The sequence below is a fragment of the Agrobacterium sp. CMT1 genome (assembly GCF_037203725.1).
Lineage (GTDB): Bacteria > Pseudomonadota > Alphaproteobacteria > Rhizobiales > Rhizobiaceae > Agrobacterium > Agrobacterium pusense.
Genome location: NZ_JBBCAR010000008.1, coordinates 115,344 through 173,014, shown reverse-complemented (window position 1 = coordinate 173,014; position 57,671 = coordinate 115,344). Strand labels below are relative to the sequence as shown.

General features: G+C 59.6%; 49 protein-coding genes and 1 riboswitch (2 of these 50 cut by a window edge). Of the genes, 24 read left to right on the top strand and 25 right to left on the bottom strand.

Annotated elements, in window-relative coordinates; all coding sequences use genetic code 11:
* A protein-coding gene (locus WA845_RS13975) for a cellulose synthase (protein WP_045534528.1) crosses the window boundary here: on the top strand, positions 1-631 show its 3' end. 1,697 nt of this gene lie to the left of the window's left edge; 631 of the gene's 2,328 nt are visible here — the last part of the coding sequence; its start codon lies beyond the left edge, outside the window; it ends in the stop codon at positions 629-631.
* Between the two features lie 28 nt (positions 632-659).
* Here WA845_RS13975 and WA845_RS13970 read toward each other — a convergent pair whose 3' ends face one another.
* A complete protein-coding gene (locus WA845_RS13970; protein WP_045534526.1) occupies positions 660-1,814 on the bottom strand; it encodes an amidohydrolase in 1,155 nt (384 codons plus the stop codon).
* Between the two features lie 57 nt (positions 1,815-1,871).
* Positions 1,872-3,518, bottom strand: a complete 1,647-nt coding sequence (locus WA845_RS13965; protein ID WP_034498218.1) for a GNAT family N-acetyltransferase — start codon at positions 3,516-3,518, stop codon at positions 1,872-1,874.
* 231 nt (positions 3,519-3,749) lie between these two features.
* Between WA845_RS13965 and WA845_RS13960 the strand changes: the two genes are divergently transcribed.
* The gene (locus WA845_RS13960; protein WP_034498544.1) at positions 3,750-4,484 is read left to right on the top strand and encodes an SDR family NAD(P)-dependent oxidoreductase; all 735 of its coding nucleotides are present in this window, start codon (positions 3,750-3,752) and stop codon (positions 4,482-4,484) included.
* Between the two features lie 36 nt (positions 4,485-4,520).
* Positions 4,521-5,873, top strand: a complete 1,353-nt coding sequence (locus WA845_RS13955) for an aspartate aminotransferase family protein (RefSeq protein ID WP_006698559.1) — start codon at positions 4,521-4,523, stop codon at positions 5,871-5,873.
* A 40-nt stretch (positions 5,874-5,913) separates the two neighbouring features.
* Here the strand turns inward: WA845_RS13955 and WA845_RS13950 are convergent, their stop codons facing one another.
* On the bottom strand, positions 5,914-6,351 hold the full coding sequence (locus WA845_RS13950) for an EamA family transporter (RefSeq protein WP_006698558.1): 438 nt from the start codon (positions 6,349-6,351) through the stop codon (positions 5,914-5,916).
* A gap of 183 nt (positions 6,352-6,534) precedes the next feature.
* On the bottom strand, positions 6,535-7,881 hold the full coding sequence (locus WA845_RS13945) for a dicarboxylate/amino acid:cation symporter (protein ID WP_004438672.1): 1,347 nt from the start codon (positions 7,879-7,881) through the stop codon (positions 6,535-6,537).
* 236 nt (positions 7,882-8,117) lie between these two features.
* Between WA845_RS13945 and WA845_RS13940 the strand changes: the two genes are divergently transcribed.
* Entirely contained in the window at positions 8,118-9,959 is a 1,842-nt protein-coding gene (locus tag WA845_RS13940; protein WP_045534524.1) for a sensor histidine kinase, read from the top strand.
* 1 nt (position 9,960) lies between these two features.
* Positions 9,961-11,325, top strand: a complete 1,365-nt coding sequence (locus WA845_RS13935; RefSeq protein WP_220359975.1) for a sigma-54-dependent transcriptional regulator — start codon at positions 9,961-9,963, stop codon at positions 11,323-11,325.
* Positions 11,326-11,451: 126 nt separating this feature from the next.
* Here WA845_RS13935 and WA845_RS13930 read toward each other — a convergent pair whose 3' ends face one another.
* Positions 11,452-11,955, bottom strand: coding sequence for a BA14K family protein (locus WA845_RS13930; protein WP_022563674.1), 504 nt, complete (start codon positions 11,953-11,955; stop codon positions 11,452-11,454).
* A 179-nt stretch (positions 11,956-12,134) separates the two neighbouring features.
* Here WA845_RS13930 and WA845_RS13925 point away from each other — a divergent pair, with 179 nt between their 5' ends.
* Positions 12,135-12,845 (top strand): GntR family transcriptional regulator, encoded by a 711-nt coding sequence (locus WA845_RS13925; RefSeq protein ID WP_006698553.1) that lies wholly within the window; start codon positions 12,135-12,137, stop codon positions 12,843-12,845.
* Positions 12,846-12,911: 66 nt separating this feature from the next.
* On the opposite strand, the gene WA845_RS13920 is transcribed toward WA845_RS13925, so the two are convergent.
* Both WA845_RS13920 and alr read right to left on the bottom strand, forming a co-directional pair.
* On the bottom strand, positions 12,912-14,168 hold the full coding sequence (locus WA845_RS13920; RefSeq protein WP_006698552.1) for a D-amino acid dehydrogenase: 1,257 nt from the start codon (positions 14,166-14,168) through the stop codon (positions 12,912-12,914).
* A 7-nt stretch (positions 14,169-14,175) separates the two neighbouring features.
* Positions 14,176-15,342 (bottom strand): alanine racemase, encoded by a 1,167-nt coding sequence (alr, locus tag WA845_RS13915; protein WP_174151590.1) that lies wholly within the window; start codon positions 15,340-15,342, stop codon positions 14,176-14,178.
* A 127-nt stretch (positions 15,343-15,469) separates the two neighbouring features.
* Between alr and WA845_RS13910 the strand changes: the two genes are divergently transcribed.
* Positions 15,470-15,928 carry an Lrp/AsnC family transcriptional regulator gene (locus WA845_RS13910; RefSeq protein ID WP_004438693.1) on the top strand — a complete coding sequence of 153 codons (459 nt, stop codon included), beginning with the start codon at positions 15,470-15,472 and terminating at the stop codon, positions 15,926-15,928.
* 16 nt (positions 15,929-15,944) lie between these two features.
* Here the strand turns inward: WA845_RS13910 and thiD are convergent, their stop codons facing one another.
* From thiD to WA845_RS13855, 11 genes are all read right to left on the bottom strand, one after another.
* Positions 15,945-16,742: a bifunctional hydroxymethylpyrimidine kinase/phosphomethylpyrimidine kinase gene (gene thiD, locus WA845_RS13905; RefSeq protein WP_006698550.1), complete on the bottom strand. Its 798-nt coding sequence runs from the start codon at positions 16,740-16,742 to the stop codon at positions 15,945-15,947.
* Positions 16,739-17,401 carry a thiamine phosphate synthase gene (gene thiE, locus WA845_RS13900; RefSeq protein ID WP_045534519.1) on the bottom strand — a complete coding sequence of 221 codons (663 nt, stop codon included), beginning with the start codon at positions 17,399-17,401 and terminating at the stop codon, positions 16,739-16,741. Before thiE ends, thiD begins: the two co-directional genes overlap by 4 nt.
* Positions 17,388-18,128 (bottom strand): hydroxyethylthiazole kinase, encoded by a 741-nt coding sequence (locus WA845_RS13895; RefSeq protein WP_006698548.1) that lies wholly within the window; start codon positions 18,126-18,128, stop codon positions 17,388-17,390. Before WA845_RS13895 ends, thiE begins: the two co-directional genes overlap by 14 nt.
* The gene (locus WA845_RS13890) at positions 18,125-19,075 is read right to left on the bottom strand and encodes an ABC transporter substrate-binding protein (protein ID WP_174151589.1); all 951 of its coding nucleotides are present in this window, start codon (positions 19,073-19,075) and stop codon (positions 18,125-18,127) included. Before WA845_RS13890 ends, WA845_RS13895 begins: the two co-directional genes overlap by 4 nt.
* Positions 19,072-19,857 (bottom strand): ABC transporter permease, encoded by a 786-nt coding sequence (locus WA845_RS13885; protein WP_174151588.1) that lies wholly within the window; start codon positions 19,855-19,857, stop codon positions 19,072-19,074. Before WA845_RS13885 ends, WA845_RS13890 begins: the two co-directional genes overlap by 4 nt.
* Before the next feature lie 128 nt (positions 19,858-19,985).
* Positions 19,986-20,088: riboswitch (TPP riboswitch) on the bottom strand.
* Positions 20,089-20,124: 36 nt separating this feature from the next.
* Entirely contained in the window at positions 20,125-22,116 is a 1,992-nt protein-coding gene (locus tag WA845_RS13880; protein ID WP_174151587.1) for an alpha-glucosidase, read from the bottom strand.
* 11 nt (positions 22,117-22,127) lie between these two features.
* Complete coding sequence (locus tag WA845_RS13875) at positions 22,128-22,985, bottom strand: carbohydrate ABC transporter permease (RefSeq protein ID WP_004438712.1); 858 nt, start codon at positions 22,983-22,985, stop codon at positions 22,128-22,130.
* Positions 22,986-22,989: 4 nt separating this feature from the next.
* Positions 22,990-23,901 (bottom strand): carbohydrate ABC transporter permease, encoded by a 912-nt coding sequence (locus WA845_RS13870; RefSeq protein WP_174151634.1) that lies wholly within the window; start codon positions 23,899-23,901, stop codon positions 22,990-22,992.
* Positions 23,902-24,073: 172 nt separating this feature from the next.
* On the bottom strand, positions 24,074-25,324 hold the full coding sequence (locus WA845_RS13865; protein WP_174151586.1) for an ABC transporter substrate-binding protein: 1,251 nt from the start codon (positions 25,322-25,324) through the stop codon (positions 24,074-24,076).
* Positions 25,325-25,371: 47 nt separating this feature from the next.
* Positions 25,372-26,448, bottom strand: coding sequence for an ABC transporter ATP-binding protein (locus tag WA845_RS13860; RefSeq protein ID WP_282454913.1), 1,077 nt, complete (start codon positions 26,446-26,448; stop codon positions 25,372-25,374).
* Between the two features lie 334 nt (positions 26,449-26,782).
* Positions 26,783-27,487, bottom strand: a complete 705-nt coding sequence (locus WA845_RS13855; RefSeq protein WP_137069892.1) for a GntR family transcriptional regulator — start codon at positions 27,485-27,487, stop codon at positions 26,783-26,785.
* Between the two features lie 101 nt (positions 27,488-27,588).
* Between WA845_RS13855 and WA845_RS13850 the strand changes: the two genes are divergently transcribed.
* The 6 genes from WA845_RS13850 to WA845_RS13825 all read left to right on the top strand — a co-directional run bounded on the left by WA845_RS13850 (position 27,589) and on the right by WA845_RS13825 (position 34,921).
* Positions 27,589-28,746 (top strand): LLM class flavin-dependent oxidoreductase, encoded by a 1,158-nt coding sequence (locus tag WA845_RS13850; protein ID WP_174151584.1) that lies wholly within the window; start codon positions 27,589-27,591, stop codon positions 28,744-28,746.
* Positions 28,746-29,639, top strand: a complete 894-nt coding sequence (locus WA845_RS13845; RefSeq protein ID WP_337322423.1) for an aldo/keto reductase — start codon at positions 28,746-28,748, stop codon at positions 29,637-29,639. The genes WA845_RS13850 and WA845_RS13845 overlap by 1 nt, the downstream gene beginning before the upstream one ends.
* Positions 29,639-30,163: a flavin reductase family protein gene (locus WA845_RS13840; RefSeq protein ID WP_006698538.1), complete on the top strand. Its 525-nt coding sequence runs from the start codon at positions 29,639-29,641 to the stop codon at positions 30,161-30,163. The genes WA845_RS13845 and WA845_RS13840 overlap by 1 nt, the downstream gene beginning before the upstream one ends.
* A 362-nt stretch (positions 30,164-30,525) precedes the next feature.
* Positions 30,526-32,085: a beta strand repeat-containing protein gene (locus WA845_RS13835; RefSeq protein ID WP_337322422.1), complete on the top strand. Its 1,560-nt coding sequence runs from the start codon at positions 30,526-30,528 to the stop codon at positions 32,083-32,085.
* Entirely contained in the window at positions 32,082-34,340 is a 2,259-nt protein-coding gene (locus WA845_RS13830; protein WP_337322421.1) for an autotransporter outer membrane beta-barrel domain-containing protein, read from the top strand. Before WA845_RS13835 ends, WA845_RS13830 begins: the two co-directional genes overlap by 4 nt.
* Positions 34,341-34,372: 32 nt before the next feature.
* Complete coding sequence (locus WA845_RS13825; RefSeq protein ID WP_006698536.1) at positions 34,373-34,921, top strand: invasion associated locus B family protein; 549 nt, start codon at positions 34,373-34,375, stop codon at positions 34,919-34,921.
* Here WA845_RS13825 and WA845_RS13820 read toward each other — a convergent pair.
* The 4 genes from WA845_RS13820 to WA845_RS13805 form a co-directional block, all read right to left on the bottom strand.
* The gene (locus WA845_RS13820; RefSeq protein WP_112416278.1) at positions 34,918-38,058 is read right to left on the bottom strand and encodes an efflux RND transporter permease subunit; all 3,141 of its coding nucleotides are present in this window, start codon (positions 38,056-38,058) and stop codon (positions 34,918-34,920) included. The genes WA845_RS13825 and WA845_RS13820 overlap by 4 nt on opposite strands.
* Positions 38,055-39,353 (bottom strand): efflux RND transporter periplasmic adaptor subunit, encoded by a 1,299-nt coding sequence (locus tag WA845_RS13815; protein ID WP_337322420.1) that lies wholly within the window; start codon positions 39,351-39,353, stop codon positions 38,055-38,057. Before WA845_RS13815 ends, WA845_RS13820 begins: the two co-directional genes overlap by 4 nt.
* A gap of 283 nt (positions 39,354-39,636) precedes the next feature.
* On the bottom strand, positions 39,637-40,833 hold the full coding sequence (locus tag WA845_RS13810; RefSeq protein ID WP_006698533.1) for a polysaccharide biosynthesis/export family protein: 1,197 nt from the start codon (positions 40,831-40,833) through the stop codon (positions 39,637-39,639).
* Positions 40,834-41,231: 398 nt separating this feature from the next.
* Positions 41,232-42,356, bottom strand: a complete 1,125-nt coding sequence (locus tag WA845_RS13805) for a glycosyltransferase family 4 protein (protein WP_337322419.1) — start codon at positions 42,354-42,356, stop codon at positions 41,232-41,234.
* 427 nt (positions 42,357-42,783) lie between these two features.
* Here WA845_RS13805 and WA845_RS13800 point away from each other — a divergent pair, with 427 nt between their 5' ends.
* The 5 genes from WA845_RS13800 to WA845_RS13780 all read left to right on the top strand — a co-directional run bounded on the left by WA845_RS13800 (position 42,784) and on the right by WA845_RS13780 (position 48,035).
* Entirely contained in the window at positions 42,784-44,310 is a 1,527-nt protein-coding gene (locus tag WA845_RS13800; RefSeq protein ID WP_113731290.1) for an ABC transporter substrate-binding protein, read from the top strand.
* Positions 44,311-44,416: 106 nt separating this feature from the next.
* Entirely contained in the window at positions 44,417-45,358 is a 942-nt protein-coding gene (locus tag WA845_RS13795; RefSeq protein WP_004438751.1) for an ABC transporter permease, read from the top strand.
* On the top strand, positions 45,358-46,233 hold the full coding sequence (locus WA845_RS13790; protein ID WP_004438752.1) for an ABC transporter permease: 876 nt from the start codon (positions 45,358-45,360) through the stop codon (positions 46,231-46,233). The genes WA845_RS13795 and WA845_RS13790 overlap by 1 nt, the downstream gene beginning before the upstream one ends.
* A 1-nt stretch (position 46,234) precedes the next feature.
* The gene (locus WA845_RS13785; RefSeq protein ID WP_137069900.1) at positions 46,235-47,458 is read left to right on the top strand and encodes an amidohydrolase/deacetylase family metallohydrolase; all 1,224 of its coding nucleotides are present in this window, start codon (positions 46,235-46,237) and stop codon (positions 47,456-47,458) included.
* 82 nt (positions 47,459-47,540) lie between these two features.
* Complete coding sequence (locus tag WA845_RS13780) at positions 47,541-48,035, top strand: RidA family protein (RefSeq protein WP_004438756.1); 495 nt, start codon at positions 47,541-47,543, stop codon at positions 48,033-48,035.
* Positions 48,036-48,041: 6 nt separating this feature from the next.
* Here the strand turns inward: WA845_RS13780 and WA845_RS13775 are convergent, their stop codons facing one another.
* Positions 48,042-48,878 (bottom strand): IclR family transcriptional regulator, encoded by an 837-nt coding sequence (locus WA845_RS13775; protein WP_337322418.1) that lies wholly within the window; start codon positions 48,876-48,878, stop codon positions 48,042-48,044.
* Between the two features lie 88 nt (positions 48,879-48,966).
* Here WA845_RS13775 and WA845_RS13770 point away from each other — a divergent pair, with 88 nt between their 5' ends.
* Positions 48,967-50,163 carry an aminotransferase class V-fold PLP-dependent enzyme gene (locus WA845_RS13770; protein WP_337322417.1) on the top strand — a complete coding sequence of 399 codons (1,197 nt, stop codon included), beginning with the start codon at positions 48,967-48,969 and terminating at the stop codon, positions 50,161-50,163.
* Between the two features lie 211 nt (positions 50,164-50,374).
* On the top strand, positions 50,375-52,210 hold the full coding sequence (locus tag WA845_RS13765) for an ABC transporter ATP-binding protein (RefSeq protein ID WP_337322416.1): 1,836 nt from the start codon (positions 50,375-50,377) through the stop codon (positions 52,208-52,210).
* 4 nt (positions 52,211-52,214) lie between these two features.
* On the opposite strand, the gene WA845_RS13760 is transcribed toward WA845_RS13765, so the two are convergent.
* Together WA845_RS13760 and WA845_RS13755 are read right to left on the bottom strand one after the other, a co-directional pair.
* Positions 52,215-52,844 carry a glutathione S-transferase family protein gene (locus tag WA845_RS13760; protein ID WP_337322415.1) on the bottom strand — a complete coding sequence of 210 codons (630 nt, stop codon included), beginning with the start codon at positions 52,842-52,844 and terminating at the stop codon, positions 52,215-52,217.
* A gap of 1 nt (position 52,845) precedes the next feature.
* On the bottom strand, positions 52,846-53,211 hold the full coding sequence (locus WA845_RS13755; RefSeq protein WP_004438767.1) for an ArsR/SmtB family transcription factor: 366 nt from the start codon (positions 53,209-53,211) through the stop codon (positions 52,846-52,848).
* A 213-nt stretch (positions 53,212-53,424) separates the two neighbouring features.
* Here WA845_RS13755 and WA845_RS13750 point away from each other — a divergent pair, with 213 nt between their 5' ends.
* The 4 genes in view from WA845_RS13750 to WA845_RS13735 are tightly spaced (at most 29 nt apart) and all read left to right on the top strand, a layout consistent with a single transcriptional unit that may run on beyond the window.
* The gene (locus tag WA845_RS13750) at positions 53,425-54,291 is read left to right on the top strand and encodes an ABC transporter substrate-binding protein (protein ID WP_004438769.1); all 867 of its coding nucleotides are present in this window, start codon (positions 53,425-53,427) and stop codon (positions 54,289-54,291) included.
* A complete protein-coding gene (locus WA845_RS13745) occupies positions 54,288-55,415 on the top strand; it encodes an LLM class flavin-dependent oxidoreductase (RefSeq protein WP_006698527.1) in 1,128 nt (375 codons plus the stop codon). The genes WA845_RS13750 and WA845_RS13745 overlap by 4 nt, the downstream gene beginning before the upstream one ends.
* Positions 55,416-55,444: 29 nt before the next feature.
* Positions 55,445-57,277: a TRAP transporter large permease gene (locus WA845_RS13740; RefSeq protein WP_337322414.1), complete on the top strand. Its 1,833-nt coding sequence runs from the start codon at positions 55,445-55,447 to the stop codon at positions 57,275-57,277.
* Between the two features lie 15 nt (positions 57,278-57,292).
* A protein-coding gene (locus tag WA845_RS13735) for a TRAP transporter substrate-binding protein (RefSeq protein WP_064263026.1) crosses the window boundary here: on the top strand, positions 57,293-57,671 show its beginning. Its footprint extends 620 nt past the window's final position; 379 of the gene's 999 nt are visible here — the first part of the coding sequence; it begins with the start codon at positions 57,293-57,295; its stop codon lies beyond the right edge, outside the window.

The window sequence follows — 57,671 nt, the reverse complement described above, 5'->3', positions numbered from 1 at the left end:
GGTGACCTATGTTCAACCCGTCGTCCAGGCGCCTGAACCGTCACGCAAGCAGGCGAGACTGTCTTCGCCAGCGCAAAGAGCAAACAACACGGCTTCGCGTCCACGCTCTTGTGCCGCCTATCCTGATCCGCAGCGATTGCCGCCGCAGCAGGCGCTCGATCTCGGCTGGTGCCTGATGGAGACGAATAGACCGGCCGAGGCGCTGAAAGCCTTTGAAGCCGCCATTGCCGGCGGTCAGTCGAGCGTCAAAAGCGATGCGGCCTATGGTCAGAGCCTCGCCTATCTGCGCATGGGGCTGACGGACCATGCTGCGGTCTCGGCGACGAAATCGCGCATGGATCGTCCGCGAGCCACGGAGCTGCAGGTTTCGATCCTTGCCGATCGCGCGGTTTCCGCCTTCCAGTCGAAACGTTATGCCGAAACGCTTCTGCTCCTCGACCAGCGGGCTCGGCTGGCTGACGAGCGTGCTGATCTAATGGTGCTGCGCGGTTACTCCTATCTCGCCATGCGCCGTTATGGGGAAGCCGCCCAGATATTCGAAAGCCTCGCCTCCATCGGTAATCGCGATGGCATCAGGGGGCTCGCGGCAGTGCGCGCCGCCCGGCCGAGCAACGGTCCGCAAGGCGGTTGACAGCGGCCGGCGTGCAGCCGGCCACGGCTTATTTCCCGCCGGTGAGATTACGAATGAGCCGCATGAAGATGCGCGCACCGATACCGATCAGTGCGTCCGGAAAGTCGTAATCGGGGTTGTGCAGATTGGGATAGTCCCGGCCTGCGCCGAGAAAAAACATCGCCGACGACGAGACGCCACGGAAACGGCCGAAATCCTCGGAAGCGCGCATTGGCAGACCTTCGGAACCGTGGGAGATTTTCTCGTCGTCCAGCGCCTGCCGGATATGATCGACGGCGTCCGGGGCGTTTTCGCAATGCAGGAAAATATCGTCATAGGTGATATCGAGCGCCAGCCTCTCTTCGTCTGCCACCCTTTTTGCGAGCGTCTCCGCGGCGTTGCACAGGTTTTCCATCCGGTCGTCGGTCAGCGTTCTGAGTGTCGCCCAGATTTCCGCGTCAGCCGGGGAAATGCCGAAGGCCGCTTCCCCCATGATCGCGTGGGTGATCGTCACCATCGAAAAATCCGGTGCCGGCGGAAAACCGGAACCGAGATCGCTCAGGGACGGCATCAGCCTGGCAATCGCCCGCATGGGGGAAATGCCGTGTTCCGGTGAGGAGGCATGTGCCGTCTTGCCCGCTAATGTGATTTTGATGCCGCGCGATGCGCAATTGACCGGCCCTTCCACCACGCTGACATGGCCGAAGGGCAGGCCGGGGAGGTTGTGAAGTGAAAATGAATAGTCCGGTTTTATCTCCGTAAAGCGGGGATCGGCAATAACGGCGGCTGCGCCCGCACCGGTTTCCTCCGCCGGCTGAAAGAGAAGAATGACCCGTCCTGTCTCCGGCCGCTGGCGGGCAAGGCCAAGCGCCAGTGCCGTCAGAATGGTGGAGTGGCCGTCGTGACCGCACAGATGGCCTTTTCCATCGACGCTCGAACGATATTCAACTTCACCCTTTTCGTGGATAGGCAGCGCGTCGATTTCCGAGCGGATCAGAACCGAGGGGCCGCTTCTGCCGCTGTCATAGACAGCCGCCACGCCATGGCCGCCGAGGCCGGCAAGAAGCCGGTCAGGTGGTGCCTGCTCAAGAAAGGCATGGACGCGGCGGGCGGTTTCTTTCTCCTCTCCGGAAATTTCCGGATGGCGATGCAAATCGTGGCGAAGCTCAATGAGATCGAGCATGTCCTTATTTGTCAGAAACATCAAAATTCCCTGCAGGTCGGTCGGCGTTTTGCTGCCGCAACTTACAGATCATTGTCTTCAATGCAAAACCTTTGGCGGGTGCCAGCGCTTGCCCGCCGTTTTCGGTTTGACGGTGAGCGGGATGACATCGGCAGGGAGTGGGATCTTTGTTTTCGTCAGTTCCAGCCGCGCAAGCGCGGCCCGCGCCTTCTCCGCATATTCGAGATGTTGGGCCTCGTCCGAATGATAATGCTGCAATCTTTCAAGGATTTCGGCACCTTCCATCTTTCTTTCGGCGGCGATGAGAGCAACGGCGCATTTGTAGAGCGCTTCGCGGTGGAACGGCGCGCGATTGGTGACCTGGCGGAAGGCCTCGGATGCCTCGTGATAATGCTGTTGCGCCAGCCGTGCCTCACCGATGCGGAGCCAAAGCAGAACCGGGTCCTGGCCGCTGGCGAGAAGCGCCAGGAAGGCGATTTCCGCCTCCCGGAACTCGCCCCGATCAAGAGACAGGTTGGCCAGCCCGAATTGGGCACCGGAATGACCGGGCGCTGCGGCAAGCACCTGGCTGAAGGCGATGCTTGCGGCAGCCTTCCTGCCCGCCTTGTAAAATTTGAGTCCCTGTTCGTAGACAAATCGGATACTGCGCGGGTGAAGCGTGCCGCCGAGATTATCACCCGAGCGGGTGCGAAACAGCGTGCAGCTCAGCTTCTGCTCCTCCGGCCCGAAGAAATATTTATAGGGCTCGTTGCCACGCAGGAAGTCGTAGGTCTTGAAACCCTGCTCGATTGCCCTCCGGATGCAGTGCCCGTGCAGCACGAGACCGGGGGAAGGCGTCTTCCAGTTCTCGTCGCGGCCGGTGATGTAGAACATTACAGATTTTTTCCGGCGATCGATGATGTTGGCGAGTGCGCCAAGCGGCTGGTCGCCGAACCACAGCACAGGTACCTCTAGATCACCGCGAATATAGACATCCATCAGCATCTGGCGGGTCGCGCCGATCAGGAGCTCGGTGCGTTCCCTGCCCTTATGCGGCGCCCAGCGGATGCGCCAGAAATCGAAGAGGATGTCCATGTCCCGCTTGATGGTGTCTTTCGTCGCGAAGCTGATGCGATATTCGTCCCCGCCCTCGACCTTTCTCATGAAACGCCTGAGCTTTTGCCGGGTCTGGCTGCTCATGTGGCTTTCAAGATACCCGTCAAACGTGTCCGGCAGGGTCACCACCGGGCAGATGCAATTGTTGATGTTGTAGGGGTTGGTCGGCATATTGTCGCGGAACATGACGAGCGGGCCCTGAAGCGCCCTGATCATGGCATCGCGCCGTTCCGGCGGGCCTGAAAGATAATCGAGTTTCAGCTCGGTCCAGTTCTGTTGTCTTATATAGGCGCAGAAACCGGCGACGGCGTGATCTTCATAGTCCGGCAGGGTGATGAAACCAGTATAATCCGCGGCAGCATTGCCGGCCATGACGATGCTGTCGTGAAAGCGGCCGGTTTTCTTGTCGGGTTCGGTGACGATGCGCAGCGGAAAAAACGCCACATAGGGCGAGCCTTCCGAACGTTCCCTCAGAGCCAGAACGAACCAGCGCCTGCGGCGCGGCATGTAATCGCGCAGCCAGCCCCAGGAGAGAAAATGCCGGGCATGGGGATCGGCCATGAACACCGATTCCCAGTTTTCCCGAACCGCCTCGAAGCCGGCGTCGGTGTCAATGATGTCGATGCGCATGTGTCCCCCTCCCAATACAGATCACACATTCGGGAGGTTTCATTTTATGGGCAAATGATCCGCTTCAAATATTCCCTTCGGGTGAAACCCCCGCATCAAATGGGATTAGCCCGCGAGCGGCCTTACTTCGCCCACCGCGACAAAAAAGCCCTTGTCACCCGGCCGAAGCGCTCTAACATGCGTGTTGAATGCGAGGCCGGCTCAACGATCCGCATGGCACAGGAGTTCTCTATGGCTGTTCCTTACATGCTTCTGACCGGTGCCAGCCGGGGAATTGGGCATGCCACCGTCAAGCTGTTTCAGGAAAAGGGCTGGAGGATCCTGACCGTTTCGCGGCAGCCCTTTTCCGAGGAATGCCGTTGGCCCTCCGCACGCGAGAGCCATATCCAGGCCGATCTGGAAGACCTGTCGCGGGTAGAAGATCTGGCAGATGAGGTGCGTTCACGCCTGCCTGAAGGAAAGCTTGCGGCGCTTGTCAACAATGCCGGAATTTCGCCGAAGGGCGAAGGCGGAAGCCGCCTCGGTGTGATGGATACGACGGCGGATATCTGGACGCGGGTGCTCAATGTCAATCTCGTCTCAACAGCGCTGCTCGCCCGCGCGCTCCTGCCGGAGCTGGAGGCGGCGAGAGGCTCGATCGTCAATGTCACCTCCATCGTCGGTTCGCGGGTTCACCCCTTCGCCGGTGTTGCTTATGCCACGTCGAAGGCGGCACTCGCCGCACTGACGCGCGAACTGGCGCATGAATTCGGTCCGCGGGGCGTTCGAGCCAACGCGATTGCGCCGGGGGAAATCAATACTGCCATTCTGTCTCCAGGTACGGCCGAGCTGGTGGATGCCCAGGTTCCGCTCGGGCGGCTCGGCACCACGGCGGAGGTGGCACAAACAATCCTTTTTCTCTGCTCGGAACAGTCCAGCTACATCAACGGCGCGGAAATCCACATCAATGGCGGACAGCACGTCTGACGCCTCAGTCAATCAACCGAAACGGAGCCATTATCGATGACCATCCTGCCGAATTCCGTCGAGGCACGCGATATCGCCTATCAGATGCATCCCAATGTCAATCTGCGCAAATTCGAAAAGACCGGTGGTCTGGTGATTGAAAGCGGCGAGGGCATCTATGTCACCGACAGCAGTGGCAAGCGATACATCGAGGCGATGGCGGGACTGTGGTCGGTGGCGCTCGGTTTTGGTGAACAGCGGCTGGTGGAAGCGGCGACAAAGCAGATGCAGAAGCTGCCCTATTACCACACCTTCTCCTACAAGACGCATAGCCCGTCCGTCGATCTCGCCGAACTGCTGATCGAGCTTTCGCCGGTGCCGATGTCGAAAGTTCATTTCACCTCCTCCGGCTCGGAAGCCAACGATCTGGTCGCCAAGATGGTCTGGTATCGTTCGAATGCACTGGGCAAGAAGGAAAAGAAAAAGATCATAGGCCGCATCAAGGGTTATCATGGCGTGACCATTGCGTCGGCCTCGATCACCGGCTTGCCGCGCAACCATGAGAGTTTCGATCTGCCGCTGGACCGCATGCTGCATACGGCCTGCCCCTCCTATGTGCATTTCGGGAAGGAGGGCGAAAGTGAGGCGGATTTCACCGCGCGTATCCTCGGGGAGTTGGAGGATCTGATCCTTCGCGAAGGTCCCGAAACCATCGCCGCCTTCTGGGGCGAGCCGGTAATGGGCGCCGGTGGCGTTCTTTTGCCGCCGGAGGGCTATTGGGAAGGCGTACAGGCGATCCTGAAGAAATATGACATCCTGCTTGTGGTCGACGAGGTCATCTGCGGTTTTGGCCGCACGGGCAAGATGTTCGCCTGCGAGACCTACGGTATCAAGCCGGACGTGCTTGTGGTCTCAAAGCAGATTTCGTCGTCCTACATGCCGCTTTCGGCGATCATCATGAATGACAATTTCTACCAGCCTATCGCCGATGAGTCCGACCGTATCGGATCGTTCGGCCATGGCTACACCGCCTCCGGCCACCCGGTCGCAACGGCTGTGGGGCTGGAAAACCTGAAGATCATTCAGGAACGCGATCTGGTCGGCAATGTCGCGCGGCTCGAAGGCCGGTTCCTCGATCATCTGAAGGCACTTGCGGATCACCCGCTCATTCATTCCTCGCGCGGTATCGGCCTCATCGGCGCGCTGGAGGTGAAGCCATGGGAAGGCATGAAGCCGGGCGACACGACGTTTGCCCTCGCCGCCGCGATTGAGGAGGAGGGTGTCATAACCCGGCCAATCGGTGAATCCATCTGTTTCTGTCCGCCGCTGATTATTACCGCGGAGCAACTGGATGAGCTGTTTGCTGGTGTGAAGCGCGGTCTCGACAAGGTTGCGGCCGCCCGAGGCTGAAAATTTTTGGCAATTGTGCCGGCCGGTTGATCCGGCCGACCTATCCCCGGTAGGCCACAAGTACCGCACCGCAGGCGATCAGCACGACGCCGAGCCAGTTGGGCAGCGAAAGCCTTTCGCCCAAAAACAGCACTGCAAAGATGGCGACAAAGACGACACTGAGCTTGTCGATGGGTGCGACACGGGCGGCGTCGCCAATTTTCAGCGCCCGGAAATAGCATATCCAGGATGCGCCGGTTGCCAGACCGGAGAGCACGAGAAAGGCCCAGGTTTTCCCCGAGATGGTGGAAGGCTGCTGCCAGTTGCCGGTGATATAAACCATCAGGCCTGCGGCAGCGAGAATAACGATGGTTCGGATGAAAGTGGCGAAATCGGAATTGACGTTTTCGATGCCGATCTTGGCGAAAATGGCAGTCAGAGCCGCGAATGCCGCCGATAACAGGGCCCAGAATTGCCACGCCAGGAAAATGTTTCTCATATGGGCCACTCCATTCATCGCAATGGTTCTTGTTTGATCTGGCCTACAGCATCGCCCGTCCGATAAAAACTGTTTTCCGACACCTGCTTGAACGACAAAGGCCGACACATCGAGATGACGCGCCGGCCTTCATGCGAGGCCTGTCCGGACGAGGCCGGGCAGGCAGGACCTTGGGAGGTCGTATTACTCTGCCGGCTGCACCGAGGCCGGAAGCTGATCCACATCGGCGATGCCGGTGAATTCTTCCTTGCCGCTGAGCACGCGGGCAAGCTGGTCCTGGTCCAGTTCGCCTTCCCAGCGGGCGACGACGATGGTGGCGACCGCATTGCCGACGAAGTTGGTGAGCGCGCGGCATTCCGACATGAAGCGGTCGATGCCGAGGATCAGCGCCATGCCGGCGACCGGAACCGAAGGCACGACGGAGAGCGTGGCCGCGAGCGTGATGAAGCCTGCACCGGTAATGCCGGCGGCACCCTTGGAGGAGAGCATGGCGACGAGCAGCAGCAGAATCTGTTCGCCGAAGGAGAGGTGAATGCCGGTCGCCTGCGCGATGAAGAGGGCTGCCAGCGTCATGTAGATGTTGGTGCCGTCAAGATTGAAGGAGTAACCGGTGGGAATGACGAGACCGACGACGGAGCGCTTGCAGCCGGCCTTTTCCATCTTGCTCATCAGGCCCGGCAGGGCGGCCTCGGAAGACGAGGTACCGAGAACCAGCAGCAGTTCTTCCTTGATGTAGCGGATCAGCGCGACGATGGAGAAGCCGTTATAGCGGCAGACGGCGCCGAGGACCACGAACACGAACAGGAAGGACGTGACGTAGAAGGTGCCGATCAGCATCGCAAGATTGGTGACGGACGAGATGCCGTATTTGCCGATGGTGAAGGCCATGGCGCCGAAAGCACCGATCGGGGCAGCCTTCATCAGGATCGCGACCAGCTTGAAAATCGGATACATCAGGGCGTGCATGAAATCGGTGACCGGCTTGCCCTTTTCGCCGACGACGCCGAGCGCGATACCGAAGAGCACCGAGAAGAACAGCACCTGCAGGATATCGCCGCTGGCGAATGCGCCGACGATGGTCGTCGGGATGATGTTCATCAGGAAGCCGGTAATGGTCTGCTCATGGGCCTTGTCGGCGTAGGTCGCGACGGCCTTGGCATCGAGCGTTGCCGGATCGATGTTCATGCCCGCGCCGGGCTGCACGGTGTTGGCGACGATGAGGCCTACGATAAGCGCAAGGGTGGAGAATACGAGGAAGTAGATCATGGCCTTGCCGGCCACGCGGCCAACCTTCTTCATGTCGTTCATGCCGGCAATGCCGGTTGCGACAGTGAGGAAGATGACGGGCGCGATGATCATCTTGACGAGGCGGATGAAGCCGTCGCCGAGCGGCTTCAGTTCTTCACCGAAGGCCGGATAGAAATGGCCGAGTGCGATACCGGCTATGATGGCCACCAGAACCTGAAAATACAGATGCTTGTAGAATGGCAATTTGGCGTGGCCCGCGGCCACGGCTGTCGTATCGATCATGTTTTTTCCTCCTCGGCCTCACCCTGCCTTGATTGGCCTCCCGGGATCGCCGTGTCGTTGACGGCTTCGCGCCGATTGAGGAGACATGTGCAATACGCATGCCAGACTTGATTATTTGCCGTAACCAACTGATTCAAAAAGTTCTTTTTTGGAGGGATAAAAGGCGCGACAGTTAACTGTGCGGAATTTCGGACAAAAACTCTTGCGGTCTGTGTGTAAATCCGCACAATTGACCCATGAACCAGATAGAGAATTCACTCCATTCCCAGGCGAAGCGACGGGCGCAATGGCTGGCGCTCGCGGGGCTTTGGCTGCTTATCGGTTTTGGCATGCTGCTTGTCGCAGATGAATTTGCCCGCCATCAGGCCCTGCGTGCGGCGGGTTCCGAGGCCTCGACCGATGCGGAACTGAAGATCGCCCTTTTGAATGTTGCACTGGAGCGGCCGCGGGCCATTCCGCTGGTTCTTTCCGGCGATCCCGATCTTGCCGTCGCTCTCGATGGCGGCGGCGCTTCGGCTCTAGATCGGCTCAATCGAAAGCTTGAAGGGCTTATCGAAGGAACCCAGTCCTCTGTCATTTACGTGACCGGGCCGACCGGCTTGACCATCGCGTCGAGCAACTGGCGGCAGGCGGACAGCTTTGTCGGTTCCAACTATGCCTTCCGCGAGTATTTTCAGGCGGCGATGAAGACTGGCATGTCCGAACATTATGCGCTCGGCAATGTCAGTCGCCGGCCAGGTCTCTATATCTCCCGCCGGATCGATGCAGCTGACGGCCGGCCGCTTGGCGTCGTGATTGCCAAGGTCGAGTTCAACCGGCTGGAAGCGGACTGGAATATCGGAGGCAAGCCGGTCTATGTCGTCGACAGAAACGGTGTCGTGTTGATGACGAGCGTGCCGGAGTGGCGCTTCAAGACAGTCGCGGCCATCGACGAGGCGCGACGAAACACCATTTCCGAAAGCCTGCAATTCGGCAATGAGGCGCTGGCGACGCTGCCTTTCCGAACGGCTCGATCATTGGGCGACGGTGTTCCGCTCATCCACGTTGATGAGCCGGGGCGCGAACGCGGCGATTATCTTCGCCTGGAAGTGCCGGTGCCGACGACATCCTGGACCCTGCATTATCTTCAGCCCGTCGCACCCGCTCTGAATGCCGCCATCCGCGAGGGCAGGGCGGTGGCGCTGGCGACGCTCATGCCGCTGATTGCGCTTTCAGCGCTGTGGCTGTGGCGCAGGCACAAGGCTCTGACGGAAAAGGAAGAAGAACAAAGGGCCCGCGCCGAGCTTGAACTGAAGGTACAGGAGAGAACCCGCGATCTGACGAAGACGCGCGATCATCTTCAGGCGGAAATCGCCCTGCACGAAAAGACCACCGGGGAGTTGCGCAATGTCCAGCATGAGCTGGTGCAGGCCAACCGCCTTTCCATTCTTGGGCAGGTGGCGGCTGGCGTGGCGCATGAGATAAACCAGCCTGTGGCGACAATCCGCGCCTTTGCCGATAATGCGCGCACTCTGCTGAAGCGTGAACGTCTGGCTGAAGCCAGTGAAAATCTTGAGGACATTGCCGCCCTTACCGAGCGTATCGGCACGATTACCAGCGATCTGAAGATACTCGCGCGCAAGGGCCGAACCGGCGCTGAACCTGTCAGTGTTCGAACCGTCATCGAAGGTGCGGTGCTGCTGCTGCGCAGCCGTTTTTCCGGTCAGATGGACGCGCTGGATATTGTCTTGCCCGATCAGGATATGAAAGTGCTCGGCAGCCGCATCCGGCTGGAGCAAATCCTCATCAATCTTCTGCAAAACGCGCTGGAAGCGACTGAAGCGATTGATACGGCCCGGGTGGAGGTGCGTGTTTGCGAAGAAGGCGACGCGGTTGTAATCTCGGTTGGCGACAATGGCGGGGGCATTCCGGAAGCCATCCGTGCCCAGCTTTTTTCACCCTTCAATACCTCCAAGGAAGGCGGTCTCGGTCTTGGCCTTGTCATCTCAAACGACATCGCTTCGGACTATGGCGGGCGCATTGAGGTGGCGAGTGGTGATGCAGGCACGTGTTTTTCCGTATATCTGAAGCGAGCATGACATGACGGCGGATGGTACTATATTTCTGGTCGATGACGACTCGCAGCTGCGCAAGGCGATGGTGCAGACGCTGGAGCTAGACGGGCTGCCGGTCACTTCCTTTTCCCGAGCCGAGCAGGCGCTTGCAGCTTTGAGTGACGATTTCGACGGCGTCGTTATCACTGACGTGCGCATGCCCGGCATGACCGGGCTGGAATTTTTCGACCATGTCCGCAAGATCGATGCGGATCTGCCTGTCATCCTCATTACCGGCCATGGCGATGTACCCATGGCCGTCGATGCGCTCCACAACGGTGCCTATGACTTCATAGCCAAGCCGTTTCCCGCCGAACGGATGGTGGAGAGCGCCCGCAGAGCCCTCGAAAAACGCCGCCTCGTGCTGGAAAATCGCGCGCTTCGCCGGGCAGCCGGGCAGGCGGAGGACGACCTGCCGCTGATCGGGCAAACACCCGCCATGGAGCGCTTGCGCACGACGCTCAGGCATATTGCCGATACGGATGTCGATGTGCTGGTGGCCGGCGAAACGGGCAGCGGCAAGGAAGTGGTGGCAACGGCCCTTCATCGTTGGAGCAAGAAGCGCGCCAAGGGCAATTTCGTTGCGCTGAATTGTGGTGCGCTACCTGAAACGGTGATCGAGAGCGAGCTTTTCGGCCATGAGCCGGGAGCATTTACCGGGGCACAGAAAAAACGTGTCGGCCGCATCGAACATTCAAGTGGTGGCACGTTGTTCCTGGACGAGATCGAAAGCATGCCGCTTGCCGTGCAGGTGAAAATGCTGCGTGTGCTGGAAATGCGCGAGGTCTCGCCGCTTGGTTCAAACGAGGAGCGACCTGTCGATATCCGCGTGGTTGCGGCGGCCAAGGTTGACCTCGGCGATCCGGCCGAACGTGGCGCGTTTCGTGAGGACCTTTATTACCGGCTGAATGTCGTCACATTGTCGATACCGCCGCTTCGCGAACGCAGGGCGGATATTCCACTCTTGTTTTCCCACTTCGTCACCAAGGCAGCCAACCGCTTCAACATGCCGGTGCCGCAGATCGGCGCCGGGGTTTCCCGTCGTCTCAACGATCATGATTGGCCCGGCAATGTCCGGGAACTCGGCCATTTTGCCGAGAGGGTAGTTCTGGGGCTTGAGACGGAATTGGCGGCCACATCTGTTCTGCAGTCGGAAATCCCGGCTTCCGGCACCTTGCCGGAGCGTATGGACGAGATCGAGGCGCGCATCATCCGCGAGACACTGGAGCAATCCAATGGCGACGTCGCGGAAACCATCGCCACGCTCGGTATCGCCCGCAAGACCTTTTACGACAAACTGCAACGCCACGGTATCAACCGGGCGGACTATGTGAAGAACGGCGCGGCCTGAAACTGTGCAGAGGACGACTTATGGCGACGGCGCGAAGTTGTCCTGCTCCGACCCCCATTGAAAAGCCGCAGACTTTTCCGTCTGCGGCCTGGCAATAATCGCAGCAATTGCGGCAACGGCCGTCGTTCAGCCTGCTACGCAGAAATGACGCTGACCGTCATAGTCCGTGTAGGTGCCCGTGCGGGAATTGAAGCTGCGGTAACGCTGCGAGCAATAATCGTACCAGGCGTTGGTCCACGGCTCGATGGTGCGATAGGTCTGGGGCTGACTATAGACGGGACGGCTGTCGTAAACCGGCTGCGCGCGATAGACCGGCGCCGGGCGATAAACCGGCTGCGGTGCTGGCCGGTAGTAACGATAGTCCGGCTCTTCATAGACATAGCTCGGCTCATAGGCCTGATAACGGCGCGGTGCCGGATCGATATAGACCCGTTCCTCCTCCACCGGTGCCGGGCGGGAAAGGGCGGAACCAACGGCAACACCGGCGGCAAGGCCAAGCACACCTCCCAGAAGCGCCGCGTCGCGGCGGTCGTGGCGGTCCCAGTCGCCGGCGGATGCGCTGTTGAAGGGAGCGATGGTTGCGGCGGCGACGGCGATAGCCATAGCGGTTTTGGCTGCAAAGGACGACATGGTGTTTTTCCATCCAGGTGGCAGGGTGCTGCCAGTTGCAAATTCGATGGTTAAGGAAATACAGCCCGCCTGCTGAACGGTCGCTGAATGAATTGTGGCAGACCGGCTGTCGCCCACAATTCCCGTTTGCCTGCGTCCCACGCTTCGCGCTAAAACTCGGGAGCAAACAGGACGCGCCCATGAGCCTTGCCCATATAACCGTATCTCCCGATTCATCGCATGAGGATCGTGCCCAGGCCATTCGAGACACTTTGCGCGACGCCATTGTCGATCGCCGGCTGGCGCCGGGAACGAAATTGTCGGAAGCGGAAGTGGGAACGTTGTTCGATGTCAGCCGCACGGTGGTGCGCGCGGCGCTGCAGATGCTTGCCTATGAGGGCCTCGTGAAGGCCGAGCGCAATCGGGGCGCTTTCGTTTCCAATCCGACGCCCGACGAGGCGCGGCAGGTATTTGCGTCCCGCCGGCTGATCGAGCCCGGCGTCGTTGACGCGGCAATCGAAAAAATCACGCCTGCGGCGGTAAAGAAGCTGCGGGAGCATCTGTTGGAGGAGAGCAGGCATCAGCAGGAACGCGGGCCGAGCGCACGGCGGGCCGAAATCAAGGCCTCGGGTGATTTTCACCTGATGCTGGCGTCAATTGCCGGCAATGCCATCCTAGAAAAATTCATGGATGAACTGGTTGCGCGCTCATCGCTGGTCATCGCGCTCTATGGGCGCTCCGGCGTATCGAGCTGCGGTCATAACGAACATGCCGATCTTCTGGATGCGCTGGAGGCGAAGGATGCGGCAAGGGCCCGGGCGCTGATGCTGCAACATCTTAATCATATAGAGGCCGATCTCGACCTCCGTACCAAGGAAGGTCTAGCCCTCAGGGACGCTCTGGCGCTTTAGGATATCGGTGTATCGGCCCTCACACGCCGTGCGAGGGCGATATCAGCGGAAACCGGAGCGTGCCGGTCATGCCGCGTAGCGGCTGATTGCCAGATCGTGGGTGTCGATCTCGGGCGTCGCACCGCTGATCATGTCCGCAAGGACGCGGGCGGAGCCACAGGACATGGTCCAGCCGAGCGTGCCGTGGCCGGTGTTAAGGTAAAGGTTGCTGTAGCGGGTAGCGCCGATAACAGGCGTACCATCCGGCGTCATCGGGCGCAGGCCACACCAGAATTTCGCCTGCGACTGATCGCCCGCGCCACCGAACAGGTCTTCCACCGAATGGGCGAGTGTTGCCTGCCGCGCTGCGGGCAAGTCCTTGCTGAAGCCGGCGATTTCCGCCATTCCGCCAGCACGGATGCGCGAACCGAGCCGGGTGATCGCGACCTTGAACGTTTCATCCATCACCGTGGAGACGGGCGCCCGTTCCTCTTTCACAATCGGCACCGTGATGGAATAACCCTTGACCGGGTAGACCGGCAGGGTCAGACCGAGCTGACGCAGGAACTGTGGAGAGTAGCTGCCAAGCGCGGCGACAAAAATATCCGCTTCCACAAGCCCGCGGGTGGTCTCCACCGCCTTGACGCGTCCTGCCTCAACGATGGGGCGCATGATCCCCGTGTCGTACAAGAAGGTAACGCCCGCTTCTTCCGCCATGCGGGCAAGCTCGGTGGTGAACATGTAGCAGTCACCGGTCTCGTCGCCAGGCAGGCGCAGCCCGCCGACGATCTTTTCCTTCGATGGCGAGAGGCCGGGTTCCACGGCGGCGCAGCCGTCTCGGTCGAGAATTTCGAAAGGCACGCCGCCCGCCGTCAGCACGTCCACGTCCTTGCCGATGGCGTCAAACTGCTTTTGTGTGCGGAATACCTCCAGCGTGCCCTGCATGCGCTGGTCATACTGGATGCCTGTCTCTTCCCGCAGTGCCATCAGGCAGTCGCGGCTATATTCCGCGACGCGCACCATGCGGCTCTTGTTGATGGCATAACGCGCCGAGGTACAGTTGCGCAGCATCTGGCTCATCCAGCGCCAGGCGGCCGGATCGACCGTCGGGCGAATGATCAGCGGTGCATGTTTCATGAACAGCCATTTCATGGCCTTGACCGGAATGCCCGGCGCGGCCCAGGGCGAAGAATAGCCGGGGGAAACCTCACCCGCATTGGCAAAGCTGGTCTCGAGCGCTGCAGCCGGCTGCCGGTCGATCACCGTCACCTTGTGCCCGGCTTTGGCCAGATACCAGGCGGATGTCACGCCGACGACGCCGGCTCCGAGGATAGTGACGTTCATGATCGTCTCACTTGTGATTGACTGATGTTGAAGCAAAGGTCGGGGTTTCGTCCGGCTGAATATAGGTACGGCGATAACGACGGCCGAGGCCGGTCAGGATTTCGTAGGCGATCGTGCCCGCATCGTCCGCGATGTCTTCAAGCGTTTGCTCGGGGCCGATCATCTGCACGAAACTGCCTTGGGTCAATGTTCCCTCGGGCAGGGCGGATATGTCCAGAATGATGCTGTCCATCGAAACGCGCCCCGCGATCGGCAGGCGCACGCCATCATGCCATGCCGCGCCGCGATTGCCGAGCGAGCGCGGCAGGCCGTCTGCATAACCGGCGGCGATCGTCGCAAGACGCGTAGAGCCGGACGCTTCGAAGGAACCGCCGTAACCAACCAGCGAACCGGCGGAAACGGTGCGGGTCTGGATCACGGCGAGATCGAGGCGAACGACCGGCTTCATCGGGTTCGGGCGGTCGACAGAGGGTGCGCCGCCGTAAAGCGCGATGCCGGGGCGCAGCAGGTGGTTGTGGTACTCACGACCCAGAAAAATACCTCCGGAGTTGGAAAAACAGACCGGGACATCAGGAAACGCAATCGTGGCCTGCCGCATCGCCGACAGCTGCGCCGCATTGCATGCATGGCCCGGTTCGTCGGCGCAGGCGAGGTGGCTCATGACGAAGGCGATGTCGATACCATCGAACAGTTGCGGCTGGGAGGTGAGGGTTTCCAGCTCTTCGGGGGAAAGGCCGAGGCGGCACATGCCGGTATCGATCTGCACGGCGGCTGCAAGTTTCCTGCCGAGCGTCTTGGCATGGACCGCCCATTGGGCGATCTGCTCCAGCGAATTGAGAACCGGTGTGATCGCCATGGCGGCGCAGGAGGTCTCATTGCCGGGTTGAAGGCCGTTGAGGACGAAGATCCGCGCCTGGGCGGGAAGACGCAGCCGAAGCGCCAGCGCCTCGTCAATATGAGCGACGAAGAAATGACGACACCCCGCATCGAACAGGGTTTGCGAGACCATATCCGCACCGAGGCCATATGCATCGGCCTTGACGACCGCCGCCGTCTGGGATGCGGGCGCCATCGCCGCAAGTGCCAGATAATTGTCGCGCAATGCGCCGAGATCGATGGTCAGATGGCCGCTTGCACCACCCGCTGCCTGCTGGCGGCTGATCTGCATGTCCATGGTCGTTCACCCTCATTTTTATCTTATGAGAGTATTGCAACGATTATCGAATTTCTTGGCAATTATTCGAAGGAAATGCGATATAATTGGCAAGCGCGCAATTTTCTTTTGCTGATTGGAATTTTCTATGTCGTCACTTGATGCGACCGACCGCCATATCATACGGCTGCTTCGGCTCAACGCCCGCATCAGCAACGCAAAGCTTGCTGCAGAGGTCGGGCTTTCGCCATCCGCGTGCTTGCGTCGCGTCGATATTCTCGAACGGGAAGGGATCATCCGCGGTTACACGGCGCTTACCAGCGGCCTGGCCGGCGGTGAGGTCATTTCGGTTATCGTGCAGATCACGCTCGACCGGCAGACGGAGGATTTTCTCAACCGTTTCGAAAATGCGGTGCGGCGATATCCGGAAATCCGCGAATGTTATCTCATGACTGGCGGTTCGGATTATTTCCTGCGTTGCGAGGCAGAAAGTGCGGGGGATTTCGAGCGCATCCACAAGGAGATACTCTCGAAGCTGCCGGGGGTCTCGCGCATTCATTCGAGTTTCGCGATCCGGAATGTGCTGGCGACGCCGAAGGCGAGGTAGCATCGAGTGTGGGGCTTCACCCCCACCACCGATAAAAATGATGCACCGGCCCCCGCCCATGTCCAACGGCAAGGCTCCGCCCAGCATCAAGCGCCCCATTCAAATAATCTTTCGCCAGCTCCACGGCCTCCAGCAACTCGCTTCCCCTCGCAAGATGCGCCGTGATCGCCGCCGCCAGCGTGCAGCCGGTGCCGTGATCGTTCTTCGTCTCTACGCGTGCAGCGGAAAGCGCCTGCATGGTGCCATCTGCAAACAGATAATCCGTGCTCTCAGGCCCCGCACCATGTCCGCCCTTGATGAGCACCGCTTTTGCGCCCGCTTTCAGGATCGCCGCGGCCTGATGATTGATGTCCGTTTCCGTCTCCGCTATCGGCGTGCCGGTTAAAAGCGCCGCTTCCGGCAGGTTCGGCGTAACGACGGTCGCGATTGGCAGAAGCTCGCGCCGCAATGTCTCGATGGCGTCCTCTTGCAGCAAACGGTCGCCTGACGTCGCCACCATGACTGGATCCAGCACCACGGGCTGCGATTGCCGCCGGAGCCGTTCCGCTATGGCTGCAATGGTTTCGATACGGGAAACCATGCCGATCTTCACCGCATTGACGGTGAGATCGGAAAACACCGCATCCATCTGCGCGATGATGGTGGCCACCGAAATATCCTCGACCGCAGTTACGCCTCTGGTGTTCTGTGCGGTGATGGCGGTGATGACGCTGGCGCCATAGGCGCCAAGCGCGGAGAATGTCTTGAGGTCGGCCTGTATGCCCGCACCGCCGCCGCTGTCGGATCCGGCAATGGTCAACGCAATTGATGTCATGGCTGTCTCGCTTTCAGAGTGGCATCGATTGCGGAACGGAACTCCTTGGTCGCGCCGGCAATATCTGCCGCGCGGAAGATGGCGGAGATCACCGCGACTCCATCCGCACCGGCGGCAATGACAGAGGGGACGCGGGAGAGATCGATGCCGGCGATGGCGCCCACCGGCATGTCCGGCCGCCATTCCCTCAGCAGGCCGCGGAGTGTCGAAAATCCATCGATACCCACAGGCTTGTCCGGGTTGACCTTTGAAACCGTGTCGAACACGCCGCCGATGCAGGCGTAATCGGCGGGCATGGAGGCTGCCCGCTCGGCGTCGGCGCGGTTCTTGACCGTGAGGCCGATGATCGCCTTTTCGCCAAGAATGCGCCGAGCGGTTCTGGCGTCCATATCGTCGGCGCCAAGATGCACTCCATCTGCGCCCGAGGCGAGCGCAACATCCACCCGGTCATTGATGACGAGCGGCACGCCGGTGCCGGCGATGGCCTCGTGGATGGCGCGGGCGTTTTCGATCATCTCCCGTGTCGAGCCGTGCTTGTCGCGATATTGCAGGATGGTCGCGCCATTAAGTGCAGCCGCCAGAGCAAGCTCGGAGAGAGGCGCGACATCACCGAGGCTCGCATCCACAAGCGCGTTGAGGCGGTAATCAACCTTGTTCATTCTCGATCCTCGCATGATTGATGATATCCTCGCCGGTAATCGCCGAAAGCGCGTCCAGGAATGCCGGTTCGAACGTGCCGGGACCTCTGGCACAGGACGCGGCCAGTTCGGCGGAGACGCCGGTGACGGCAAGGGCGGACGCCGCCGCTGCCAAAGCATCCCGTTCCACGGCCATGAAAGCAGCGATGACGCCCCCCGAGAGGCAGCCCGTACCCGTTACCTTAGCCATCCAGGGATGGCCGTTTACGATCCTGACGCGTCGCGTCGCGTCGCTCAGGTGATCGACCGGCCCGGTTTCGATCCTGATTGCATCTGGCACCTCGCCGATCAGTCTCATTTCTGCACGGTTGCCACGCACGATCGCGGGAGAGAGAGTGATGAGCTCACGCGCGAAGGCCAGCCGGGATGGAGAATAGTCACAATGCACGGGGTCGACGATCCAGGGCTTGCCTGAGGCGTTGGCGATCTTCACTGCCAGCAGGATAACCTTGCGCCGTTCCGCATCCAGCGTGCCGAGATTGATGGTCAGCGCATCCGCCTTGGTAACGAAGCTTTCGATTTCCTCCAGCGACGTGGTCATGGAGGGAATGCCGCCGACAACGGTAATCCCGTCGGCGGTGAATTTTTGCACCACGGTATTCATAAGGCAATGTACGCGCGGACGCGCCTGTCTGACTTTTTCAAGGATTTCGGCGGCCTGCGTGGTCGTGGGGAAAGGGATGGTCATGGCTGCTTCAGCTCCACGGCGATTTCGTCCGCCGCCGGCGCCTTCTTGATGAGCTGCATTTCCTGCATGAAGGCGCCAAAACGCGCATAGCGGGCGCGGTCGAGTGCGGCAGGGCGCTTGGCAAAACGCGGCAATGTGTCGAAGAAAGCCTGCTTGTTCAGTGCGTCATCGAGATTGGGATAGGCCTTGATGAAAAGCTGCCAGGATTCCTGCGGGTGATTGGTGATGAAAATAGCGGCCTGTTCCACGGCGGAGAGGAAACGCGGCAGGCGGCTGTCTGTTGCGAGATCGCGATGGGTGACGAAGATCAGTTCGTCATAGGCCGGAACACCATGTTCCTCCGGAAAGAAGGATCGGCCTTCGTGGCCCTCGAGCTTCATCTGCGTCAGTTCGAAATTGCGGAAACCGCCGAGCGTGGCGTCCACCTTGCCTGCGATGAGCGATGGCGACAGGGAGAAATTGACGTTGATGAGTTCCACATCGTCTTTCGTCAGACCGTCCTTTTCCAGCATGCGCTTCAGCATGGCATCCTCGAAGCCGGATACGGAAAAACCGACTTTCCTGCCCTTCAGGTCCTTCAGGCTTTTGATCGGTCCGTCAGCCAGCACGGTGACGGTGTTTAGCGGCGTTTCGACCAGTGTGCCGAAACGGACGAGCGGCAGGCCGGCATCGTGGTCGAGATATAGGTTGGGTTGATAGTGCACGCCGATATCGGCCTGTTTTGCCGAAACGAGGCGCGGAACGGCGGAAGGATCTGCCGGCGGAACAAGTTCAACATCGAGCCCCGCATCCGCAAAAAGGCCCCGCTCTTTCGCGACGACCATCGGCGCATGGTCGGGGTTTACGAACCATTCCAGCAATACCGTAAGCCTGTCGGCCGCGTGTGACTGAACGGGGGCAAATATGCTTGCCGCCGCGATGACGAAAGAAAGAAGAGTTCGCTTCATGATGCTGAAATTCTCCGTAAATACCCGAAAGGAATGGTGTGTTCTGTTTCCCTGGCCCAAGGCGCCAGATGGGCGGTGGCGCGATCCACCGCCAGTCGCAGCAGCACCGCCATGATGGCGAGTATCGCCATGGCGGCGAACATCGTGTCGGTCTGCATGCGGGCGTTTGACTGGATCATCACGAATCCAAGCCCTGCCGATGCGCCAACCCATTCGCCAATGACAGCGCCCAGCGGTGCGAGGGGTGCGGCCACCCGCAGGCCGGAGATAAGCGAAGGCAGCGCCAGTGGCACGCGCAACCGGGTGAGAACCTGCCAGTGGCTTGCCTGCGTCAGCGAGGCGGCATCGAGAATGGCGCGATCCGTCCTGTTGAGGCCATCGGTGAAGGAGGAGGCGACGGGAAAGAAGATGATGATCGCCGTCATCACCGCTTTCGAGGCCATGCCGAAGCCGAACCAGAGGACGAGGATGGGCGCCAGCACGAAGACCGGAAAGGCCTGCAAAACCAGAACCATCGGCCAGACGAGGCGACCGGGACGGGGGATTGCCGCGATGGTGAAAGCCACGACAATACCGACCAGGACGCCGGCCGTCAGTCCAACGGCCATTTCGAGAAATGTAACCATGGCCTGCCCCAACAGGAAACCGGGCTGGCGCAGGAAGGCCGCGGCGACATCGGTCGGCGCCGGCATGATATAACGGGGTGGCGAGAACAGCCATGTGCCTGCCTGCCAGAGAACAAGCAGGAGACCGACACCGTTCAACGCATGGGCGGCACGCATGAGCCGGACCTCAGACGCAGACGCACCGGGCGCGACGGACAAAAGGTTTCAGCATCATCATTCGGTCTCCACACGTGACAATCGCGGAGATCAAGACAAAGCGGAGAAGAGAAAGGGCAGCGCCTCGAAGGCGCGACAGTTTCCGTTCCTACGCCGGCATGATCCGGATCAGGTTCAAGGGTCCGGCTCAACGCCATCTCAGCACCGTCTGGTGCTCCCCTCGGAATGGGTCGGAAACTGTCGTTTTTTTAGCTGGCTGTCAACGGCTCAGATGGTGCGGAGCTGTTCAAACAGGGTGACGTTGGCACTATCGGCGCGGTAGAAAATCGCGGGCCGGCCGAGTGGTGCTTCCACGGTAACCTCGTTTCCACCGCGATGATGCACGCCGCTCCACAGATGTACCCACTGGCCATCGCCCGGAAGATAGAGGGTGCGTTGCGCTTCTCCCGCTTTCCAGACAGGGGCCACCAGCATGTCGGGGCCATAGAGATAGCTGTCCTGAATGGCGTAAGTCTGCCGGTCATTCTCGTAATGCAGGAAAAGCGGGCGTTGCACCGGAAGCCCCGTTCTGGCCGCTTCGGCGGAGAGCGATTTCAGATAGGGGGCAAGCGCGACATAGACTGTCGTCATGCGGGCGAAATGGGCGAGAACCGTTTCATCCTGATCGATCTGCAGATTGTCACGCGGGCGGTTGCCCTCATGGGTGCGCATGACCGGCGTGAAGGCGGCCATCTCCGTCCAGCGCATGATAAGTTCCGCGGTGCGGACATTGCCGAACAGGCTGGTGTAACCGCCGATGTCGGAATGGTGATAGGCATTGCCCATGAGGCCGGAGGAGAGCGCACCGCAAATGACAGTGACAAGTCCATCATGACGGGAGAAGTCGACAGACTGGTCACCGCCCCAGATCAGCGGACAATGGGCCTGCACGCCGGTGAAACCGGCCCGCATGAAGAACAGTGCTTCGCCAGTTTTGCCACGACTTTTGACGCCCTTCGCGTTAACCTCGGCCCACAGGGTGGGCCATGCATTGTGCATCAGCTTAGCGTCGACGCCGTTCGAAAGCTGGATATCGATCGGCAGATATTCGCCGAAATCAGCCATCCACCCGGAAAGGCCGAAATCCAGCATGTTCTTGCCGATGATTTCTTCGGCAAACCAGTCGGCGGCAGCCGGATTGGTGAAATCGACGACGCCGCAATCGAACTCGCCGAAATCCACCAGGGCCGTTTTTCCTTCCGCATCCGTTGCGAAATAACCGGCCTGTTCGGCCACGGGGAAAAGCGGGCCGTCAACGCAGAGATAGGGGTTCACGTAACCCAGAAAGCGGATGCCTTGATCGGCAAGCTCGGCGATCTTCTGGCGCAGATGCGGATAACGGGTTTCGTTCGCCTGCCAGTCCCAGAACAGGCGTGCGCCAAAGGATGTCTGGCGAAGCCCCACCCAGTCCTCACACCACAGGCCTGACACGAGCGTTCCCGCCGCGCGGATTTTCTCCAGCCGCGCAAACGAATTGACGCCATCCTTTAATCCAATGATCGCGCCATTATAGATCCATTCCGGCAATTGCGGCTGCCGTCCAAACCGTAGGGACAGCGCGGAGACGATATCGGTGAAACTGTCGCCGGCGAAAAATTCGATCTTTTCAGGGATGGCCCAGATTTCGATCTCGTGGAAATCGCCATTGCGGAAATCGAAGACCGAATAGGCGCTCGTTTCCACATGCAGCGCGTATCTACGCGACGAGAGATAGGTCGGTTGCGGATAGTTGGTGTTGTAATAATCACCGCCTGCCTTGCCGTTGACGTCAGACTTGAAAGTGATTTCGGTGGTCTTGTCGCGGCCAACGCCGGGCTCGGAGGTCCAGAGCGGAAAGCGCCGTCCGCGCATGTCGAAATAGGACATCTGCTCGCCGCCGCCCCAGACATGCTCATCCGTTTCCGCAAAGACGCGCAGCCAGAGACGGTTGAAGGTCTTGTCCAGCGCCGTCAGCAGGATGGCATTGCTTTCGAGTGTCAGGCGAAGGCGAGGGGTCTGTCCCGGTGCGGAGGAAAGCGTGACGCTATCGCCGCTCATCTCGGCGTGGCGCAGGGCGGTTCGTTCGACGACGTAGTCTTCGATATCGAAATTGCCGCGATACATATCCATCCGTTCCTTGCCGAAACCGGCAAAGATGGCCGGCTCGTCGGGCGAATGGGAAAGGATGGTGCGGTTGCCGATCGCAAGCGTAAATCCATCGTGGGTCTTTTCGAAACGCATGACTTAACCTTTTAGCCCTTGAGACCGCCGGCGGTGAGGCCAGAGACAACCCGTTCCTGGAAGATGACGATGAGGATCGCGACCGGCACGATGCCGACCACCAAAGCTGCCGAAATGACCGGCCAGGGGAAAGCGAACTCTCCCTGATAAAGCTGGATGCCAACGGGCAGTGTGCGCAGCGCAGGGTTGGAATTGAAGGAGAGCGCCAGCAGGAACTCGTCCCAGGCATTCACGAAGGCAAGGATGCCTGCGGTGAAGACGCCCGGCGCGCAAAGCGGCACGACGACCTTGAACAGCGCGCCGATGCGGGTGCAGCCATCGATCATGGCGGCGTTTTCGAGATCGCGCGGAATACTTTCGAAGAAGGAAACCAGCATCAGCGTGCACACCGGCAGTGAAAGCACCGTGTAGGGCAGGATCAGCGCCGTCCAGCTGTTGAGCAGATTGAGCGCCCGCATGATTTCGAACAGCGGCACAAGCAGCGTCACCAGCGGAAAGGTGGAAACGGCGATGATGAGCGACAGGATAAGCGCCCGGTATTTAAGGTTCAGCCGCGCCAGTGCGTAAGCCGCCAACACCGAAATCAGGATGGTCAGTGCCGTGGAAAGCAGCGCCACCATGAAGCTGTTGAACAGGAAGAGGTGCAGCGGCTGATCCGAAAAGGCCTGCATGTAGTTGGCGAGTGTCGGCGCGTGCGGAAACCAGGTGATCGGCTTGACAGTCAGCTCCGCCTCGGTTTTCAGCGAGGTGAAGAGGATCCAGATAGCCGGGAAAAGGCCGTTTATCAGAAGAATGGAGGCCGCGATGAAGCGCAGCGGCTTGCCAGAGAAGAAGGAGGACAGACCGGAAGAGGTGGCGACGGTACTCATGGGATCAGTCCTTCGTCCTGATGATACGGAGGTAAACGGCGGTGACGCACATGGAAAGCGCAAACATCATGACCGCCAAGGCCGAACCGTAACCGAGATCGAGGAAGGAGACGGTGTTCTGGTGGATATACATGGCAAGCGTCGTGGTGGATGTGCCGGGGCCGCCGCCGGTCATCATGTAAGGAATATCAAAGGTCTGTAGCGCCGTGATCGTGCGGAAGATGAGGGCGACGATAATCGATGGCTTCAGAAGTGGCAGGGTGATTTCGAAGAACTGCCTGATCTTGCCGGCGCCATCCACATCCGCTGCCTCGTAAAGCGAGCGCGGGATGGTCTGCAACCCGGCGAGGATCATGAGCGCCATGAAGGAGGAGGTCTTCCAGATGATCGTCAGGCAGATGGCGGCAAAGGCCCAGTTCGGTGAGTTGAACCAGATAATGCCTTCAAAGCCCAGCCGGTTCAGCACGTCGTTGACCACACCATATTCATAATGGAAGAACCACGCGAAGATGAGACCTGCAAAGGAGAGCGGCAGCGCCCAGGGGATAAGAAGGGAAAGCCGCATTGGCCACTGCATGGAGAAAGGCAGGTTGGCGAGCAATGCGAGGCCAAGGCCCATGAACAGTGCGCCGGGCACGGTGATCAGCGTAATCAGCACCGTATTCCAGGTCGTTTCCCAGAAAATCGGATCGTCGAACATCGCCGTGTAATTTTCAAAGCCGATGAATTCCGCCGGCAGGCCCGAGGTCAGCGACAGGCTGAAGACGCTCGTATAGACGAGCCGCGCCACCGGATAAACGATGATGAGCGAAAGCAGGATCGCCGCCGGCGCGAGCAGCAGCACGGCCAGCGACCGGTCGCCGAGATCGAGCCACCGCGTCCAGCGCGGCTGCGGTTTCTCGTCCACCCGAACCATGGTTCTTTCCGGCATTGTCACGTTTGCCACTCCCGCAACTGGATTCACGTCATCGTCTCCCGGTCGGACCGGTTTATGTCCGGCCCGTTTCGCGCCCTTGAGGCGCCTTTCATCCTGTCAGTCGAAACGGCCGGAAGGGGCGCGGTGCACACGCCGCCTTCCGGCCCGAAGCTTATCGCAGAACGCGCCGCAGACGGCTTTCCATCTGCTTTGCGCCATCCTCCGGCGTCATGACACCGGCGAGCACACCGTTGACCGTGGTGCGGATGGTCTCGCTGACCTCGTTGTAACGCGGCGTCACCGGACGGGCCTTTGCTGTTTCGACGACCGGCAGGGCATCCGCGAACCACGGGATTGCCTTGGTCACGTCGGCATCCTTGTAGAGAGCGGCGTAGGTGGGCAGGAGCGCTGCATTGATGGCCATGAACTTCGATACATCCTGACTGGAGAGATATTCGACAAGCTTCTTGGCTTCATCCTGCTGTTTGGAATAGGCGGACACGCCGAATTCCCAGCCGCCGAGGCAGGTCGTCTGCTCACCGCCTTTGACGGCGGGAAGGCGGGCGACGCCGACCTTGTCGCTCACCTGCGATTCCTTGCCCTGGAAATGGGTCCAGGCATAGGACCAGTTGACGGCAAAGAGAACCTTGCCGGCCTGGAACTCCTTGCGGGTGTCGTCGGTCGCCACCTCCGAAATGTTCTTCTTGGAAATGCCTTCGTCAACAAAACTCTTCCAGAGCTTCAGCGAATCCACCGCCGCCTTGTTGTCGAAGTTCAGCTTGCCGTTTTCAACCAGCGACTTGCCTTCGCTCCAGTAGGGCAGGAGGAAGGTGCAGACCGCGCCTTCGATCGCCTTGCCCTGGAAGGACAGGCCCTGAAGCTCCGGGTTCTTTTCGCCTTCCATGACCTTCTTGGACGCTTCCTTCAGCTCCTCCCAGGTGGTCGGCGGCTTGATGCCGTATTTATCCAGCAGGTCTTTGCGGTAATAGAGGAACATGGAGTCGGCGAAGGCTGGCAACGCCACGATCTTGCCGTCCACCGTGTTGGCTTCGGCATAGGTCGGCAGATAGGCGGACATGTCCTTGCCGGCAAAATCGCTGGTCCAGCCGGCTGTTGCAAATTGCGCGGGACGGATGACGTCGAGCATCAATACGTCGAGGCTCGAATCCTTGGCCGACATCACAGTGTTGAGATATTGCGCCTGCATTTCCGAGGTGTTGCCGCCGGTCTCAATGACCACCTTCACGCCCGGCGTCTTCGCCTCATATTGATCGAGCGCCTTGCGCCAGACATCCGGCTGATGCTGGCTGGAAACGAAGATCTTCAGCTCGGCATCGGCAAAGGCCTGACCTGAAAAAGCGAGCACCGTTGCGCAGAGCGCTGCGCCCATGAAGGCTTTGCCCAGGATAGTTTTGGATGTCATGTGTTCCTCCCGTTATTAATCCTTGGCCGTGGCATTTTGCCCGGCAATCAGTGGATCGAGCGCTCCGTTGTTGCGTCGAAAAGATGGACCTTGGACGGATCGACCCCGATCCGCAGTTCCTCGTTCGGCGTTGGCCGAAGCTGCGGCGGCATCCGTGCGGTCAGCGCCGCGTCGCCGAGGCTGAAATGGACGAGCGTGTCCGAGCCCAGTGGCTCCACCACCTGCACCTTGACCGCAAGCTGCGTGTCGAAGCCCTCAACGGGGCCGAAATGTTCCGGGCGAATGCCGACAATGACTTCGCGCCCTTCGAGACCCGTTTCGCGGGATGGCCGAATGGATGCCATCGGCAGGAAATTCCCGTCCGAGAATGTCAGCCGGTCGCCATTCACCTTGGCTCGCGCGAAATTCATGGCGGGCGCACCGACGAAACCGCCGACGAACACGCTTTCAGGGCGGTTATAAACCTCATCCGGCGTGCCGACCTGTTCTATATCGCCGCCGCGCAGGATGACGATGCGGTCCGCCAGCGTCATCGCCTCCACCTGGTCATGGGTAACATAGATGATGGTGGTGCCCAGCTGCTGGTGCAGGCGCTTGATTTCCGTGCGTACCTGTCCGCGGAGTTTAGCGTCGAGGTTGGAGAGCGGCTCATCGAACAAGAAGACCTGCGGGCGGCGAACGATGGCGCGCCCCATGGCCACACGTTGACGCTGGCCGCCGGAAAGCTGTCCGGGCCGCCTGTCGAGAAGGTGCTCGATGCCGAGCATCTTTGCCGCCTCATCGATGCTGGCATTGGCCTGCGAAGCGCTGACACCGCGCACCTTAAGGCTGAAGCCCATGTTTTCGCGCACCGTCTTGTGCGGATAGAGCGCATAGTCCTGAAACACCATGGCGATGTCGCGCTCGCGCGGCGGCAGCCGGTTGACGACACGGTCGCCGATCTTCACCTCGCCGCCAGTAATGCTCTCCAGCCCTGCGACCATGCGCAACGTCGTTGATTTGCCGCAGCCGGAAGGGCCGACAAATACGACGAATTCGCCATCGTTGATTTCAAGGTCGATGCCCTTGACGATGCGAAGCGCACCGTAACTCTTGTCCAGCTTGCGCAGGCTGACCGAAGCCATATTTTCCTCCTCACGACCGGCACGCCCGAAATTTCAATGGACACAATAGCCGGTATCAACCTTCAAGTTCCCCGTACTGCATCTTCGAAAATCGAGCCCGATTGTCTGGCAATAACGTGGGGTGGCGAAACGCCTGTCTCCCTGTGGTCGTGATATTACCTTTCACTAAAAGGAAATCAATAGTGTATCAATTTTATTTCTGACAGAAATCAAAAACTACTAAGTCATTGATTAAAAGAAATATATCCGCAAAATCGCCCGCTGGCGGGCAGTGGTTGGCTTGCCTGCCGTCAAATTCCTTCACTCCTGTAGATCACGCGAATTTTGCGCAGTCTCAACGTATGCGAGAAACGTAGCGCGCCACGGAATGGTCAAACCAGGTCCAGGAAACTTCTGCCACTGCACCATCCTGCGCCTGGCTGAGACGCAGGACGCGGGGCACGGATGCGCCTGCTTTCTGGCCGAACCCTTCGGGCGTCCATTCGGGCACTTCACCGAGATCGACGCGATCCTCCGCCTTCGATATCCAGAGGTTGAGGCGAGTGCGGTAATAGAGGTAGAGAGATTCCGACATGTTTTCGATGGTGATCGTGTCAACATAGGAACCATCAAGCCAGATTTCCTCGATGGCGGCCGGTTTGCCGGCAATGCGCCGCAGACGACGAATCCTGTGTCCTTCGGAGGAGGTGCCAAAAGCGGGCAGATCGGCGGGCTTCGCTAGCCGGGTCACATCCAGAACCTCCGCTGTCGGCAGGCCGCCCCCCTCGATCAGTTCAAGCCGGAAGAAAGCGTAGACGCTTTGCGGATCGCTGACCGCGCGGATGTAGTTGCCGGAACCCTGTACGCGCTCCAGAAGGCCGCGCTCCTGCAATTCGGCGAGCGCCTTGCGTAGCGTACCGACGGCGATGCCGAGATCGGCAGCCATATCGCGCTCCGGCGCAAGCTTCTCGCCGTCGATCAGCCGCCCTGCTGACACCTCGCGCACCAGCATTTCGGCGATCTGTAGATACATGGGCAAACTGCCACCAGTGTGTCTCATATGCCGTTTCCTCCACCCGAAACAAAAATTGATACATCATTGATTTACATATTTCTTGATGTTATGCAAGAACAACGAGAGCGGCCCTGAGGAGGAATTGCATGACCGTCGTACCCGTTACATCCGCTGATCTCGATGCTGCCGAGGTCTCCTGGTTTTCCGCTTTGTGTTCCGATGATTACGCCTATCTCGGCGTGCCGGATGGAAGCCTGCGTTCCAGCTTCGAACATTGCTCGGATATCGTCAAAAAAGCTGAGGAACTTGGCTTCCGCAACATTCTCTGCCCGTCGTCCTATCAGGTGGGGCAGGATACGCTGAGCTTTGTCGCCGGCTGTGCGCCGATCAGCGACCGTATCAATTTCCTTGCCGCTATCCGCTGTGGCGAAATGCAGCCGATCATGCTGGCGCGTACGGTTGCCACGCTCGACCACATGCTGAAAGGCCGCCTGACCCTCAATGTCATCAGCTCGGACTTTCCGGGCGAAGTCGCCGACAGCGCCTTTCGTTACAAGCGCAGCCACGAGGTCGTCGAGATTTTGCGGCAGGCCTGGACCCGCGACACCATCGACCACGACGGCGAAATCTACCAGTTCAAGGGCGTATCGACCGAGCCGGCGAGACCCTACCAGCAGAATGGCGGCCCGCTTCTTTATTTCGGCGGTTATTCTCCAGATGCACTTGAGCTCTGTGGCGCACAATGCGACGTCTATCTGATGTGGCCGGAGACGAAGGACCAGCTGGCGGGCCGCATGCGCGCTGCCAACGAGCGCGCTTCCGCCCATGGCCGCACGCTGGATTATGGTCTGCGCGTCCATATGGTGGTGCGCGATACTGAAAAGGAAGCCCGCGAATATGCCGAACATCTGGTCTCCAAGCTCGATGATGAATACGGCCAGCTGATCCGCAACCGCGCCCACGACAGCGGTTCACTCGGCGTGTCGCATCAGGCACGGGCCCGTGAACTCGCTGACAAGTTCGGTTATGTCGAACCCAATCTGTGGACCGGCATCGGCCGGGCGCGCTCCGGCTGCGGTGCAGCACTTGTCGGCTCGACGGATCAGGTTCTTTCGGCGCTGGAGGACTACCAGAAGATGGGTATCCGCGCCTTCATCCTGTCCGGTTATCCGCATCTCGACGAGGCGGAACATTTCGGCACCAAGGTGTTGCCGCAGATGAAAACCTGCTCCCTGCCGCATGCCTATGGCCGGGTGCCTTCTGAAACGCCAGCGACGCCGCTCGGCAACGGGGAACGCCACTGATGGAACGTATCGCTCTTTCTGACACACTCGAACTCAGCCGCATCGTTTACGGCATGTGGCGCATTGGTGACGATGCAGACACCTCGCCGGCGCATGTACAGGCGAAGATCGAGGCCTGCCTCGCACAGGGCATCACTACAATGGATCAGGCCGATATCTATGGCGGATACACGGCAGAAGCCATTCTTGGCGCCGGATTGAAAGCTGCGCCAGGACTGCGCGACAAAATCGAGATCGTCACCAAATGCGGCATCGTCGCCCCGGCCGGCCGTCATGCTGCCGCCCGCGTCAAGCATTACGACACGACCGCGGTCCACATCAACGCGTCGGTGGAAGCGTCGCTGCGCGATATGGGAACGGATCACGTCGATCTGCTGCTCATTCACCGCCCCGACCCGCTGATCGACGCGGAAGAAACCGGCAAGGCACTTGATGCCTTGGTGGCGTCGGGCAAGGTCAAGGCGGTTGGCGTCTCCAATTTCCGCCCGTGGGATTTTTCGTTGCTGCAATCGGCCATGAGCAACCGGCTGGTGACGAACCAGATCGAAATGAGCCTGCTTGCCACCGATTCCTTCACGAATGGCGATCTCGCCTACCTGCAGAAAAAGCGCATTTCGCCCATGGCTTGGTCGCCGCTCGGTGGCGGTTCGCTGTTCTCCGGCGCGCATGGCGGCACCATGTCTGCCCTGCAGCGCGTCCGCAAGGAACAGGGCGTCGACGCGACGGCCGTCGCGATCGCCTGGCTGCTGCGCCATCCGGCAAAGATCGTGCCCGTGCTTGGGACCAACAATCTCGAACGCATCAAAACCGCTGCCGATGCGCTTCGCGTAACGATGGACCGCCAGACATGGTTTGAACTCTACACCCTTGCGATTGGAAAAGAGGTGGCGTGATGACAGTTGCAGAGGCGATCAAGATGCCCAATGAACATGTATTCGTTCCCGGCGGCGAAAACAGCCGCAGCTTTCGCAACGCGCTCGGCGCTTTCACCACCGGTGTTACGGTGGTAACAGCCACGACCCCGGAAGGCCCGATCGGCATGACGGTCAACAGCTTCGCATCCGTCTCGCTCGATCCGCCGCTGGTGCTGTGGTCACCTGCGAAAAGCTCGTCGCGTTATCAGGCCTTCAGCGGCGCGACCCATTTCGCTATCCATGTGCTGAGCGCCGATCAGGACGTGCTGAGCGCCCGCTTCACCCGCAACGGCCGTGCTTTTGATGATCTTGAATGGGAATTGAACGATGAAGGTGTACCGGTCATCCCCGGAACGCTGGCCCGTTTTGAGTGCAGGCAGGCGGCGGCGCATGATGCGGGCGATCACACTATCATCGTCGGCGAGGTGTTGCGCGCTGCCCATCGTGATGGTGATCCGCTGTGCTTTTCGGGTGGAGCCTTCGGACGGTTCGCCCGGCAGTAATCCTGCGATGTCATAAGCGCTTAATGCAAGATATCAGCTGCAGCCGCCCGCTTTTCACGGCACTCATCCAGCGTTCAAAGTAAACCCCTGTCCTCGTGACGTTATAGCTGGCGCTGACTTTCTAAAATGGCTTAATGCACTTGGTTGGGTGAAGAAATGATTCGCCGAATCATGGATATAGTGCGGCGCTCATTAGGGAAGTTTGAATGTCCGGTTGTTTCTGCCTCTTTTTGGATGGGGAAACCTCTCCGGAAAGTATTGCATGCAGGAAAGCTGCCGGGCGCCTTTCGGTGTTCGGCACAGGCTGGTTTTTGTCGATTCTTCTTTCCGTTAGCCTTGGTCAGAGTGCTTGTGCGGAAAACTTGAACTGGACCGGCGCTGGGGGCGGCAGTTGGTCTGCCTCGACGAACTGGGCGCCGTCAGCCCGCGTGCCCGATGCCGGCGATGACGTGTTGATCAACAGCGATGGCCCGGTTGTCGTGACCAACACATCTTCCACGGCCAATTCCGTCACGGTCGGGCAAGTTTCGTCCGGTACTTTGGTTATCAATGGGAGCCTGTTATCAAATTCGCTCAGCCTTGGCGTCGCCGCGGGAATCGGTGGTACCGTCACGTTCTCGGGCGCGACCCTGCAAAACCAGGGTCTCTTATCGGTCGGCGGTAACGGCATCGGTACCCTCTCCCTGTTACATGGCAGCGCGGTCTCGACCGGGACCGTCTACATCGGCGAAGGGGCAACAGGGAACGGTTTCCTGACACTCGACAATTCGTCCAGTCTCGTTACGGCAGGCACGATCTTTGTGGGATACGGCGGCGGGTCCGCGCCCTCCGGCGGCGGAAACGGCGAGCTTAAAATTCTTGCCGGAAGCACGGTAGACAGCCAAAGGGCCATTCTGGGCGAGGGGACTGGAACCGAAGGTGCCACGCTTATATCGGGCGCCGGCAGCCGCTGGACGGTTGCAGCCGACACCGTCATCGGCAATGCCGGTGTCAGCACACTCACGGTGACGGGCGGCGGAAAACTCCTCAGCGGAACGACAACCGTCATTGCCAATCTTTATTCCGCATCGGGAAGCGAAGTCACTCTTACCCGGCTCGGCTCTTCACTGGAAACCGGTCAATTGATCGTTGGAAATGAGGGCAGTGCTCGCCTGACTGTCGAGGCGGCGGCATCAGCGACCAGCGACAGCGCCATCATCGGACGCCATTCCACCTCCGTTGCGACGGTGACCGGCGACGGGTCCACCTGGGTCGCGGGCGATCTTCAGATCGGTGGCGATGTCGCCGACCCCGGCGGGGCTTCCGGTAACGGAACCTTGAATGTGACCGCCGGTGGCAAGGTTAATAGCACCGCCGCCCGGCTCGGCACTGTTGCCGGTGCGACCGGGGCAGCCATTATCGATGGCGAGGGATCGGCCTGGACTGTCGGCAGTGGCGGCCTTGCGATCGGCGATGCCGGCACCGGATCGTTGGCCGTAACGGGTGGCGGCATCGTCGGCAGTCAAGCCGTCGTACTCGGCAACAGTGCCGCCAGTACCGGCTCCGCCCGGATTTCCGGCGTTGGCAGCACGTTGCGCAGCGAGGGTGACATCATCGTCGGTCGCGGTGGCAACGCCATGATGTCGGTTGAAGCAGGGGGGGCTGTCGAGAGTAGAAACGGTGTCGTCGCTGCGCTCGGCGGTTCGTCGTCATCGGTCACTGTTACCGGCGGTGGCTCCAGCTGGACGATGACCGGTACCTTGATCGCCGGTTATCAGGACACGGCTTCGGCCGAGGTTACAGCCAGCGCCGGCGGAAATATCCGGGCAGGGGAGGTGGTCCTGGGAGATCTCTCGCGCTCATCGGGAACGATGACCATCACGGGTGCCAGCTCGAATGTAACGGCTTACGTCGATAGCGGGCTTGGGCTTCCGGCCGCATGACGGTCGGACAATCCGGTTCCGGCGGTTTGACTGTGACGAATGGTGCGTCGCTCAATGCCTATCTGTTTTCCGTGGGTTCTTCGGCGGGGTCTGATGGGGCCGTCCTCGTCAACGGCATCGGCTCCCGCGTCTCCGTTGGCGACACCTTGGTCATCGGCGCTGCGGGGAACGGCAGCGTTGAAGTAACCGGCGGCGCAGCGCTCGCGGCGCCTACCATCCTCATTGCGTCGTCTGCTGGTTCGGCTGGCGTCCTGAATGTCGGCGCAGCTTCCGGACAAACGGCCCGTTCGGCCGGCACCATTGACGCTCAGGCGATCAGCTTTGGAGCCGGCGCTGGCCGGATCGTTTTCAATCACTCGCAGACGGCGTACCTCGTAAAAGCCGATATTTCGGGAGCGGGCAGCGTTGTTGCTGAAAATGGCGTGACGACGCTTGCTGGAAACAACAGCTATTCCGGCGGCACCACGATATCTGGCGGTACCTTGAAGGGAATCGCTGGAAGTTTTGGCTCCGGCGAGATCGCCAATGACGCGGCGCTGGTCGTGGATGGCGCCGGCAGGCTTTCGAATGCGATTCACGGCACGGGCAGTTTCGAAAAGACTGGCGCAGGCAACCTCGAACTCTCGGCCGTCAGCACTTATCTGGGTCCGACGACAGTCTCAGGCGGAAAGCTGAGCGTCAATGGCTCGTTGGCGAGCGCGGTTTCAGTGGTCGACGGCGCGGCGCTCGGCGGTACGGGTACGGTTGCCGGCCTTTCCATCGGTCCGGGCGGGACGCTGGCTCCGGGTAATCCGCTTGGAACGTTGACATCGACAGGCGACGCTACATTCGCTGCGGGCGGCAAATATGCGGTTGATATAGATACCGCCGGGAATTCCGACAGGCTTGCTGTGAACGGTACCGTAACAATCGCCAATGATGTAACCCTCGTCGTCACGCCGCTGACGAACCGATCTGCTTTCGGTCTGAATACGCGCTACCAGATACTCACTGCGACGGGTGGCATAACCGGCGCTTTTTCCCGCATCGACGAGAGCTTTGCCTATCTGACCGCTACCATCGCAAAGAGCGACGACACTGGCACCGCTTATCTGTCGTTCAGCCCGGCATCGTCGGCCCCCGGATTTCTTGCCGCGCAAGCGACCACGGCCAATGCGCGAGCCGCGGCCAACGCCGTTGAGGCCCTCGGAGAAAATGCAGCCCTGTATCAGTCTGCCATTTTCCTTCAGGGCGGTGAAACGCAACTGGCATTTTCGCAGCTTGCCGGAGAAATCCACCCGTCTGTTGCCATGACCTTGATCAATCGCAGCAGCCAAACCCGGGACGTCATTCTAGAACGGCTGCGCCGCGCTTTCGACAGCATCGATGCGCGGCCAATCATGCCCGTCGCTTTTGTGAAGGACGACGGGGGCCTCTTGTTCGAGGAAGAAGGATCGCCGAGCTTCTGGACCAGCGGTTTGGGATCGCGTGGACGTGTTGATGGCGATGGCAATGGCTCATCGGTTGATAGCAAGGGCGGCGGCATTCTGTTCGGACTTGATGGTGAGCTCGGGAAAAGTTGGCGCGCTGGTGTGGCGGGCGGTTACAGTCACGAGAGGATCGAGCAGAAGACATTTGCTGCTTCAGCAGAGGTCGACAGTTATTTTGTGGCTGCTTATGCGGGCACGATGATCGGGCCTGCGTCTCTGCGGTTTGGGGCGATCCATGCTTTTCAGGATATGGATACGCGCCGCTCGGTCTCTTTCTCGACACTGAGCGAAAACCTCTCCGCCAGCTATGGCGGCTCGACGTCGCAGGTCTTTGCCGAAGCAGCCTGGCGTTTCGATTTTGATCTGACCCATGTCGAGCCCTATGCCAACATCGCCTACGTAAACAGCCGCACCGGAGATTTTGGCGAAAAAGGCGGGATCGCCGCAGTATCCTCAGCATCGGCACGCTACGATCAGCTTTACACGACGCTCGGCGCGCGCATCACGAGGGATGTCGCGCTGGAAGGCATGCTTGGCCGCGCAATGTTCGATCTCGCCTGGCGTCACAATTATGGCGACACTGACATGAACAGCAGCCTTTTCTACGAAGGCGGCGAGGCGTTTTCGGTCGTGAGCACGAGAGGTTCGCGAGACGCAGCAACACTTAATCTGGGGCTAAGCTACGATCTCACGCCATCGGCTACGTTGACATTCCGTTATGGTGCAGTTTTCGGCGCTGGGCTGCTAGATCAGTCCGCTGCCGCCGAACTTGGGGTTCGCTTTTGATGCAGTGTAAAAAGACGCGTTGCGCAAGTGCCATGGCTGCCACTCTGCTGTTCGTCGCAAGTTCTCTCGACAGCGCAGCTGCGCAGGAGACGTCGCAAGGCGCGGTATCCTTCCACGAGGCCCACGGAAGCTGGCAGCTTGCCTGCGCTGGACCCGAAAATAACGATGAGCCAGATAGAGCGTCTGGCGCGACGCAGGAAATCAAGCGGACATGCGCGATAGCTCAGGTCCAATTGGAGGAAAAGACCCGCAAACTCGCCGTTTCCGTGGAGTTCCGGCTCGCCGGTGAAAAAGCACCGGGGAAACTTGCGGGCACGATGGTTCTGCCCTTCGGTCTAGCCGTGACCAAGCTCTTTTCCGTCAAATCGGGAAATATGCGCTTGCAGGAGGTGCAGGTCAGCACTTGCTTACCGGTTGGCTGCGTTGTTTCCTTCTCGCCCTTTGTCGAGCTGGTCTCGGCGCTGAAGGCGGAACAGACACTGACGATAGAGGCACCCGATCTGCAGGGTCGCATTGTCTCGTTCCAGCTGCAGGGCAAAGGGTTTCCGGAGGCGTTGAAACGCCTTGAGGAAGTGCGTTAGGCCGCTACGGAATCCGGCTCAGGTTTCGCGCCCTGTTCCTGCTTTTGCGCATGGGGCTCGACATTTTTCTTGCGGGAGAGAAGCCCTGTCAGGAAGCGGCCGAGGCGGTCCATTTCCACGAAGATGACAGGCGTGATGAACAATGTCAGCAATTGCGAGACGATGAGACCACCGACCACCGCGATGCCGAGCGGTTGGCGCAGTTCTGAACTGGCGCCCGAGCCGAGGGCGATGGGAAGGGCGCCAAGCAATGCGCAGAATGTTGTCATCATGATCGGGCGGAACCGGCGCACGCAGGCTTCGTGAATGGCGGTTGCGGGTGGTTCCGCTTTTTCGCGCATCAGTTCCACCGCCACGTCGATCATCATGATCGCGTTTTTCTTGACGATGCCGATAAGCATCAATAGCCCGATCAGGGCGATGATGGAGAAATCCATGCCCATAACCTTCAGCGCCACAAGGGCGCCGAAGGCCGCTGCCGGCAGACCGGAAAGAATGGTCAGCGGGTGGATGAAGCTCTCATAGAGAACGCCGAGAACGACATAGATGGTGAGCACCGCCGCCAGAATGAGGATTCCGGTGTTCCCCTGGCTCTGCTGGAAGATTGCCGCCGTGCCGCCATAGCTGGTGAAGACATCCTGCGGCAGGCCTATCGTGGTCTTGAGCTGGTCGATCCGACTTGTGGCGTCGGAGAGTGCCACACCATCCGGCAGGTTGAAGGAGATGGTGGTGGAGACGAGCTGGCCCGTCTGATTGATGGTAACAGGCGCCTGCGTCCGGGTGATAGCAGCGAAGTTGGAAAGCGGCACCAGTACGCCCGTTTTGGCCGAAAGAATATTGATGTCACTCAGGAAATCGTCATTCCACGGCTTCGAGCTGTCGAACTCGACAATGACGTCGTAGCTGTCGCCGGTCGACTGTATCTGTGCGGCGGTGTAACCGCCGAAGGACATTTCCAGTGTCTTGCGCAGCTGATCATTGGTAATCCCGAAGGCAGCGGCTTTTTCCGAATCGACCGAAATCGTGGCGGCGATGGCGCCGTTTTGGGCATCCGAGGTGACTGACGTGAAGGTATGGTCGCGGCGCATCGCCTCCATCAGCTTGTTCGACCATTCATTGGTGATATCAGCGTTCAAGCCCTGCACCACGAGCTGATATTGGCTGGCGGAGCTGCGCCCGCCGAAACGCAGGCTCTGCTGCGGGTTGATATAGGTGCGGATGCCCGCGACTTTCGAGCTGGCCTGGCCCAGTTCCGTCAGAACCTGGCTCAGAGGTGCACGCTCCTCCTTGGGCTTGAGTTCGACAAACATCGAGCCGTTGTTCAGCGGATTGCGCGAATTGCCGCCAACGATGGATGTAACGTGGACCACGGCCGGATTCTTGCGGATCTGATCGGCAACCTGCGCCTGGAGATCGCGCATCGCCGTGTAGGAAATATCCTCTCGCGCCTGCGTCGAAACCGAAAGACGGCCGATGTCTTCCTGGGGGAAGAAGCTGGAGGGCAGCACTTCGAATAGATAAAGAGATGCCGCGACCGAGGCGAGAAATGACGCCAAAACAATACGGCGATGGGAAAGGCACCAGCTCACGGCGTTTCCATAGGCGCGAAGCGTCCGCTCGAAGCCGGCATCGAACCAGCGGATGATCGCCGGTGGCCGGGAGGAGTGGCCGGAAAGGCGCGAGGCGAGCATTGGCGTGACCGTCAGCGATACCAGAGCCGAGGCCATGATGGCGAGCGTGACGACCATGCCGAATTCATTAAAGAGCCTGCCGATCACCCCGCCCATCAACAGAATGGGGATGAAGACGGCGACAAGCGAAATCGACATGGAGAGGATGGTGCTGCTGACTTCCGCTGCACCCTGCAGCGCGGCTTCCCGCATCGGCAGCCCCTCTTCGTGCAGGCGCAATATGTTTTCCAGCATGACGATGGCATCGTCCACCACAAGACCTACTGACAGGGTGAGCCCAAGCAGGGAGATATTGTCGATGCTGTAACCCAGCACATACATCGCGCCGAAAGCCGTGATCAGCGACAACGGCACGGCAAGACCCGGAATGACGGTTGCCGTCAGATGCCCGGTGAAGAGGTAGATTACTGCCACCACCAGCCCGATGGTCAGGAACAGGGTAAACTGAACGTCGGAAATCGCGTCCTTGATCGCGGTCGAGGCGTCGTTCATCACGTTGATGTTGACGGAAGGCGGCAATTGCTGGTGAAGCGCCGGCAGCTTGGCCTTGATGGCGTCCACGACATCGACGGTGTTGGCATCCGGCTGCCGCTGAACGGCGAGAACGATGGCCTGTTCGCCGTCGAACCAGCTGCCCGCATTGGTGTTGTCAATGCTGTCGGTGACGTTAGCGATATCACCGAGGTGAATGGGTGCACCGTTGTTCGTCGATACGACCAGCGAACGGAAGGCGGCTGCGTTCGTGCGCTGGGTATCGGCCTCGATCGTCAGGCGCTGATTATCGTTCTGCAGTGCGCCGACGGGAACCTGATTGTTCGCCTGGGCAATGGCGGTGGTGACCGTATCGACGCCGAGGCCTCTTGCCTGAAGCTGCGCCGGATCCAGCCCAATGCGCACGGCATAGGTCTGCGCACCGTAGATACTCACCTGCGCCACGCCGGAAATGGTGGAAAGGAGCGGTGAGATAATGTTCTCGGCGATTTCATCGACCTTACTGGTGGGCATTTCCTTGCTGTTGACCGCAAGCAAGAGTACCGGGGCGTCGGCCGGGTTCGTTTTGCGATAGCTGGGGGTCGTCGTCATATTGCTCGGCAACTGCCGTTGCGCGCGGGAAATTGCGGCCTGCACGTCGGCAGCGGCCGCATCGATATCGCGGTTGAGATCGAACTGAAGCACGATCGAGCTGTTGCCAAGCGTATTGGTGGCGCTGATCTCGCTAACGCCGGGAATTGTCTCGAACTGCTTGACCAGTGGCGTGGTGACCGAGGTGGCCATGGTTTGCGGGGAGGCGCCGGAGAGTGATGACGACACGTTGATCGTCGGAAAATCCACCTTCGGCAAGGCCGCGACCGGGAGCAAACGGAAACCGGCAAGGCCTGCCAGAACGAGGCCGATGGCGAGAAGCGTGGTGGCGACGGGCCTGTTGATGCAAAAATTCGGGATCATTGGCGGTCAGCCTTTTCCTGCGGAATATTGGCGGCCAGATTGCCTGCCGCCCCGCCCTTGTCGGAAAATTGCTCGATCACGAGCTGGCCGTCGGCGAGTTCCGACTGGCCCTCGACGATGAGATGCTCTCCGCCATTAAGGCCGCGCGCAATGGCGGTGAGGTCGCCGTTCGAACGCGCGACCTCAACTGGCGTCATATGAGCATGATGATCGCCGTCGACCGTGTAGACAAAATTGCCCTTCGGTCCGGGTCTCACAGCGACCGTCGGTACGACGACCATTTCGTCTTCGGAAACAAAATGCGCGGTGACGTTGACGGACTGACCGGGCCACAAAAGGCCGCGGTCGTTCTTGAACTCCGCCTTTGCCAGCACTGTGCCGGAGGTCTGGTCCACAGTGTTGTCGTAAAAACGCAGTATGCCGCGCATCGCCTCGCCGCCGGTCGCCGCAGGGTCGACATCAACTGCCGTGTCTTTCGCTACGCCTTCGCGCAATTGCGGCAGATAGCGTTGAGAGAGCCGGAAACTGACCGAGATGGGGTTGTATTTCGTGATCGTCACGATATTCACGCCGGCACTAAGGTAAGCCCCCGGGCTGACGCTGATATCACCCAGTCTCCCATCGAAGGGAGCACGGATTTCCATATGTTCCAATGCTACCTGATCGGACGCAAGCGTTGCGCGGTCGGCATCGATCTTGGCGCTGGCGCTGTCCCGCGCCGCTCTGGCCTGATCCAGCACCTGCTGTGACTCGGCGCTCTGCTTGACGAGGTTGGCGGCACGCTGAAAAGCGGCTTCAGTCTGTTCAAGTGTCGCCTGGTCGGCGGCGATATTCGCCTTGTCCTTGTCGACCGCCGCACGGGCAGTTCGATCGTCCATCTTGAGGATCAGATCGCCCGCCTTGATGTGCTGGCCGTCCTTTGCCTCGATTTCGGTGACGAGGCCGGCCTGGAGCGGTGCGATATTGGTGATGTCAGCTGCTACCGCCCACCCTGTTGCCGCCGCGTCCATTGGCAGCGTCGCTTTACTGACCGAAATGGTGCTGACGGTCGATGGTCCGCCATTGCGCCGCCCGCCGCCCTGCCTTTGCCCCTGTTGTGCGCCTGGCTGGCCATTGCGGGAGGATTGCGGTTTTGCACTTGCAGTCGTTTCTGCGGTTGCGGTCTCCGCCTGCGGTGGAGTGCTGGCAAATTGTTTCAGATAGGGAATTTGATCGAGCGGCAGGCGGTCCTTGAAATACCACGCGCCGGCGGCTGCGATGGCAAGAACGCTGAGGGCGGTCCAGAAACGTTTCATCTGACGGTTCCGCGTAATGAAGGCGATACATGTTTCCCGACATGTGCGGCAAGGCTTGGGAGCAGCTTTCCTCCACAAGACACCCAATACGCTGCGAAATCACCTTAAACTTTTGTAATGGCAACAACCGTGTGCGGGGGCCGTTTGCCCTGCCGTACAGGGGCTGAGGCGGATCGCGCTCGCATGCAACCCCGCCATTGCGTATATTCTTCGCGCCGGTTTGTACGGGAAAAGGCCGCCTCGTTCCCGGGGCGGCCTTTTTCGCGATGCGATACGCCGGAGGTCAGAAAGCCCGGATGGCGTTGCGGGTGGCCAGCACATCTTCAGCAACATTGCCTGTGGTAGCGGGCACGGAGCCGACGAGATCCAGGAATTTGTAGAGTTCGGTGGCCTGCGAGTTCGTGACGTAGATGATGTCGCGATCCTGCATCGGGAATTTCGTGCTGGCAAAGAAGGTCGAGGGATCGCGCAGATTGGCACGGAAAATGACCGGAACGTCCTGGCCAGCGAATTTGGACGTGTTGATGCCGAGCTTCACGAGAAGATCGCGCTTGACGATGCGGTAGACGTAGACTTGGGCGGGATCTGCACGGGAGTCGAGCAATCCGCCCGCCTTGCCAAGGGCGTCCGAGAGCTTGAGATCGGCGTCCTCGAACTCGAAACGGCCGTTGAGGCCGGAAGCGCCGAAGGCGAGATAAGTGCGGCGCTCCCGCTCCACCATGATGGTGTCGCCCGGCACCACATAGATGTTTTCCGAAGGCGTGCTGACAAGGTGATTATAGTTGACGCGGGCCGTTTTCCCGCGCCGAATGAGCGTGACATAGGACTCTATGTTGGGAGCACTCAGGCCTTTGGCGTAAGAGATGACGTCAAGAACGCGATCACCTGCTTCCGACAGCTGCACCTTTGTCGGCTCTTTGACGTCGCCAAGAACCGAGGCCTGTGCGGAGCGGCTGGAAATCTTGGTGATCAGAACCTGCGGCTCGATGGCGCGATTTGCCAGGCGCTCCTCGATTTCACTCTGCACATCCTCGACATTGCGGCCGGTTGCGCGGATCTTGCCAGCATAGGGAACGCTGATATTGCCTTCCCGGTCGACCGTCTGGTTGGGGAGGCTTATGAAGTTACCCGGGCGACTGCCTGCATCGTTTGGAATGAACAGGCCGCCCGCCTGGCTTTCGAAAATCGCAACCTGGACTACGTCGCCGACACCCATCGGCAATGCCGGGACGCCGCCCTTGCCACCACCGAAGCTGCCGAGCAAGGTGGTCGTGGTGGTATCACCGACATAGTTAAGGACGGAGCTGTTGATGTCGATAAGCGCATAATCCACGCCTGCGGTTTTTTTCTTGTCCTTTGATCCGAATTTTACGGAGGCGTTGGATTCGATTGTGGCTGCGTCGGGGCCAGATGCCGCTGTGACAGTGCAGCCTGCCAGAGCCGCAGAGGCGAGCAGAATCGAAACATTCAATAAACGCATTTGGTCCTCAAAATGAATATCGTCCGAAAGCAGGAAGAACGGACACGTATAGGTTTTAAAAAATGATCACTTCGTAAATAACCCGGTAAAGAAAGTCTCAGCCGGTTTGCATTTGTTCAGAAAGGATAGGATTGAAAAACGTGTTGAACTGCGAAAGTAATATGCAATTTTGGAGCGTAATTCAATTTTATTAAGGTATCTCGGGCTAAATCTTGTGTATTGCTTATGTTATGCAAGACGCACTGTTTTATTTTCGTTGCAATTCAACATTCGTCCGCCCACTATCATCTCTGTGATTGCTGCATCGTGCTAGTGCAGTTTTGTCACGCTTATGCAGTTTTTTCCTTTGTCGACACCATGTAATCAGTTTTGATAGTCGAGTTTCACTTTGCAGGCGATCATGCCCGTTCAGCGAGCGCGAAATTGACGGTGTCGGCGAATTCCCTCAGGAAACGTTCGCGGGAGAAACGGGCGGCATTGTCGATGCAGGCGGTCTTGTCAAAGCGGTCGGAATTGTCGACGAACTCCTGCACAGCGCCGCAGATCGCTTCAGGCGTCTGTTCGCGGAAATAAAGGCCCGTGGGCTGGTTGGAGCCGCCGAGCGGGATGACGGTTTCCAGCACGCCGCCCTTTCCATAAGCGATCACCGGCGTGCCCAGAGCCTGGGATTCGACGGGGACGATGCCGAAGTCGTCTTCCGCCGCAAAGATGAATGCCTTGGCTTCCGCCATGTATCTGTGAAGCTCCTTATTGCCGACAAACCCCAGGATTTCGATATTGGGAGTTGCGATATCGCGAATGCGCTTCATGTCCGGGCCGTCTCCGATGACAACGAGGCGCCTGTCGGGCATTTTGGCGAAGGCTTCGACGATCAGATGCACTTTTTTGTAGGGCACCAGCCGTGATGCAGTGACGAAATAATCGCCCTTGTGGTCAGAGGGAGAGAGGTGGGAGGTATCCACCGGGGGATAGATCACCGTGGAATCCCGCCCATAACACTTGCGCACCCGGTTGCGGATGAATTTGGAATTGACGGTCATCAGGTCGACACCGTTGGCGGTGCGGATGTCCCACATGCGGATATAATGAAGGATGGCGCGGGCGATCCACGAGGCGAAGCCGTGCGTCAGCCGCGTTTCCTTGAGGTATTGATGCTGAAGATCCCACGCGTAACGGATGGGGCTGTGGATATAGGAAACGTGAAACTGGCCCGGCCCGGTGATGACGCCTTTGGCGACCGCATAGCTTGAGGAAATGACGAGATCATAACCGCTCAGATCGAATTGCTCGATGGCGAGCGGCATCAGCGGCAGGTAAGAGCGATATTTCTTCCGGGCGAAGGGCAGCTTCTGGATGAAGGAGGTATTCACCGGGCGGCCGCCGAGAAAGCCGCGATCACGCTCGCTCATGAAATCCACGAGGCAAAAAAGATCTGCCTGAGGATAGATTTCGAGAAGGTTGTGAAGGACCTTTTCAGCCCCACCCCTATCGGTGAGCCAGTCATGGACGATCGCCGTCTTCATAGTTTCCTCAATAATATCAACGTAATAAAAATTTGTAATCCGACCTGGAAATAAGCCGGCAGTATCGAATATCAATCTTGTCTTCACCCGCAAAAGCGCGGCTGCGAAGACGAAACAATGCGAAAATAATATGGACGCAGGGTTATGTCTGTCGGAATCCTGTCCTGCTCCGTCTCTTGAATAGCATCTTGTTCGCAGATGCGAAATATCCCGCTTCCAAATTTCCTGACATCTGCGCCGACCCGGCGTCTGGCGGTGGCTGCCGAAAGCGCGCCGGGCGGGCGGTGCGTACCAAAATGCTTCCCCGTCGGTCTGGTAATCATTCCTCCTCGCTTCAAGGTTATTGACAAGGCGTCGCAGCAAGATATTCTGTTATAAAGATGCATATAACATAATAATGGAACACATAAGAGCTGGGAGCTTGACCATGAGACGTAAAATTGCATTTCTCGCCACCGCCGCGTTGTTGCTTGCACCGGGTTTGATGATGGCCCAGGAAAAGGGCGGCGTGATCAATGTCGCCACCATCGGCGAGCCGCCGACATTGGACCCCATGGCGTCTACCGCCGATCTCGTCGGCATCGTCACACAGCATATTTTCGAAACGCTCTATACTTTCGACAAGGGCTGGAAGGTGACGCCGCTGCTGGCGGAAAGCCTGCCCGAGATCAGCGCAGATGGCAAAACCTACACGATCAAGCTCAGACAGGGCATCAAGTTCCACGACGGCAGCGACATGACGTCTGAAGATGTCGTCGCCTCGCTCGGACGCTGGATGAAGATCGCCTCGCGCGGCAAGCAAGCCGCCGGCTTTATCGAGAATATCTCAGCACCCGACGCCGGTACGGTGGCGATCACCCTCAAGCAGCCCTATGCCCCGCTCACCTCGCTGCTCGCGTTCAACAATTCCGCGGCGATCATCCTGCCGGCCGAAAAGCAGGCGGAGCCGATGGCCGAATTCATCGGCACCGGTCCCTATATGCTTAAGGAACGCAAGGCCGACCAGTATATCCAGCTCGTGCGCTTCGATGGCTACAAGTCCCGCGGCGGCGAAAGCGACGGTTACGGCGGTGCGCGCCATCAATATCTCGATGAAATCCGCTTCGTTCCGGTGCCTGATCCGAACACCCGCGTCGAAGCCGCCGTTTCGGGCCAATACGACTATGTCGATTCCATTCCTGTGGAATCCTTCGAGAAGGTGAAGTCGTCCTCCGCCTCGCAGCCGTTGATGCTGAAGCCCTTCGGCTATCCGGTCTTCGTCTTCAACACCAAGGAGGGGCTGTCCTCAAAGCTTGAGGTTCGCAAGGCGGTGACGGAAGCGCTGAACATGGAAGACATGCTCGCGGCGGCTTTCGGCAGCACGGATTTCTACGCGCTCGACGGCGCTTATTATCCCGACAACTTCTCTTGGCATTCAGAAGTAGGTGTCGAGGGCAACTATAATGTCAGCAATCCGGAAGCCGCCGCCGAAAAGCTGAAGGCGGCCGGTTACAATGGTGAGCCGCTGCGCATCCTTACCAGCCGCCAGTATGAGTTCCATTATAAGATGGCGCAGGTTGCTGCAGAATATCTGAAACTGGCCGGTTTCAAGGTGGATATGCAGGTGGTGGATTGGGCGACGCTGACACAGCGCCGCGCTGACCCGAAGCTCTGGGATATTTATATCAGCCACAGCCCGTTCCTGCCGGAACCGGCGCTGATGGGCGCGCTTTCCACGAGCTCGCCGGGCTGGTGGGACACGCCGGCACGCAAGGCTGCGGTTGATGCCTTCACTGCCGAAGTCGATCCGGATAAACGCATCGCTCTCTGGGCCGATGTGCAGAAGACGATCTATGCCGAGCTGCCGCTTCTCAAGATCGGTGACTTCAATGCCGTGGCGGCGAAGTCCAACAAGCTGGAAGGCGTCGATCCTGCTCCGTGGCCGTATTTCTGGAATGCCTCGGTCACAAAATAAAGCCAGGACGGCAATCGGGTGCCGGGCTGCCGGCACCCTTCAGCAGCTTCGCTTCAACTATCTCGCATAAGTGGTCCGCCACTTTTGCGATCAGGAGCTTTTATTCGTGATACGGTATATCTTCCAGAGACTTGCGGGAATGATCGTGGTGATGTTCCTCGTTGTCACCATCGTTTTCGTCATCCTGCGCGTCACGCCCGGAGACCCGGCCGCCGTGATGCTGGGGCCGGATGCCTCGGCACAGGACATTGCGGAACTGCGCACCCGCCTCGGCCTCGATCAGTCGCTTGGGGTGCAATATGTCTACTATATCGGCCAATTGCTGAAGGGCGATCTCGGCCAGTCGATCTTTCTCAATATGCCTGTCGGATCAGCCCTGCTGGATCGGGCCGAACCGACCTTTTTCCTGACAATCTTTTCACTGCTGATCGCCAGCGTCATCGCTCTCCCGATCGGCATCTATGCCGCTTACCGGCGCGGCTCGTTCGTGGACCAGGCCGCAACGACGGTCGCGATGCTGGCGGCGAGCATTCCGAGCTTCTGGCTCGGCCTCATCCTCATGCAGGTCTTCGCCGTCAGGCTCGATATGTTCCCGGTATCGGGTTATGGCGGGCCGGGGTCGAGTTTCGCGGAGCGCATGTATCATCTGACGTTGCCGGCCATCGCGCTCGGCCTCGTGTCCTCCGCCCTCATTCTGCGCTTCACCCGCGCCTCTATGCTGGATGTCCTCGGTGATGACTATGTCCGCACTGCACGTGCCAAGGGCGTCAAGGAGCGTCGGGTGGTGATGAAACATGCGCTGAAGAATGCGCTTATCCCCATTCTCACCGTGCTTGGCCTCACCGCCGCCGTGCTGATTTCGGGTGCGGTGGTAACGGAGACCGTCTTTGGTTTGCCGGGGGTCGGAAATCTCGTCGTCTCGGCGGTGCTTCGGCGTGATTATCCGGTCATCCAGGGCGCGCTTCTCGTTATCGCCGGGCTCTACGTGCTCATCAATTTTGCAATCGACATGCTTTACCTGCTGGTCGATCCAAGGGTTCGCTACTGATGGCCGATATCGTTTCCACCGTTCCCCCGGCACGCAACCCGACTGTCCTGTTCATTCGGCGTCTCCTGAAGCGCAAGACAGTCGCCGCCGGCCTGCTCGTGCTGCTTGTCTTCGTGCTGCTTGCGGTTTTCGCGCCGATGATAGCGCCGTACTCGCCCTCAAAACTGTCGATCGTGAACCGCCTGAAGCCGCCGAGCGAACTCTATTGGTTCGGCACCGATGAGTTTGGTCGCGACGTCTTTTCCCGCACCATATACGCCGGAAGACTGTCGCTTCTGGTCGGGGCCGCCGTGGTGGCGCTTTCGGCGCTGATCGGCATCACGCTCGGCCTGCTTGCCGGTTTCTTCCAGAAACTGGACACACCGATCGCGCGGCTGATCGATGCGATGATGGCGTTTCCTGATATTCTGCTGGCGATTGCGCTGGTGGCGGCTCTCGGCCCGTCGCTGACAACTGTCATCATCGCGCTCGCCGTCGTTTATTCGCCGCGCCTTGCCCGCATCGTGCGCGCCTCGACGCTGGTAATTCGTGAGTTGCCCTATGTGGAGGCGGCAAAGGCGCTCGGCATTTCCACTTTCCACATCATGACGCGGCATGTCCTGCGCAATCTGGTCTCGCCGATCCTCGTGCAATGCACCTTTCTTTTTGCGAGCGCCATGCTGGCGGAGGCCGGCCTGTCGTTTCTGGGACTTGGTGTCAGCCCCGAAATTCCAACGTGGGGAACCATGATTTCCGCCGGCCGCCAATATATCGGACAGGCCGACTGGATGACCTATTTTCCCGGCTTTGCCATCATTCTTTCCGTACTGTCGCTGCAAATGGTTGGCGATGGACTGCGGGACATGCTCGACCCAAGACTGCGAAGGGATTTGTAATATGACATCCGGTGAACAGGCAAAAACGCCTCTTCAAGCTCCCATTCTTCTCACCAATGTCAAACCTGTCGGTTTCGGAAAAGGTGCGTCTGAGGCTTCAACCGATATTCTGATCGGCGGCGACGGCAAGATTGCCGCGGTAGGCTCTGCCCTGCAGGTGCCTGCGGATGCGCAGCGTATCGACGCCAAGGGTGCCTTCATGTCGCCCGGCTGGGTCGATCTGCACGTGCATATCTGGCACGGCGGCACCGACATCTCTATCCGCCCCTCCGAATGCGGGGCCGAGCGCGGCGTAACCACACTGGTGGATGCCGGTTCGGCGGGCGAGGCGAATTTCCACGGTTTCAGGGAATATATCATCGAACCCTCAAGGGAGCGCATCAAGGCCTTCCTCAACCTCGGCTCCATCGGTCTCGTTGCCTGCAACCGCGTGCCTGAACTGCGCGACATCAAGGATATCGATCTCGACCGTATCCTCGAATGTTACGCGGAAAACAGCGAGCATATAGTCGGCCTGAAGGTGCGGGCGAGCCATGTCATCACCGGCTCCTGGGGTGTGACGCCGGTCAAGCTCGGCAAGAAGATCGCCAAGATCCTGAAAGTGCCGATGATGGTACATGTGGGCGAGCCACCGGCCCTTTACGACGAGGTTCTGGAAATTCTCGGCCCCGGCGATGTCGTGACCCACTGCTTCAACGGCAAGTCGGGCTCCAGCATCATGGAAGACGAGGACCTGTTCAACCTTGCCGAACGCTGCGCGGGCGAAGGCATCCGGCTGGATATCGGCCATGGCGGCGCATCCTTCTCCTTCAAGGTTGCGGAAGCCGCGATTGAACGCGGGTTGCTTCCGTTCTCCATCTCTACGGATTTGCATGGCCATTCGATGAATTTCCCGGTCTGGGATCTGGCAACCACCATGTCGAAGCTGCTCTCCGTGAACATGCCCTTCGAAAACGTGGTTGAAGCCGTGACCCGTAACCCCGCCTCCATCATCCGCCTCGATATGGAAAACCGTCTCGAGGTCGGTCAGCGCGCAGATTTCACTGTTTTTGATCTTGTCGATGCCGATCTGGAAGCGACCGATTCCAACGGCGACGTGTCGCGCCTGAAGCGCCTGTTCGAGCCGCGTTACGCGGTTATCGGCGCGGAAGCCATCGCGGCCAGCCGTTACATTCCAAGGGCGCGCAAGCTGGTGCGCCACAGCCATGGTTATTCCTGGCGCTGACCCCGACTGATAGGGCGGAGGTCCTTCCTCCGCCGTTCGCAGCCATTACGGGAAACCGCTCCCGGCATTATGAGGAATTCGCGTGAAACAGTCTTCGCTCGACGCAGAAGGGCACGTCTCGCCCTATGACCGGCTCGCCGCGCTCGGCATCTCCCTGCCGCCGCCGCCGCCGCCGATTGCCAATTTCGTCACGCATGTGGTGGAAGGCAACATGCTTTATCTTTCGGGCCAGGGGCCGCGGGAAGAAAATGGCCACCTCTATGCCGGCAAGGTGGGCGCGGAAATCGGGCTGGAAGAGGCCTATAACCATGCGCGTCTCACCGGCATCAACCTGCTTGCCGTCATGCACGAGGCGCTGGGCGACCTGTCGCGGGTGAAGAAGGTGGTGAAGCTGCTGGGCATGGTCAATGCCGTCAGTGATTTCCGCGATCACCCGAGCGTCATCAACGGCTGTTCCGATCTCTTCATCGATGTGTTCGGCGATGCGGGACAACATGCCCGCTCCGCCGTGGGCTTCGGCTCACTGCCGGGCAATATAACCGTCGAAATCGAAGCCATCGTCGCGCTCAAGGGTTGAGGCCGTTCAATGGTTGCGCCAGCCCATGAGCTTTTCGATCCGTTCCGCCGAGACCCTGACCTGCTCGGTGTAGTGGTTCTCGTCCGCCAGCACCTTCTGCTCGGGCAGCACGATGGAAATCGTCGCAACGCATTCGCCCCTGTTGTCGCAAATCGGCGAAGCGATGCATGCCACGGCGTAATCGGACTCGGCGACCTGGATAGACAGCCTGTCACGGAACGCCGCCGCCGCAGACTGGGACAGCGTTTCCGGGTTGATTTCGGCGCGTCCGGTCGGCGAGGAACGGGCACAGCGACGGAAAAGTTCGAGACGTTCGGCTTCCGGCAGATGCCCGACGAGCAGACGTCCGGACGCCGTCCAGTTCAAGGGAACGCGGGTGCCGACACGGGACGCGACCTGAAAATGGCTCGGTCCGTCCGCCATGGCCAATACCAGCATATGGTCGCCATCGCGGCCGCAAAGCTGCACCGTCTCGCCCGCATGGCGGCAGAGATCGTGCATTTCGTGGGTGGCGACACCCATGAAATCGAGCGAGCGGGCATAGGCAAGACCGTAGTGGTAAAGCCGCGCGCCGAGCCAGATGTTGCCGTCGGCATTGCGCGCCAGCATGTTCTTTTCGATGAGATCATCGATGATCACATAGACGGTGGACAGCGGGGCCTTGATCGCCTTGGCAATGGCGTAAGCGCCGGCGGGGGATCCGGTTTCGTAGAGGTAATCAATAACCTGAAGGGCGCGGTCGATGCCGCTGACGCGAGAGCGCTTGGCCGCCTTCGCGTCCGGGTTTTCCGCCGTATCGGGAAGGGCGGATAAAGGCGTTTCGTGCAGCTTATGGGCGTCCAATTTTGGCTCCTCATCAATTTTGAGAAGCTATTACATTATTATGGCATATATGTCGATGCCCATCGCATCGCAAAGACAGGAGAAAGACATGACCGAGGATATTAGAAGCAGGATCGGCCTTCGCCCGGTCATCAACGTCTCGGGCACCATGACCTCGCTCGGCGCTTCCATCGTCGTTCCGGAAGCGGTTGAAGCTATAGCGGCCATCCTGCCGCAATTTGTCGAGATCAACGATCTGCAGCGCAAGGCAAGCGCGATCATTGCAAGGCTGACGGGGGGCGAGGCCGGTTTTATCACGGCGTCCTGCTCCTCTGGCATCAGCCTTGCTGTCGCAGGCGCGATCACCGGCAATAATCTTCTCGCCATCGAAAAGCTGCCCGATGTTACGCCTGAGAAGAACGAGGTTCTGGTGCAGATGGGGCATGTGGTGAGTTATGGCGCACCGGTGGATCAGGCCATCCGCCTCGGCGGCGGCAAGGTGGTGCTGATCGGGCAGGCAACATCGACCCACCGTTTCCATATGGAAAACGCCATCACCGAAAAGACGGCTGCCGCTGTCTATGTCGTCTCGCATCATGTGGTGGATTACGGTCTGCTGCGTCTTTCCGAATTCGTCGAGATCGCCCATGCCAAGGGTGTCCCTGTCATTGTCGATGCCGCTTCCGAATACGACCTGAAGCTGTTTTTGGCCACGGGTGCGGATGTCGTGCTCTATTCCGGCCACAAGTTCCTCGGCGGCCCCACCTCGGGCATCGTCGCGGGTAAGAAGGAACTGGTGCGTCATGCTTTCCTTCAGAATATGGGCATCGGCCGCGGCATGAAAGTCGGCAAGGAAAGTATCTATGGCGTCATGGCGGCGCTTGAGGCCTGGGAAAAGCGGGACCATGCCGGAATTCGCGAACGGGAAACCGGTTATCTCAACCTCTGGAAAAGGACGCTGGATGGACGGCCGGGCGTGACGGCGTTGATCGAGCCCGACCCGACCAACAACCCGCTCGACCGGCTGCGCGTTATCATCAATGCCGAAGAAGCGCATATTACGGCATGGGACCTGACAACGGCGCTGGCCAAGGGTAATCCGCCGATCATCACCCGCGATCACGAGGTGGAACATCGCTATTTCTATCTCGACCCCTGCAACCTGCATCCTGGCCAGGAGACTGTCGTTGCGTCCCGTCTGGCGGAGGAACTCGACAAGGCACGCGCCTCCAACGAGGTAATTGCGACACCGTTCGAAGACCGCAGCCGCCACCGTTTCGACGGCATGCTGCACTGGCCGGACTAATAACGACTGCATATCGAACGAGCGGGTGCCGCGAGTTTCTTCTCCCCGCCGGGGAGAAGGTCGCGGCAGCGGGATGAGGGGCAGGGGTGCGATCTATCGTGAACGTCGCCCCCTCATCCGACCCTTCGGGCCACCTTCTCCCCGACGGGGAGAAGAAACAGGCCGTGACGCCGTGCCTGAATTCAAACGAGAAGAAAAGAAGGGAACGATCATGACCATGCCGCAGGCAGTACCGCTTGGTGCAAAAGATGCCGTGCTTTCCGTCCGCAACCTCACCACGTCCTTTCACGTGGATGGCGGTTGGAAACCGGTGGTGCGTGATATTTCCTTTGATGTCGGGCCGGGCGAGACGGTTGCGATCGTCGGTGAAAGCGGTTCGGGCAAAAGCGTGACATCGCTTTCCATCATGCGGCTGCTGGACCGCGAAAGCAGCAGGGTGCAGGGTGAAATCCTGCTCGGCGGGCGCAACCTCCTGTCACTTTCAGAGGACGCCATGCGGCGGGTGCGGGGCAATGAGGTGGCCATGATATTCCAGGAGCCGATGACCAGCCTCAATCCGCTCTTCACCATCGGCGACCAGATTTCAGAAGCACTGTTGTGTCATCAGCCGATGTCGAAAGCTGATGCACGAGCCGAAACGATCCGCCTGCTGGAAAAGGTCCGCATCCCCTCGGCCGCCTCACGTTTCGATGAATATCCGCACCGCTTTTCCGGTGGCATGCGCCAGCGCGTGATGATCGCCATGGCGCTCGCTTCCCGGCCAAAGCTCTTGATCGCCGACGAGCCGACGACGGCGCTTGACGTCACCATTCAGGGCCAGATTCTCGACCTTATCAAGACGCTTCAGGAAGAGGAGGGCACCTCCGTCCTGTTCATCACACATGACATGGGCGTGGTGGCGGAGATCGCCGACCGTACCGTCGTCATGTATCGCGGCGAGCAGGTGGAAGTCGGCGGGACCGCGGATATTTTCCATCGCGGTAAACATCCCTATACACGAGCACTCTTGTCTGCCGTTCCGGTTCTGGGTTCCATGACGGGTGAGGAAAGGCCGCTGCGGTTTCCCATTGTCAACACCACCACGGGAGAAACGCAGGAACCGGCGCGTCCGGCCGATACCGTCAATGCAGCAGCCCAGCCGGTGCTCAAAGTTGAGGGGCTGACCAAGCGCTTCGATATCCACTCCGGTCTCTTGGGGCGGCTCAGCGGCCGCGTGCATGCGGTGGAAAACGTGTCCTTCGATCTGAGGGCCGGGGAGACGTTGTCACTGGTGGGCGAAAGCGGCTGCGGCAAGTCGACCACCGGTCGCGCCATCATGCGGCTCATCGAGCCGGATGCCGGTTCCGTGGTGGTGAACGGCGAGAATATTCTCGCCCTCGACAAGTCAGGCATGCGAGAGATGCGCAAGACGGTGCAGATGATCTTTCAGGATCCCCTTGCCTCACTCAATCCGCGCATGACGGTGGGCGCGGCGATCGCCGAACCTTTTCTGGAACACCGTATGGGCAGCGCCCGCGAAGCGAAGGATGTGGTGGCCGACATGCTGGAAAAGGTCGGCCTCTCGCCCGATATGGCGGCGCGTTACCCGCACGAATTTTCCGGCGGCCAGCGGCAGCGAATCTGCATTGCCCGCGCGCTGGCGCTGCAGCCGAAGGTCATCGTCGCTGATGAAAGCGTTTCGGCGCTGGATGTCTCGATCAAGGCGCAGGTCATCAACCTGATGCTGGATCTGCAGCAGAGCCTCGATCTCGCCTTTCTTTTCATCAGCCATGACATGGCGGTGGTGGAGCGCGTCAGCCACCGGGTGGCGGTGATGTATCTCGGCGAGATCGTCGAAATCGGCCCGCGTGCGGCTGTCTTCGACAACCCGCAGCATGACTATACCCGCAAGCTGATGGCGGCCGTGCCGGTGCCGGACCCGGACCGCAGAAACACGCGTCGCGGTGCCGCCAATGACGAGTTGAAAAGTCCGATCCGCTCAGTCGATTATTCCGTGAAGCCGCGGGAATATCGCGAAGTCTCACCCGGCCATCTTGTCGCCAGCTGAGCGATCAAAGCCCCGGAACGTCAGATGTCACAAATGGTACGCGATAACCGCGCTGGAAGGTTTCGCGCTGTCCAAGCTGGCGATACCAGCGGTTTATTGCGGGAAAATCAGCGAGATCGATTTTATGACGGGCGAAACGCGAAACCCATGGCCAGATGGCGATATCGGCTATTGAAAAATCGCCGGCGACGAACCCGCGCTCTGCCAAGCGGTCGTCCAGCGTCCGGTAGAGGCGTTCGGTATCCGAGGCGAAACGGGTTTCGGCAAAGGGTGCTTTTCCTGTATTGTACGTCAGGAAATAATGGGCGTAACCGAGTGTCGGGCCGAAGTTGGCGGCCTGCCACATCAGCCACTCGGTGACTGTCAGGCGTGCCGCGGCAGAGACGGGAATGAGCCGTCCGGCTTTTTCCGCGAGATAGATCAGGATTGCGTTGGACTCTGTTAAAACGGTGCCATTGTCGTGATCGACGATTGCAGGGATTTTGGAGCCAGGGTTGATGCGACTGTACTCGGCCGAGAACTGCTCGCCCTTTTCGATGTCGATGGCATGGCTGCGATAGGGCAGGCCAAGTTCTTCCAGCGCAATCGAGATTTTGAGGCCGTTCGGCGTGATCCAGGTGTAAAGGTCGATCATGTTAGTCGAACATTGCCTCATCCAGCGGTAAAGCGCGCCTGCCTTTCTTGCCGGTCACATCGGAAAGATCAGCATAGAGGCCGCGTAATGTCAGAACCAACTGGACAATACGCGGATCGGTAACACGATAGATCACCGCCTTGCCCTCCCGCGTGCCCTCGATGACCCCCGCATCGCGCAGTTCGGCAAGCTGCTGTGAAAGCGTCGGCTGCTGGATGCCGAGTTCATATTCGAGTGCGGAAACGGAGGCTTCCGTTTCCATGAGGTAACAGACGATGGCCAGACGGTTGGCATTGGCCACAAGCTTCAGGAGCTCGCTTGCTTCAACGACGCTGCGGCAGATGAGATTGGAAACCGGTTTGGTCACGACTGAAGAGGCCCACTTTTCAAACTATAAAAAAGTAAATTGTGCGGCGATAGATTTCAATGGTTTGATGAATCTCATCCCAGATCAATCAGGCATTTTTTAAAATCTACAGGATGAGTAGATTTCTCTTTCGCTTTCCGCCCGGGGATCGCTAAAACGTTTCTCGAAAACACTCTATAAAAAAGTAGATTGATCGTGAAATGAGGTGTCGACATGAAAATCGGGGTCCATCCCAACAATCTGCATTTGCGGCTCGCCCGGCTCTGGCCCGGTTCTTTTAAGGCATTCGAGCCTGAATTCGTGCTCTATAGAGAAGGGCGCGATACCGCGGCGCTTCTGGAAAAGGGTGAAATACATTTTGGCGGCACCGGGTCGACACCGCCCATCGAGGCGGATGCGCGCGGGCTTTCGGCGGTCTATATTGCCGCCTCCGCACCGCGGCCGGCCAATGGCGCGATCCTCGTGCGGCGCGACAGCCCGATCCGTTCCGCCGCCGATCTCTCGGGAAAACGCATATCCCTGATCGACGGATCGTTTCATACCTATCTTCTGGCGCGCAGCCTGGAAGGAGCGGGGCTTGGCCTCTCGGATGTCAGCCGGATAGAAAGCGGCGACAGTGACAGCCTGAGGGACCTCGTGGAAGGTCGCGTCGATGCCTGGGTGACGATGTCGCCGCGGCTGGAAAAGGCTCTGACCCATGAAGAAATCAGTCTTTTGGTTCGCTGCGGCTCCACCATTCCCAACCGTTCGCTGTTCTGGACGCTGGATCGTCACGCTCTTGCGCCTGAAACGAGGCAAGCGATTGCGGCTGAACTGGACCGCGTCGGCCGCGCCGTTATGGCTAATGTAGAGCAGGCGGCTGCGCTGCTCGCCGCCGAACCTGGCAGCGAAGGCGACGCTTCGTCCTGGGCAAAGGTATTGCGCTCTCGCGATCTTTCAGTCGTGCCCGCCACTCAAAATATTCTTGCCGAACAGCAGGAGGAGGCCGATACGCTTTACAGGCACGGCCATTTCTCTTTACCGGTTCAGACCGGGCAAAGCCCGGCCCCGCAATCAGCCAGCGTCGGAGGTGACAGATGAATGTTTTCTGGTACATGTGCGCCCCCGACGGCGCCTATCCCTGGCAGCCGGAAGGCTCCCGCAGGGTCGATCTCGGTTATTACAAGCAACTGGCGCTCGCTTACGACCAGCTCGGTTATACCGGGGCGCTGTTTGCCACCGGCGCGCATGACGTCTGGGTTCTGGCGGGCGCGCTTCTTTCCTATACCGAGCGGCTGAAACTGCTGGTCGCCATTCATCCGGGCCTGATCGCGCCAACGCTGCTTGGCAAGATGGCGGCGACGCTCCAGGAGTTTTCGCGCGGGCGTCTGCTTATCAATGTCGTCTCGGGCGATGCGAAGATGCTCGGCGCCTACGGCATGACCATGCCGCATGACGAGCGTTACGAGATGGCGGATGAATATCTGCAAATCTGGCACCGGCTTTTCGCCGGCGAGACGGTGGATTTCAACGGGCATTATTTCCAGACGCAGGGCGCAAAGCTCGCTCTGCCGGTGGGGCAGGGCATCGAGCCGCCGCCGCTGTGGTTTGGCGGCTCTTCGGACAAGGCCATCGACGTTGCGGCCAAACATGTCGAGACCTATCTCTCATGGGGCGAAACGCCTGATCAGATTGGCGCGAAGGTCGATCTCGTCAAGGCGCGGGCGGAAAAGCTCGGTCGAGAACTGGAATACGGTATTCGCCTTTATGTTATCGTGCGCGATACGGATGAAGAGGCCTGGGCGGCCGCCGCCGATCTCTACGGGCGCATGGATGAGGCAGCGATTGCCGCCAACCAGCGTTTCGTCGGCAAGACCGATTCCGTTGGCCAGCAGCGCATGACGGCGATGCATGGCGGCCAGAAGCCGGAGAACCTGCGCGATCTTGAAATAGCGCCAAATCTCTGGGCCGGCATCGGTCTCGTTCGTCCAGGTCCGGGAACAGCTATCGTCGGCTCGCCCGATACTGTCATCCGCACGCTGGAGGCCTATAAGAAGGCGGGCGTGAACACCTTTATCCTGTCCGGCATGCCATTGCTGGAAGAAGCCTTCCGTTTCGGGGAAAAGGTGCTTCCGCGTCTTGACGTATCGCGTGAGGTTTCGGCGGCAAAACAATTCACGTGGTCGACATTGTTCGACCGTGACCTCTCGGCTAAGGCCTCATGAGCATGGCTTCGGGAGTAAAGAAGAAAGACATGATGGCGAGTCCCGCAACGACATCGGCACGAGGGCGCATCGGCCCGCAGCGTGTGGCAGGGCGGCTGCTGGCCATTCTGGACAAGGTACTCGGTGCGGTCGCGGCAGCAATCCTTGCCACGCTGCTCGTGGTGGTTCTGGTCAATGTCACCCTGCGTTATCTGTTTCACACCGGCTTCATCGGCGCGGAAGATCTGGGCATCTGGCTTAATGTCGCGATGATCGCCGTCGGCGCGCCTCTCAGTCTCAAAAGCGCGCTTGCGATGCGGCTCGATGTTTTTGTGCGCTTCCTGCCGGAACGTTTCCATGCTGCCACGGAAGTCCTGGCCGATGCTTTCTCGTTCGTTGCCGCGCTCATACTCGCCTTCGGCGGGGTAGAAATTGCGGCAATGCTGGGCGGGACGTCCCCGACGCTTGATCTGCCGGAATGGGTGCGTTTCGGTTTTCTTGGTGCGGGTGGCGCACTGATTTTTGTTTATCTCGCGCTTCAGCGCGTCAGTGAAGGCAAGGCGTTTGCTGTTCTGCTCTCCGTCGTCATTGCTGTTGTTTCCTATGTGGGCCTGCCGGAAATTTTCGTCGATACGACGCTGCCGCCGAGCCTGTTTCTGGCGCTGACGGCAGCCGTGGGGCTGGTTATGGCCGCGCCGCTTGCCCATGCCTTCCTCGCCGCCGCCTATGTGGCGATTGCCTTCGGCAGTACTTTGCCGGAGCCGGCCATCGTTTCCTCCACGGTCACAGGCATGTCGAAATTCCTGCTGCTCGCCATCCCCTTCTTCCTGCTGGCGGGAAGTCTGCTGACGGAATCGGGCGTCGCAAACCAGCTCGTCCGTTTTGCCGCCTCCATGGTCGGCCACCGACGGGCGGGGCTGGCCCAGACGACGCTTCTGACGAGCGTGCTGTTTTCGGGCGCCTCCGGTTCTTCAGTCGCCAATGCTGCCTTCGGCGCCTCCACCTTCCAGCCGGAACTCGTCAAGCATGGTTATCCACCCGCGCAGGCGGGTGCGATCATCGCCGCCACTTCCGTGCTGGACAACGTCATTCCGCCCTCCATCGCATTTCTCATCCTCGCAACGGCCACCAACCTTTCGGTCGGGTCGCTGCTGGTCGGCGGATTCTTTGCGGGCGGGTTGATGGCGGTCTGCCTGGCGGTGGCTATCCATTTCAGCGTGCGCAGCGTTGATACCTTGCCTCGCGCGACGGGCTCTGAGCGGTGGCGCTCGGCCGTGGCTGCGATACCTGCCTTCGGTCTTGGCGTCATCGTGGTGGTCGGCATCCGCATTGGCGTCGTCACGACCACGGAAGCCGCAGCGCTTGCAGCGCTTTACACGCTGTTTCTCGGCTTCGGATACCGGCTGGGCGCGGGCCGCATTTTTACAACCTTCCGCCAATCGGCGGGTGAAGCAGCTGCGATCGGCCTTCTGATCGGCACGGCTGGCCCGTTCGCCTTTCTCCTGGCGGTCGATAATGTCTCCGGTCTTGTCACCGACTTCGTGACATTGCTCGGTGGCAGCAAGATCGCGGTGCTTCTGCTGTCCAACCTCATTCTGCTCGTGGTCGGTCTTGTGCTTGATATCGGTGCTGCCATCCTGCTGTTCGGGCCGATCCTTCTGCCCGCTGCCGTGGCAGCCGGTATCGATCCCATCCATTTCGGTGTCATCCTCGTGGTCAATCTCATGATCCACGGCCTGACACCGCCGCTCGGCATGCTGATCTTTGTGGTGAGCGGCGTCACCCGCATTCCGGCGACAGCCCTTTTCCGGGCCGTCGTTCCCTATCTCCTCTCCCTTCTCGTTTCCCTCGCCATTCTGTGCGTCTGGGCTATTTTCTTCTAATCCGGGGCTTTATTCATGACTATTATCGACCGTCGTCATCTCCTCAAACTCTCCGCTCTCGGCGCGGCAACGCTCGCCGCACCGGCCTTCGTGCGCACGGCTAGTGCCAGAACCCGCAGCCTCACCGTTGCGTCGCTTTTCGCTGACGACAAGCCGGAGACGAAAATCTGGGTGAAGATCAGTGAGCTGGTGGAAGCGAAGCTGCCCGGTCGCTTCCGGTTCAATATAGTAAAGAGCGGTGCGCTGGGCGGCGAAAAGGAAGTGGCGGAGAATATTCGGCTGGGATCGGTTCAGGCCAGTCTTTCAACCGTTTCCTCGCTTTCAGGCTGGGTGCCGGAATTGCAGATCCTCGATCTGCCCTTCCTGTTCCGTGATGGGGAGCACGTGCGCAAGG

Coding starts and splice junctions, on each gene's coding strand:
- WA845_RS13950 (WP_006698558.1), bottom strand. CDS start 6,351: ATGAGAAACATTTTCCTGGCGTGGCAATTCTGGGCCCTGTTATCGGCG.
- WA845_RS13785 (WP_137069900.1), top strand. CDS start 46,235: ATGACATCCGGTGAACAGGCAAAAACGCCTCTTCAAGCTCCCATTCTT.
- WA845_RS13875 (WP_004438712.1), bottom strand. CDS start 22,985: ATGAGTACCGTCGCCACCTCTTCCGGTCTGTCCTCCTTCTTCTCTGGC.
- WA845_RS13790 (WP_004438752.1), top strand. CDS start 45,358: ATGGCCGATATCGTTTCCACCGTTCCCCCGGCACGCAACCCGACTGTC.
- WA845_RS13770 (WP_337322417.1), top strand. CDS start 48,967: ATGACCGAGGATATTAGAAGCAGGATCGGCCTTCGCCCGGTCATCAAC.
- WA845_RS13945 (WP_004438672.1), bottom strand. CDS start 7,881: ATGATCGATACGACAGCCGTGGCCGCGGGCCACGCCAAATTGCCATTC.
- thiD (WP_006698550.1), bottom strand. CDS start 16,742: ATGACATCAATTGCGTTGACCATTGCCGGATCCGACAGCGGCGGCGGT.
- WA845_RS13865 (WP_174151586.1), bottom strand. CDS start 25,324: ATGACATCCAAAACTATCCTGGGCAAAGCCTTCATGGGCGCAGCGCTC.
- WA845_RS13885 (WP_174151588.1), bottom strand. CDS start 19,857: ATGCGTGCCGCCCATGCGTTGAACGGTGTCGGTCTCCTGCTTGTTCTC.
- WA845_RS13860 (WP_282454913.1), bottom strand. CDS start 26,448: ATGGCTTCGGTCAGCCTGCGCAAGCTGGACAAGAGTTACGGTGCGCTT.
- WA845_RS13810 (WP_006698533.1), bottom strand. CDS start 40,833: ATGCGTTTATTGAATGTTTCGATTCTGCTCGCCTCTGCGGCTCTGGCA.
- WA845_RS13890 (WP_174151589.1), bottom strand. CDS start 19,075: ATGAAGCGAACTCTTCTTTCTTTCGTCATCGCGGCGGCAAGCATATTT.
- WA845_RS13940 (WP_045534524.1), top strand. CDS start 8,118: ATGAACCAGATAGAGAATTCACTCCATTCCCAGGCGAAGCGACGGGCG.
- WA845_RS13830 (WP_337322421.1), top strand. CDS start 32,082: ATGACGGTCGGACAATCCGGTTCCGGCGGTTTGACTGTGACGAATGGT.
- thiE (WP_045534519.1), bottom strand. CDS start 17,401: ATGAACAAGGTTGATTACCGCCTCAACGCGCTTGTGGATGCGAGCCTC.
- WA845_RS13820 (WP_112416278.1), bottom strand. CDS start 38,058: ATGATCCCGAATTTTTGCATCAACAGGCCCGTCGCCACCACGCTTCTC.
- WA845_RS13745 (WP_006698527.1), top strand. CDS start 54,288: ATGAATGTTTTCTGGTACATGTGCGCCCCCGACGGCGCCTATCCCTGG.
- WA845_RS13895 (WP_006698548.1), bottom strand. CDS start 18,128: ATGACCATCCCTTTCCCCACGACCACGCAGGCCGCCGAAATCCTTGAA.
- WA845_RS13740 (WP_337322414.1), top strand. CDS start 55,445: ATGATGGCGAGTCCCGCAACGACATCGGCACGAGGGCGCATCGGCCCG.
- WA845_RS13760 (WP_337322415.1), bottom strand. CDS start 52,844: ATGATCGACCTTTACACCTGGATCACGCCGAACGGCCTCAAAATCTCG.
- WA845_RS13870 (WP_174151634.1), bottom strand. CDS start 23,901: ATGGTTCGGGTGGACGAGAAACCGCAGCCGCGCTGGACGCGGTGGCTC.
- WA845_RS13910 (WP_004438693.1), top strand. CDS start 15,470: ATGTCGTCACTTGATGCGACCGACCGCCATATCATACGGCTGCTTCGG.
- WA845_RS13815 (WP_337322420.1), bottom strand. CDS start 39,353: ATGAAACGTTTCTGGACCGCCCTCAGCGTTCTTGCCATCGCAGCCGCC.
- WA845_RS13970 (WP_045534526.1), bottom strand. CDS start 1,814: ATGTTTCTGACAAATAAGGACATGCTCGATCTCATTGAGCTTCGCCAC.
- WA845_RS13960 (WP_034498544.1), top strand. CDS start 3,750: ATGGCTGTTCCTTACATGCTTCTGACCGGTGCCAGCCGGGGAATTGGG.
- WA845_RS13850 (WP_174151584.1), top strand. CDS start 27,589: ATGACCGTCGTACCCGTTACATCCGCTGATCTCGATGCTGCCGAGGTC.
- WA845_RS13855 (WP_137069892.1), bottom strand. CDS start 27,487: ATGAGACACACTGGTGGCAGTTTGCCCATGTATCTACAGATCGCCGAA.
- WA845_RS13925 (WP_006698553.1), top strand. CDS start 12,135: ATGAGCCTTGCCCATATAACCGTATCTCCCGATTCATCGCATGAGGAT.
- WA845_RS13840 (WP_006698538.1), top strand. CDS start 29,639: ATGACAGTTGCAGAGGCGATCAAGATGCCCAATGAACATGTATTCGTT.
- WA845_RS13800 (WP_113731290.1), top strand. CDS start 42,784: ATGAGACGTAAAATTGCATTTCTCGCCACCGCCGCGTTGTTGCTTGCA.
- WA845_RS13805 (WP_337322419.1), bottom strand. CDS start 42,356: ATGAAGACGGCGATCGTCCATGACTGGCTCACCGATAGGGGTGGGGCT.
- WA845_RS13825 (WP_006698536.1), top strand. CDS start 34,373: ATGGCTGCCACTCTGCTGTTCGTCGCAAGTTCTCTCGACAGCGCAGCT.
- WA845_RS13935 (WP_220359975.1), top strand. CDS start 9,961: ATGACGGCGGATGGTACTATATTTCTGGTCGATGACGACTCGCAGCTG.
- WA845_RS13750 (WP_004438769.1), top strand. CDS start 53,425: ATGAAAATCGGGGTCCATCCCAACAATCTGCATTTGCGGCTCGCCCGG.
- WA845_RS13965 (WP_034498218.1), bottom strand. CDS start 3,518: ATGCGCATCGACATCATTGACACCGACGCCGGCTTCGAGGCGGTTCGG.
- WA845_RS13955 (WP_006698559.1), top strand. CDS start 4,521: ATGACCATCCTGCCGAATTCCGTCGAGGCACGCGATATCGCCTATCAG.
- WA845_RS13845 (WP_337322423.1), top strand. CDS start 28,746: ATGGAACGTATCGCTCTTTCTGACACACTCGAACTCAGCCGCATCGTT.
- WA845_RS13930 (WP_022563674.1), bottom strand. CDS start 11,955: ATGTCGTCCTTTGCAGCCAAAACCGCTATGGCTATCGCCGTCGCCGCC.
- alr (WP_174151590.1), bottom strand. CDS start 15,342: ATGGACATGCAGATCAGCCGCCAGCAGGCAGCGGGTGGTGCAAGCGGC.
- WA845_RS13765 (WP_337322416.1), top strand. CDS start 50,375: ATGACCATGCCGCAGGCAGTACCGCTTGGTGCAAAAGATGCCGTGCTT.
- WA845_RS13920 (WP_006698552.1), bottom strand. CDS start 14,168: ATGAACGTCACTATCCTCGGAGCCGGCGTCGTCGGCGTGACATCCGCC.
- WA845_RS13880 (WP_174151587.1), bottom strand. CDS start 22,116: ATGCGTTTCGAAAAGACCCACGATGGATTTACGCTTGCGATCGGCAAC.